The organism is Blautia sp. AF19-10LB (assembly GCF_003461245.1).
Taxonomy (GTDB): Bacteria; Bacillota; Clostridia; order Lachnospirales; family Lachnospiraceae; genus Blautia_A; species Blautia_A intestinihominis.
In genome coordinates, this window is the sequence record NZ_QTWS01000007.1 from 2,501 (window position 1) to 60,171 (window position 57,671).

At 46.7% G+C, this 57,671-nt stretch carries 54 protein-coding genes, 1 tRNA gene and 1 other RNA gene (2 of these 56 running past the window's edge); 12 read left to right on the top strand and 44 right to left on the bottom strand.

The window, feature by feature from the left end; translation table 11 throughout:
• From DWX28_RS05840 to DWX28_RS05850, 3 genes are all read right to left on the bottom strand, one after another.
• Nucleotides 1–154: the start of a CvpA family protein gene (locus DWX28_RS05840; RefSeq protein ID WP_022214449.1), read on the bottom strand. Its footprint begins 545 nt before the window's first position; only the first 154 of its 699 coding nucleotides appear in the window; its start codon is at nt 152–154; its stop codon lies off the left edge, out of view.
• Nucleotides 155–164: 10 nt separating this feature from the next.
• Nucleotides 165–1,265 (bottom strand): DUF5711 family protein, encoded by a 1,101-nt coding sequence (locus tag DWX28_RS05845; RefSeq protein ID WP_243002354.1) that lies wholly within the window; start codon nt 1,263–1,265, stop codon nt 165–167.
• Between the two features lie 114 nt (nt 1,266–1,379).
• On the bottom strand, nt 1,380–2,666 hold the full coding sequence (locus DWX28_RS05850; RefSeq protein ID WP_022214447.1) for a LysM peptidoglycan-binding domain-containing protein: 1,287 nt from the start codon (nt 2,664–2,666) through the stop codon (nt 1,380–1,382).
• Nucleotides 2,667–2,853: 187 nt separating this feature from the next.
• Here DWX28_RS05850 and yyaC point away from each other — a divergent pair, with 187 nt between their 5' ends.
• The gene (gene yyaC, locus DWX28_RS05855) at nt 2,854–3,402 is read left to right on the top strand and encodes a spore protease YyaC (RefSeq protein WP_022214446.1); all 549 of its coding nucleotides are present in this window, start codon (nt 2,854–2,856) and stop codon (nt 3,400–3,402) included.
• Here the strand turns inward: yyaC and DWX28_RS05860 are convergent.
• From DWX28_RS05860 to DWX28_RS05895, 8 genes are all read right to left on the bottom strand, one after another.
• Nucleotides 3,399–4,337 carry a transketolase family protein gene (locus tag DWX28_RS05860; protein WP_022214445.1) on the bottom strand — a complete coding sequence of 313 codons (939 nt, stop codon included), beginning with the start codon at nt 4,335–4,337 and terminating at the stop codon, nt 3,399–3,401. The two genes, yyaC and DWX28_RS05860, sit on opposite strands and share 4 nt — an antisense overlap.
• Nucleotides 4,325–5,164, bottom strand: coding sequence for a transketolase (locus DWX28_RS05865; RefSeq protein WP_022214444.1), 840 nt, complete (start codon nt 5,162–5,164; stop codon nt 4,325–4,327). Before DWX28_RS05865 ends, DWX28_RS05860 begins: the two co-directional genes overlap by 13 nt.
• 218 nt (nt 5,165–5,382) lie before the next feature.
• Complete coding sequence (gene fsa, locus DWX28_RS05870) at nt 5,383–6,036, bottom strand: fructose-6-phosphate aldolase (RefSeq protein WP_022214443.1); 654 nt, start codon at nt 6,034–6,036, stop codon at nt 5,383–5,385.
• A 256-nt stretch (nt 6,037–6,292) separates the two neighbouring features.
• On the bottom strand, nt 6,293–7,399 hold the full coding sequence (locus DWX28_RS05875) for a LacI family DNA-binding transcriptional regulator (protein WP_022214442.1): 1,107 nt from the start codon (nt 7,397–7,399) through the stop codon (nt 6,293–6,295).
• A 38-nt stretch (nt 7,400–7,437) separates the two neighbouring features.
• Complete coding sequence (gene recR / locus DWX28_RS05880) at nt 7,438–8,034, bottom strand: recombination mediator RecR (protein WP_022214441.1); 597 nt, start codon at nt 8,032–8,034, stop codon at nt 7,438–7,440.
• A complete protein-coding gene (locus DWX28_RS05885; protein ID WP_022214440.1) occupies nt 8,034–8,390 on the bottom strand; it encodes a YbaB/EbfC family nucleoid-associated protein in 357 nt (118 codons plus the stop codon). The genes recR and DWX28_RS05885 overlap by 1 nt, the downstream gene beginning before the upstream one ends.
• A gap of 37 nt (nt 8,391–8,427) precedes the next feature.
• Entirely contained in the window at nt 8,428–10,032 is a 1,605-nt protein-coding gene (gene dnaX / locus DWX28_RS05890) for a DNA polymerase III subunit gamma/tau (protein ID WP_022214439.1), read from the bottom strand.
• Nucleotides 10,033–10,134: 102 nt separating this feature from the next.
• Nucleotides 10,135–11,217 (bottom strand): 6-phosphofructokinase, encoded by a 1,083-nt coding sequence (locus tag DWX28_RS05895; RefSeq protein WP_022214438.1) that lies wholly within the window; start codon nt 11,215–11,217, stop codon nt 10,135–10,137.
• Between the two features lie 154 nt (nt 11,218–11,371).
• Between DWX28_RS05895 and ffs the strand changes: the two genes are divergently transcribed.
• Nucleotides 11,372–11,633, top strand: an RNA gene (ffs, locus tag DWX28_RS05900) — signal recognition particle sRNA large type.
• Between the two features lie 141 nt (nt 11,634–11,774).
• On the opposite strand, the gene DWX28_RS05905 is transcribed toward ffs, so the two are convergent.
• Together DWX28_RS05905 and tadA are read right to left on the bottom strand one after the other, a co-directional pair.
• On the bottom strand, nt 11,775–12,212 hold the full coding sequence (locus tag DWX28_RS05905; RefSeq protein WP_022214437.1) for a GatB/YqeY domain-containing protein: 438 nt from the start codon (nt 12,210–12,212) through the stop codon (nt 11,775–11,777).
• Between the two features lie 99 nt (nt 12,213–12,311).
• The gene (gene tadA, locus DWX28_RS05910) at nt 12,312–12,836 is read right to left on the bottom strand and encodes a tRNA adenosine(34) deaminase TadA (protein ID WP_118252133.1); all 525 of its coding nucleotides are present in this window, start codon (nt 12,834–12,836) and stop codon (nt 12,312–12,314) included.
• Nucleotides 12,837–13,360: 524 nt separating this feature from the next.
• Here tadA and DWX28_RS05915 point away from each other — a divergent pair.
• Nucleotides 13,361–14,059 carry an anaerobic ribonucleoside-triphosphate reductase activating protein gene (locus DWX28_RS05915; protein WP_118252134.1) on the top strand — a complete coding sequence of 233 codons (699 nt, stop codon included), beginning with the start codon at nt 13,361–13,363 and terminating at the stop codon, nt 14,057–14,059.
• Here the strand turns inward: DWX28_RS05915 and DWX28_RS19510 are convergent.
• Both DWX28_RS19510 and DWX28_RS19345 read right to left on the bottom strand, forming a co-directional pair.
• Nucleotides 14,030–15,238 carry a DUF6128 domain-containing protein gene (locus DWX28_RS19510; protein ID WP_173906855.1) on the bottom strand — a complete coding sequence of 403 codons (1,209 nt, stop codon included), beginning with the start codon at nt 15,236–15,238 and terminating at the stop codon, nt 14,030–14,032. The two genes, DWX28_RS05915 and DWX28_RS19510, sit on opposite strands and share 30 nt — an antisense overlap.
• A gap of 49 nt (nt 15,239–15,287) precedes the next feature.
• Nucleotides 15,288–15,797 carry a type II toxin-antitoxin system HicB family antitoxin gene (locus DWX28_RS19345; RefSeq protein ID WP_158565283.1) on the bottom strand — a complete coding sequence of 170 codons (510 nt, stop codon included), beginning with the start codon at nt 15,795–15,797 and terminating at the stop codon, nt 15,288–15,290.
• 167 nt (nt 15,798–15,964) lie between these two features.
• Here DWX28_RS19345 and DWX28_RS05930 point away from each other — a divergent pair, with 167 nt between their 5' ends.
• On the top strand, nt 15,965–16,201 hold the full coding sequence (locus tag DWX28_RS05930) for a helix-turn-helix domain-containing protein (protein WP_022214014.1): 237 nt from the start codon (nt 15,965–15,967) through the stop codon (nt 16,199–16,201).
• Nucleotides 16,202–16,340: 139 nt separating this feature from the next.
• Here DWX28_RS05930 and DWX28_RS05935 read toward each other — a convergent pair whose 3' ends face one another.
• The 6 genes from DWX28_RS05935 to DWX28_RS05970 form a co-directional block, all read right to left on the bottom strand.
• Nucleotides 16,341–17,690: an MATE family efflux transporter gene (locus tag DWX28_RS05935; protein WP_118252135.1), complete on the bottom strand. Its 1,350-nt coding sequence runs from the start codon at nt 17,688–17,690 to the stop codon at nt 16,341–16,343.
• A gap of 310 nt (nt 17,691–18,000) precedes the next feature.
• Nucleotides 18,001–18,074, bottom strand: a tRNA-Pro gene (locus DWX28_RS05945).
• A 328-nt stretch (nt 18,075–18,402) separates the two neighbouring features.
• A complete protein-coding gene (locus tag DWX28_RS19830) occupies nt 18,403–19,728 on the bottom strand; it encodes an amino acid ABC transporter ATP-binding/permease protein (protein ID WP_243002356.1) in 1,326 nt (441 codons plus the stop codon).
• Between the two features lie 357 nt (nt 19,729–20,085).
• Nucleotides 20,086–20,913 carry a PD-(D/E)XK nuclease family transposase gene (locus DWX28_RS05960; protein WP_022214011.1) on the bottom strand — a complete coding sequence of 276 codons (828 nt, stop codon included), beginning with the start codon at nt 20,911–20,913 and terminating at the stop codon, nt 20,086–20,088.
• A 701-nt stretch (nt 20,914–21,614) separates the two neighbouring features.
• Nucleotides 21,615–22,433, bottom strand: a complete 819-nt coding sequence (locus tag DWX28_RS05965; RefSeq protein ID WP_118252137.1) for a hypothetical protein — start codon at nt 22,431–22,433, stop codon at nt 21,615–21,617.
• 41 nt (nt 22,434–22,474) lie between these two features.
• Nucleotides 22,475–23,044 carry an iron dependent repressor, metal binding and dimerization domain protein gene (locus DWX28_RS05970; RefSeq protein WP_199611800.1) on the bottom strand — a complete coding sequence of 190 codons (570 nt, stop codon included), beginning with the start codon at nt 23,042–23,044 and terminating at the stop codon, nt 22,475–22,477.
• A gap of 211 nt (nt 23,045–23,255) precedes the next feature.
• On the opposite strand from DWX28_RS05970, the gene pduB reads away from it, so the two are divergent.
• Nucleotides 23,256–23,972 carry a microcompartment protein PduB gene (gene pduB / locus DWX28_RS05975; RefSeq protein WP_118252139.1) on the top strand — a complete coding sequence of 239 codons (717 nt, stop codon included), beginning with the start codon at nt 23,256–23,258 and terminating at the stop codon, nt 23,970–23,972.
• A gap of 89 nt (nt 23,973–24,061) precedes the next feature.
• Here the strand turns inward: pduB and DWX28_RS05980 are convergent, their stop codons facing one another.
• The 4 genes from DWX28_RS05980 to DWX28_RS05995 form a co-directional block, all read right to left on the bottom strand.
• Nucleotides 24,062–25,468, bottom strand: coding sequence for a PcsB-like coiled-coil domain-containing protein (locus tag DWX28_RS05980; RefSeq protein ID WP_118252140.1), 1,407 nt, complete (start codon nt 25,466–25,468; stop codon nt 24,062–24,064).
• Between the two features lie 273 nt (nt 25,469–25,741).
• Nucleotides 25,742–26,038: a septation regulator SpoVG gene (gene spoVG, locus DWX28_RS05985; protein ID WP_022214006.1), complete on the bottom strand. Its 297-nt coding sequence runs from the start codon at nt 26,036–26,038 to the stop codon at nt 25,742–25,744.
• A gap of 76 nt (nt 26,039–26,114) precedes the next feature.
• Nucleotides 26,115–27,236, bottom strand: coding sequence for a glucose-1-phosphate adenylyltransferase subunit GlgD (glgD, locus tag DWX28_RS05990; protein ID WP_118252141.1), 1,122 nt, complete (start codon nt 27,234–27,236; stop codon nt 26,115–26,117).
• Nucleotides 27,233–28,510 carry a glucose-1-phosphate adenylyltransferase gene (locus DWX28_RS05995; RefSeq protein WP_118252142.1) on the bottom strand — a complete coding sequence of 426 codons (1,278 nt, stop codon included), beginning with the start codon at nt 28,508–28,510 and terminating at the stop codon, nt 27,233–27,235. Before DWX28_RS05995 ends, glgD begins: the two co-directional genes overlap by 4 nt.
• Before the next feature lie 297 nt (nt 28,511–28,807).
• Here DWX28_RS05995 and murC point away from each other — a divergent pair, with 297 nt between their 5' ends.
• The 4 genes from murC to DWX28_RS06015 all read left to right on the top strand — a co-directional run bounded on the left by murC (nt 28,808) and on the right by DWX28_RS06015 (nt 33,852).
• Nucleotides 28,808–30,187 carry a UDP-N-acetylmuramate--L-alanine ligase gene (gene murC, locus DWX28_RS06000; protein ID WP_118252143.1) on the top strand — a complete coding sequence of 460 codons (1,380 nt, stop codon included), beginning with the start codon at nt 28,808–28,810 and terminating at the stop codon, nt 30,185–30,187.
• A 335-nt stretch (nt 30,188–30,522) separates the two neighbouring features.
• Nucleotides 30,523–31,638: a DnaD domain protein gene (locus DWX28_RS06005; RefSeq protein WP_022214002.1), complete on the top strand. Its 1,116-nt coding sequence runs from the start codon at nt 30,523–30,525 to the stop codon at nt 31,636–31,638.
• A gap of 31 nt (nt 31,639–31,669) precedes the next feature.
• Nucleotides 31,670–32,662 (top strand): ATP-binding protein, encoded by a 993-nt coding sequence (locus DWX28_RS06010; RefSeq protein ID WP_118252144.1) that lies wholly within the window; start codon nt 31,670–31,672, stop codon nt 32,660–32,662.
• A gap of 2 nt (nt 32,663–32,664) precedes the next feature.
• Complete coding sequence (locus DWX28_RS06015; RefSeq protein ID WP_022214000.1) at nt 32,665–33,852, top strand: ribose-phosphate pyrophosphokinase; 1,188 nt, start codon at nt 32,665–32,667, stop codon at nt 33,850–33,852.
• Nucleotides 33,853–33,944: 92 nt separating this feature from the next.
• On the opposite strand, the gene DWX28_RS06020 is transcribed toward DWX28_RS06015, so the two are convergent.
• From DWX28_RS06020 to DWX28_RS06055, 8 genes are all read right to left on the bottom strand, one after another.
• Nucleotides 33,945–35,696 (bottom strand): metallophosphoesterase family protein, encoded by a 1,752-nt coding sequence (locus DWX28_RS06020; RefSeq protein WP_022213999.1) that lies wholly within the window; start codon nt 35,694–35,696, stop codon nt 33,945–33,947.
• A gap of 14 nt (nt 35,697–35,710) precedes the next feature.
• Nucleotides 35,711–37,102, bottom strand: coding sequence for an asparagine--tRNA ligase (gene asnS, locus DWX28_RS06025; protein WP_118252145.1), 1,392 nt, complete (start codon nt 37,100–37,102; stop codon nt 35,711–35,713).
• Nucleotides 37,103–37,205: 103 nt separating this feature from the next.
• Nucleotides 37,206–39,665, bottom strand: coding sequence for a beta-propeller domain-containing protein (locus tag DWX28_RS06030; RefSeq protein WP_243002358.1), 2,460 nt, complete (start codon nt 39,663–39,665; stop codon nt 37,206–37,208).
• 209 nt (nt 39,666–39,874) lie between these two features.
• Nucleotides 39,875–41,365 carry a UDP-glucose--hexose-1-phosphate uridylyltransferase gene (gene galT, locus DWX28_RS06035; protein ID WP_022213996.1) on the bottom strand — a complete coding sequence of 497 codons (1,491 nt, stop codon included), beginning with the start codon at nt 41,363–41,365 and terminating at the stop codon, nt 39,875–39,877.
• Between the two features lie 51 nt (nt 41,366–41,416).
• On the bottom strand, nt 41,417–43,867 hold the full coding sequence (locus DWX28_RS06040) for a hypothetical protein (RefSeq protein ID WP_118252146.1): 2,451 nt from the start codon (nt 43,865–43,867) through the stop codon (nt 41,417–41,419).
• A complete protein-coding gene (locus DWX28_RS06045) occupies nt 43,864–45,045 on the bottom strand; it encodes a class I SAM-dependent methyltransferase (RefSeq protein ID WP_022213994.1) in 1,182 nt (393 codons plus the stop codon). The genes DWX28_RS06040 and DWX28_RS06045 overlap by 4 nt, the downstream gene beginning before the upstream one ends.
• Before the next feature lie 19 nt (nt 45,046–45,064).
• Nucleotides 45,065–45,436, bottom strand: coding sequence for a hypothetical protein (locus DWX28_RS06050; protein WP_022213993.1), 372 nt, complete (start codon nt 45,434–45,436; stop codon nt 45,065–45,067).
• A 124-nt stretch (nt 45,437–45,560) separates the two neighbouring features.
• The gene (locus DWX28_RS06055; RefSeq protein WP_022213992.1) at nt 45,561–46,265 is read right to left on the bottom strand and encodes a 5'-methylthioadenosine/adenosylhomocysteine nucleosidase; all 705 of its coding nucleotides are present in this window, start codon (nt 46,263–46,265) and stop codon (nt 45,561–45,563) included.
• A 255-nt stretch (nt 46,266–46,520) separates the two neighbouring features.
• Between DWX28_RS06055 and DWX28_RS06060 the strand changes: the two genes are divergently transcribed.
• Nucleotides 46,521–46,769 (top strand): TIGR03905 family TSCPD domain-containing protein, encoded by a 249-nt coding sequence (locus DWX28_RS06060; protein ID WP_022213991.1) that lies wholly within the window; start codon nt 46,521–46,523, stop codon nt 46,767–46,769.
• 85 nt (nt 46,770–46,854) lie between these two features.
• Here DWX28_RS06060 and DWX28_RS06065 read toward each other — a convergent pair whose 3' ends face one another.
• The 3 genes from DWX28_RS06065 to DWX28_RS06075 all read right to left on the bottom strand — a co-directional run bounded on the left by DWX28_RS06065 (nt 46,855) and on the right by DWX28_RS06075 (nt 50,496).
• Nucleotides 46,855–48,471 (bottom strand): MBL fold metallo-hydrolase RNA specificity domain-containing protein, encoded by a 1,617-nt coding sequence (locus tag DWX28_RS06065; RefSeq protein ID WP_118252147.1) that lies wholly within the window; start codon nt 48,469–48,471, stop codon nt 46,855–46,857.
• A gap of 359 nt (nt 48,472–48,830) precedes the next feature.
• Nucleotides 48,831–49,322, bottom strand: a complete 492-nt coding sequence (locus DWX28_RS06070) for a DUF6147 family protein (protein ID WP_118252199.1) — start codon at nt 49,320–49,322, stop codon at nt 48,831–48,833.
• 97 nt (nt 49,323–49,419) lie between these two features.
• Nucleotides 49,420–50,496: a DUF4367 domain-containing protein gene (locus DWX28_RS06075; protein WP_118252148.1), complete on the bottom strand. Its 1,077-nt coding sequence runs from the start codon at nt 50,494–50,496 to the stop codon at nt 49,420–49,422.
• 152 nt (nt 50,497–50,648) lie between these two features.
• On the opposite strand from DWX28_RS06075, the gene DWX28_RS06080 reads away from it, so the two are divergent.
• Nucleotides 50,649–51,719, top strand: a complete 1,071-nt coding sequence (locus tag DWX28_RS06080) for an undecaprenyldiphospho-muramoylpentapeptide beta-N-acetylglucosaminyltransferase (RefSeq protein WP_118252149.1) — start codon at nt 50,649–50,651, stop codon at nt 51,717–51,719.
• A 60-nt stretch (nt 51,720–51,779) separates the two neighbouring features.
• Here the strand turns inward: DWX28_RS06080 and DWX28_RS06085 are convergent, their stop codons facing one another.
• Both DWX28_RS06085 and DWX28_RS06090 read right to left on the bottom strand, forming a co-directional pair.
• Complete coding sequence (locus DWX28_RS06085) at nt 51,780–52,310, bottom strand: RNA polymerase sigma factor (RefSeq protein WP_022213986.1); 531 nt, start codon at nt 52,308–52,310, stop codon at nt 51,780–51,782.
• 24 nt (nt 52,311–52,334) lie between these two features.
• Complete coding sequence (locus DWX28_RS06090; protein ID WP_022213985.1) at nt 52,335–52,736, bottom strand: HIT family protein; 402 nt, start codon at nt 52,734–52,736, stop codon at nt 52,335–52,337.
• 127 nt (nt 52,737–52,863) lie between these two features.
• On the opposite strand from DWX28_RS06090, the gene DWX28_RS06095 reads away from it, so the two are divergent.
• Complete coding sequence (locus DWX28_RS06095) at nt 52,864–53,604, top strand: sensor histidine kinase (RefSeq protein WP_022213984.1); 741 nt, start codon at nt 52,864–52,866, stop codon at nt 53,602–53,604.
• On the opposite strand, the gene DWX28_RS06100 is transcribed toward DWX28_RS06095, so the two are convergent.
• The 6 genes from DWX28_RS06100 to DWX28_RS06125 all read right to left on the bottom strand — a co-directional run.
• Nucleotides 53,520–54,134 (bottom strand): rhomboid family intramembrane serine protease, encoded by a 615-nt coding sequence (locus DWX28_RS06100; RefSeq protein WP_227222167.1) that lies wholly within the window; start codon nt 54,132–54,134, stop codon nt 53,520–53,522. The two genes, DWX28_RS06095 and DWX28_RS06100, sit on opposite strands and share 85 nt — an antisense overlap.
• A 136-nt stretch (nt 54,135–54,270) precedes the next feature.
• Nucleotides 54,271–55,635 carry a DUF6382 domain-containing protein gene (locus tag DWX28_RS06105; RefSeq protein WP_118252150.1) on the bottom strand — a complete coding sequence of 455 codons (1,365 nt, stop codon included), beginning with the start codon at nt 55,633–55,635 and terminating at the stop codon, nt 54,271–54,273.
• 2 nt (nt 55,636–55,637) lie between these two features.
• Nucleotides 55,638–56,078: a TadE/TadG family type IV pilus assembly protein gene (locus DWX28_RS06110; protein WP_022213981.1), complete on the bottom strand. Its 441-nt coding sequence runs from the start codon at nt 56,076–56,078 to the stop codon at nt 55,638–55,640.
• The gene (locus tag DWX28_RS06115) at nt 56,075–56,518 is read right to left on the bottom strand and encodes an A24 family peptidase (RefSeq protein WP_202029955.1); all 444 of its coding nucleotides are present in this window, start codon (nt 56,516–56,518) and stop codon (nt 56,075–56,077) included. The genes DWX28_RS06110 and DWX28_RS06115 overlap by 4 nt, the downstream gene beginning before the upstream one ends.
• Nucleotides 56,496–57,137: a TadE/TadG family type IV pilus assembly protein gene (locus tag DWX28_RS06120; RefSeq protein ID WP_227222165.1), complete on the bottom strand. Its 642-nt coding sequence runs from the start codon at nt 57,135–57,137 to the stop codon at nt 56,496–56,498. The genes DWX28_RS06115 and DWX28_RS06120 overlap by 23 nt, the downstream gene beginning before the upstream one ends.
• A 229-nt stretch (nt 57,138–57,366) precedes the next feature.
• On the bottom strand, nt 57,367–57,671 hold the end of the coding sequence (locus DWX28_RS06125; protein ID WP_118252151.1) for a DUF5702 domain-containing protein. Its footprint extends 1,183 nt past the window's final position; the window shows 305 of its 1,488 coding nt (coding positions 1,184–1,488); its start codon lies off the right edge, out of view; the stop codon is at nt 57,367–57,369.

Consider the following 57,671-nt stretch of genomic DNA (forward strand, 5'->3'; position numbering starts at 1 on the left):
CATTTATATATGGATTGATCGCCCATGCAAGAGAAAGCGAAAGGAACACAAAGAAAAAAGAAACGATTTCTTTGATAAATCCCCGACTGTATCCTCTCCATACACATAATATCAATATGGCCAAAACAACAATTCCAAGCCATGTCACATTCATCTGCTGCTCCTTATTTAAGTTTTATCACATTGACACCGTTGTCCAGCACAAGCATGTACTTATTCCAGCCGATCTTGAAGAAGTTGTTGATTGTACCGTCAATGGTTCCATTATAACGTTCTACTCCACGGCTGTTCATGACGCAGATCTGAGAACTGTTGTACATAAGAATACATCCATCACTCATCTTGATCGTTGTATATGGAACATTGAATTCCTTCTCGAAGCGGAGAGTTCCATCTATGCTGTATACCTGCATTTTGTACTGTTTGTCTTTGTTTCCGCTCTTGAATACAAGGCCGATCGTATTTTCATCAAAAAATGTGCTTACGATTTCTTTCTTAACTTCTACTGTTGTGCCTTCCTTCGGGATCTGGGCTCCAGAATAAGTCGTGAATCCATTGTCCTTGAGTGCCACAGATCTGGTTGCGTCAATATATTCCACCTGCGGGATCACAACGCCCTCATAAGTATAGCCGCTTACGATATGGTCATCTTCACTCTGTCCCACATCGCCAAAGTTATAAAAGGCTACATAACTTGTCGTCTGGCTTCCCTCAACAAACTGATATGTCACCATCATGATCTCGCTGTTGTCCGAAATCGCCACATCCATCGGATATCCCGGATCAGCAACATGTGTCTGGTTTTCTGCGATCAGCGTACCATCGGAACTGTAGAAATTGATCCAGGTAGCATCCCCGCCATCAAGAATAGCAGCAACCATTCCCTGTGAGGAAACCCTCGCCTTGACAATATTATAAGATGTCGTCACACTTCCTGTCTCACCATCCTTGTCAAAGATCTCGATCAATGTGCCGTCCTGATCTGCGACAACAGCTCTGTCACCCTTAATGTCCGCAACAGGGTTCTTCATCTCATACAGAACACTCCAGTATGCCTCCATGCTGCTATTCACCAGAGAAGCTCCATCCGGACTGTAGCGCAGAATTCCATTTGCCATCTCCTCATAGCCTGTAGAAACCACGTCCTCCTGTTCGCTCGTCTGAAGGATCTCATAATCATGATAGCTTCGTTTCTCTACATAAAAATAAACAAGTGCCGCCACAGCCGCGATCACACCTATCGTAATCACCGTACCACGGTGCACAAATGAATTCTTCTTTTTTCGTTTTCTTTTCAGATTCTTTAGGATATTCAACATTTTAACCCTTGCCTTATGTGATCATTTATTTTGTGTTACATGCCGATTATAGCAAACTTTTCAGGGCAATACAATTATTTGTCCCGGATAAATGATCTCGTTCTCAGAAATACCGTTTGCGCGGCAGATGTCAGCAACTTTGTCCATGGTTCCATAATTTTCGATGCTGATCTGGTACAAAGTATCTCCCGGACGGATCGTATAAGAGCCCCGTGTCTGCATTGCAGATGTTGTCTCGCTGTCCTGATCTGAACTGGCCTGACCTGAGTTATCCTGTCCTGTGCTCTCTTCTTCATTCTGCTTCTTCTGCTGGATCCGCCGCTGTGCTTTCCTGGTATCAGATTCTTCCTTGTAGATCTGCGCCTCTTCTGCGCTGATCGTAACAGTTGGAATGAGCGTCGGCTCTGCTGTCGGCGTTATCTTCGGACTTTCTGTCAACTCCGCCCAGGAAGTCGGTGTCACCTGCTGCACAGACGCGGCAGGAATCTGTGTAATCTCCGTCTCCTGCATGATATCCGCAGAAGCAGTCCTTGTCTCTCCCTCAATGTTCTGCCCCACCTGATAATTCCGGTAAAAGCGCACACCGACCACTGCAAGTGCCAGCACGATACACGCCGTCGCCGCATAAGAAAAAACAGAAGTCTTCTCTTCTGTTTCCTCAGGTTCTTCTTTCTTCTTTTTCTGAATCAGTGATCGAAATGCCCTGACAGCATCATCCTGAACGGTTTCCTGTGACTCTTCCTGGATCTCAGGATTCTTTTCCAGCATGTAATTCTGCATCTGGGTATTTTTTTCATAATAGATATAATATCCACTCTGTCTCACCAGGAAATTATTTTCGTATCGAAAAAAAGCTTCTTCCTGTTCTGCCGTATCCATAAGCATCAGGATCTTCTCACCGCCGAACTGGTTCCTGTGCACCTTCCCAATCAATTCAGAAACCACCATCGGCAATGACTGCCTTGCCAGAAACCATCCTACGATCTCCTGCCCTTCAAAATATTTCTCCTGTTCTTCGTGGATCTTCTGCCACATATTCTGCGTGATCTCGATATGTTCTTCTGTGATCTCCCCGGCATCTGCCAGAAGTGCTCCCCTGATAAATGTATACCCCGTTCCGGACTGCCACCGGTTCTCTCCGAGAAAAACTGCCAGAATACCACTGTCCTCTTCTTGCTGGCACTTCGCCTGTGCCGCCCTGTGCAGGAATGTATAGACATAATCCTCTATATAGATCCTGTAATTCTCCCCGGCAAGTCCGATCTGACGTATATTCTTCGGCAGGTTCCACCCTGTTTCTCCGTCATTTACCTCCTGTTTCTCATCCTTATAAATGACTTCTATCATATCCTATCACCCCTTCAGGCATCAGGATAGCATATCCAAACCGCGGATTTTGGCATAATATAAGAGCCTTTTCTCAAAATTTAACGACAGATTCTGCATCTGCATAATTCAGAACGAACCGGGATACAATGAAACAGGAAAATATAGCCGGAATCTCAGATCAAAAATAAATTATGAGGATTTTCTTATGACTTTTTATATTAATGCCAGTCAGAGGGATTCGGTACTTCGGATCTCTCACACTTTGAAACAGTGTATTCTCGATCACCAGGAAAAGTGGTCGGAACTTGTCTTTCTCTGCATTGGAACAGACAGGGTTACAGGTGACTGTCTCGGACCTTTTGTCGGTCAGAAATTAAGCAGTTGTTCCACACCAGATTTCACAGTCTACGGAACGCTTTTTCAACCCGTTCACGCCCTGAACCTCACTGCCATGTATTCCTTCATCCGAAAACGTCATCCAGAGGCTCTGATCGTTGCTATAGACGCTTCTCTGGGACAAAAAAAGCACCTGGGTTATGTGACCATCGCAAATGGTGCACTTTACCCAGGTGCCGCAATTCATAAACAGCTGCCGTCAGTCGGCCATATTCATATTACAGGGATCGTCAATGTCTCCGGTGTGCTTGAACAGCTCACGCTCCAGACGACTCGCCTGTCTACGGTCGTTTTCCTCGCGGACACGATCGTTCAGGGAATCCTCGAAATGATTCCTGTAACAGATCTCAGATCTTAGACGAATTCTTTGACCTGTTTGTAGATACCTTCTCCATCCAGACCATATTTCTCAAGAAGAGCAACTGCCGGTCCGGATTCACCGAATCTGTCGTTGACACCGATACGTTTTACCGGTACAGGAGCTTTCTCTGCAAGGCATTCGCATACAGCGCCGCCAAGTCCGCCAATGATAGAATGTTCTTCTACTGTGACAACTTTGCCGGTTTCTTTTGCTGCTGCAACAATCAGGTCTTCGTCAAGAGGTTTGATCGTGTGGATATTGATAACTTTGGCTTCGATTCCGTCTGCTGCCAGTTTCTCTGCTGCTTCAAGGGAAGCTGCTACGCAGAGGCCGTTTGCAACGATCGTAACGTCCTTACCCTCACGGAGAACGATACCTTTACCCATCTCAAATTTGTAATCCGGGTTGTCGTTGATCACCGGCACTGCCAGACGACCGAATCTCATATAAACTGGTCCCTCGTATTCATAAGCAGCTTTTACCATAGCTTTTGCTTCGATATCATCTGCCGGGGACATAACTACCATGCCAGGAACAACTCTCATAAGAGCGAAATCCTCGCAGCACTGATGTGTTGCACCGTCTTCACCAACGGAGATTCCACCATGAGTTGCACCGATCTTGACATTCAGATGCGGATATCCTACGGAGTTACGGATCTGCTCGTAAGCACGTCCTGCTGCAAACATAGCAAATGTGCTGGCAAACGGAACCTTACCTGTAGCTGCAAGACCTGCAGCGATTCCTACCATGTTGCACTCTGCGATACCGCAGTCGATGTGACGCTCTGGAAATTCTTTCTTGAACATTCCTGTCTGAGTAGCTGCAGCAAGGTCAGCGTCCAGAACAACAAGACCCTCATGTTCTTTACCAAGTTCCACCAGAGCTGCGCCGTAGCTTGCTCTTGTAGCGATTTTCTTTACTTCTGACATAATGCTTCACCTACTTTCTCCAGATCTTCCATTGCCTGTGCATACTGCTCGTCATTCGGAGCTTTGCCATGCCATCCGGCCTGGTTTTCCATGAAGGATACGCCTTTACCTTTGACTGTCTTCATGATGATCGCAGTCGGCATTCCTTTGGTTGCTTTTGCTTCATCGAATGCAGCTTTGAGCTGATCCATGTCATTTCCATCTGCAACGTTGATCACATGGAAATTAAATGCTTCGAATTTCTTGTCGATCGGGTATGGAGAGCATACTTCGTCAACTTTACCGTCGATCTGAAGTCCGTTGTTGTCCACGATCACTACCAGGTTGTCCAGTTTGCGGAATCCGGCAAACATAGCTGCCTCCCAAACCTGACCTTCCTGGATCTCGCCATCACCAAGAAGTGTATATACTCTGTAAGATTCATCGCTCAGTTTTGCGGAAAGTGCCATTCCTACTGCTGCGGAGATTCCCTGTCCAAGAGATCCACTTGTCATATCAACACCCGGGATGTGTTTCATATCCGGATGTCCCTGCAGATAAGATCCGAGATGACGAAGTGTCTTAAGGTCTTCTTTCGGGAAATATCCTCTCTCAGCAAGTGCAGAGTAAAGTCCCGGTGCTGTATGTCCTTTGGACAGTACGAAACGGTCTCTGTCAGCTTTCTTAGGATCCTTCGGATCGATGTTCATTTCCTGAAAATACAGGTATGTGAATAAATCTGCTGCTGATAAAGATCCGCCCGGATGGCCGGCTTTTGCAGCATGAACTGCGGTCACGATGTCTTTGCGGACTTCGTTCGCAATCTTCTGAAGCTCTAATTTCTCCATGATTATTTCTCCTTTTATTAGTTTACAACAGACTCATGCTACAACCAATTCCAGCATTCGTCAAGCGATATGTATTGTTATATTGTTACTGTTCACAGGGTGTTTTTCCATGAATATGGCAAAATCCCGAGACATACAGGGCAAAATCCCATCACCATAGGTGATTTGGAATGGATTTTGACCAAGTTACTGTGAACGGGGTGAACAGTAACTTTATATTATTCACCAAATACTGCTTTGTAGTCTTTCTGGAACTTCTCGATTCCAGCGTCTGTCAGAGGATGTTTTGTCATCTGCTCAAGAACTTTGTATGGAACTGTTGCGATGTCTGCACCAGCAAGAGCACACTCTGTTACATGGATTGGATGACGAACGCTTGCACAGATGATCTCTGTTGTGATTCCTGCTACTTCGAACATCTCAACGATCTGACGGATCAGCGGAAGTCCGTCTGTGGAAATATCATCAAGTCTTCCAAGGAACGGAGATACATAGGTAGCACCTGCTCTTGCAGCAAGTAAAGCCTGGTTAGCTGTGAAGATCAGAGTAACGTTTGTTTTGATTCCTTCTTTGGAAAGAACTTTGACTGCTTTCAGTCCTTCTACTGTCATAGGGATCTTAACTACCATGTTCGGATGGATCTTTGCGATCTCACGTCCTTCTGCAATCATTCCTTCTGCGTCTGTTGTGGTAGCTTTAACTTCACCGCTGATCGGTCCGTCAACGATAGATGTGATCTCTTTGATCACTTCGTTGAAGTCTCTTCCTTCTTTTGCGATCAGGGACGGATTTGTGGTAACACCACAGATGATTCCCATGTCATTTGCTTTACGGATGTCTTCTACATTGGCTGTGTCGATAAAAAATTTCATGATTGATTCCTCCTGAATTCTGCTGTTTTTGAATAGCATCGCTTTGATGATTTCATTATAGCAGATAGTTTTTTGAGGTCAAGGCGGGCAAAAATTATTAATAATTTTTTTATTAATAAATTCGCATTTTATTAATAACTTCGAGTGAAAATCAAATGGATTTTGTATAAATCCAAGTACATTTTATGGTTTTTTTGATCGTTTCCCGAAGGGGATTTTAAATTATTAATAATAATTTCAGCCCAATATATTTATTTTATTTTTTATCTTTCTCATCTGTCGTTCTCGCGTATGCAGTTGTCTTGCGGACGATCAGCTTCGGTGTGTATTCGATGTTATAAACACTCGTTGGCTGAAGCCCTGTATAAAACTGATCATTTGTCGTGATCTTTCTTATGATGATATCACAGGCATCTCTGCCTTTGAGGGCAACAAAGTGGTCGATCGTCGTCAGCGAAAGCCTGCGGATCCCTGAATAAAAAATATCATCGCAGCCGATCACGGACACATCCTTCGGAACACGGATCCGGGATTCCTCCAGCGCATCGATCGCACCGATCGCCATCATGTCATTCTGACCGGCGATCGCGGTAAACTTGCGCTGTTCTTTGAGAAGTTCCATCGTAAGCTGATAGCCCATGGAATATTCAGAATCCATACGGGGCATCCTGCGGTCGATCGACTCATCGGCTGCTTTGATGAGGACATGTCCTCCAAGCCCTTCCTTCTCGTATTCCTTGACAAAACCGTCAATCCTCCTGGAACGCTGCCACTGTCTCCTTGTCAGGGGCGGTGTGATAAACGCCACATCTCTGTGTCCCAGGTCCAGGAGGTGGCGTGCCATCAGCCTGCCTACCATAGTGTTGTCCTGATTGATCGCGTCTACGGTGATCGTCTTTTCTTTGTTGCTGATGATAACCAGAGGAATCCTGCGTGCCAGTTCCTCCACTCTCTTCTGAAAATCCGGATTTGGATTGCAGGTATAAATGATTCCCTGTGGTTCTATGTTTCCGATCATCCTCAGATACCGCTCTTCCAGTCTGGCATCTCTCTGCGTATTGCAGATAAAAACGCCGTAGCCCTTCTCGTTTGCTACAGATTCAATACCCTGAAGCAGAAGGACATAGTAAGGACTGGTAAGAGTAGGACAAAAAACAACGATCAGTTTTTCTTTCCTGCCATTGTTTTTGTGCTTGCGGTGAGGCAGCTCGTACCCCAGTTCTCTGGCGGCACGCTCTACCTTCTCTATCGTTTCTTCCGAAAAAGAAACATTATTTCTGCGATTGAGGATCATCGATACAGTGGCCTGGGAAACCCCTGCCCTTTCTGCCACCTGGGAAGAAGTTGCCTTCTTTCTAGCCAAAGCCTGTCACCTCTTTCTGCTTTTTGTCTGAAAATCTGTCAAAGCTGGACTCTGCCTTCCAGCGCACGGAGCAGGGTCACTTCGTCAATGTATTCCAGATCTCCGCCTACCGGCACGCCGCTGGCGATCCTGGTGACTTTGATCCCGGTCGGTTTGATCAGTTTGCTGATGTACATCGCCGTTGTCTCACCTTCCAGGCTGGAATTTGTCGCAATGATGACTTCTTTTACGTCTTTCTGCAGTCTCTGCATCAGTTCCTTGAGACGGATGTCGTCCGGTCCGATGCCGAGCATCGGGGAGATCGCACCGTGAAGTACATGGTACACACCGTCGTATTTGCCGGTTTTTTCATAGGCAGCAAGGTCTCTGGTGTTCTCCACGACCATGATCGTGCTTGCATCTCTCTTGGGATTTGCACAGATCGGGCAGAGTTCCTGATCGGTCAGAGTACAGCAGTTTTTGCAGTAGCGAACTTTTGCCCTTGCTTCTGTGATGGATGAGGTAAGCTGCCCTACCTGGTCCTTCGGCATATTCATGATATGAAAAGCCAGACGCTGGGCGGATTTCGGTCCGATTCCCGGAAGGTGGGACAGCTGCTCGATCAGCTTATTGATGTGTGTGCTGTAATATTCCATCAGAAAGGAAGTCCTCCGCCTAAGCCACCAAGTCCTCCTGTGAGTTTGGACATTACTGCTGTAGATTCTTCTTCGACTTTGCGCAGAGCTTCGTTTGTAGCTGCTACGATCAGGTCTTCAAGCATTTCGATGTCATCCGGATCTACTACTTCTTCGTCAAGTTTGACTTTGGTCACTTCACGTTTACCGGAAATGGTTACTTCTACTGCTCCGCCGCCTGCGGTTGCTGTGAATTCTTTTTCTTCTAATGCTTTCTGGTTTTCTTCCATCTGACGCTGCATTTTCTGCGCCTGTTTCATTAAGTTGTTCATGTTTCCAGGCATACCCATGCCCGGGAATCCTCCACGTTTTGCCATGATTGTAAATCCTCCATTAACTTAAAATTTTTATTCTTTACTCCTCCAGGGATGAGCCTGGCTCTTCCTCTATCTGTACATCCATATGGATGTTCTGGCGGATCGCCTGATCCACCGTGATCTGTGTCAGGTTTGTCTGCTGATGATCCTCTGCGACAAGCATATGAAGTTCGACGCTCTTACCAAGCTGCTTCTCAATGATCGCCTGAAGTTCCTGCTTTGCCTCGGAATCATCCGGATAAAGCCTGCCGAGCGGTGTCTGGAACTCTACATACAGTATCGGCTCGCCTGTCTCTCCGTTGTATTTCGGGATTGACTGCAGAAGTGCCTGCTTAAAAGCTGCCGTCGTCTGACCGACGATCACCTTCCAGCCGGATACGATCTTTTGCAGATCCTCCGGGGCGGCTTTCTGCGGTGGTGCTGCCGGGATCGGGGCTGCTTCCTGTACGGATGCTCCCGCACTCTGGACAACGACCTGCTGCACCGGACGCTCATCGATCCTCTGTTCCAGCACACGGATACGGTCAAGGACAGAATCCAGATTTGTCTCCATTGCCGGACGGCAGAGCTTGATCAGCGCGATCTCCACCAGAACTCGTTTCTGTGTTGCGAAACGGATCTGGTTTGAAAGTTCCGAAAAGATACGGATGTATCTCATCAGAGTATCGATATCCGTCATTTCACTCTCTTCTTTGAGAAGTTTGAGGTTCTCAGATGAGACGTCGATCGCTTCTTCCGGATTGTCGGAAGTTTTGACCAGGAGAAGGTTTCGCATGTACCAGGTAAAATCTCCTACAAACTGGCTCAGTTCCCTTCCTCCTACGATCAGTTCCTCCAGGCTACGGATCGCAGCGGTCACATCTCCTGCGAGGACTTTTCGCAGAAGTTTGCTGAAAACTTCTGTGTCCACGGCTCCCAGGACTTCCAGGACTTTGTCATAGGTGAGCGTCTGACCAAGATAAAAGGCAATACACTGATCCAGAAGACTCAGCGCATCTCGCATGGAACCGTCGCCGGCTTTTGCCACATAACGGACGGCTTTTTCCTCTGCCTCTACGCCCTCTGCCTTAAGAAGTTCTGTCAGGCGGGCTGCGATCGTGTCGATCGAGATCCTGTGGAAATCATATCTCTGACATCTGGAAAGGATCGTGATCGGGATCTTGTGCGCCTCCGTCGTCGCCAGAATAAAGATGACATAGGACGGCGGCTCCTCCAGAGTCTTGAGCAGTGCATTAAAAGCTCCCGTAGAAAGCATATGCACCTCATCGATGATGTACACCTTGTAATTGCCCTCCGTCGGGCGGTAAGTTACTTCCTCCCGGATCTCACGGATGTTGTCAACACCGTTGTTGGATGCCGCATCGATCTCGATCACATTCATCGAAGTTCCTGCCTGGATCGCTTTGCACATCTCGCATTCATTACAGGGGCTTCCATTGACCGGATGCTGACAGTTGACTGCTTTGGCGAGGATCTTCGCTACAGTCGTCTTACCGGTACCTCTCGTTCCGCAGAAAAGATATGCGTGTCCGATGCGGTTGGCATTGATCTGATTCGTCAGCGTTGTCACAATGTGGTCCTGCCCCTTGACATCAGCAAAATTATCAGGCCTGAACTTCCGGTACAGGGCAGTATAACTCATAATTGTACTCCTTTTCCTGCCCGGGCGGGCAGTTTCCCGTCAATATCCCCGGGCATTAAGCCGCCGCAGGAAAACTCCCGCGGCGGCAGTTATTGTTTAGTCTCAGTCTCCGAAGCTGATACCGATCTGTTTGGCTGCTTTGACGATCTGGTCTTTCGGAGAAACCATCTTGAGTTTGCCAGCGCATTCTGCAAGCGGAACTCTCTTGATCTTGCCATTGATGATACCGATCATGATGCCGTATTCCTCATCCAGAATGGCCTCTGCTGCACCTGCACCGATCCTTGTAGAAAGAACGCGGTCATACGGGCACGGCTCGCCGCCTCGCTGAATGTGTCCCGGAACAGTGACACGTACTTCGCTTCCGATGACCTGATTAATCTGATCTGCGATCTCGTAGGAAACTGACGGGTATTTCTTGGCTCTTGCTTCGAGTTTTTCTTTGTATTTCTTCTTAGGAAGTTCTGCGTCCTCCTTGGAGATCGCACCCTCGGCTACTGCGAGGATCGTGAAACGCTTGCCTTCTTTGTTACGTTTCTCGATCGCGGAGCATACTTTCTTGATATCATATGGGATCTCAGGGATCAGGATGATATCTGCGCCGCCTGCGATTCCGGCATGGAGTGTCAGGCTTCCAACCTTGTGTCCCATGATCTCCACGATAAATACGCGGCCATGAGAAGTTGCTGTTGTGTGGATGCAGTCGATCGCGTTGGTAGCGATATTTACTGCACTCTGGAATCCAAAAGTCATATCTGTGCCATAGATATCATTATCGATCGTCTTCGGAAGATGGATGATGTTGAGACCTTCTTCTCTTAACAGATTGGCTGTTTTCTGTGTTCCGTTTCCTCCAAGGATAACGAGGCAGTCCAGGCAGAGTTTGTAGTAGGTCTGTTTCATAGCCTCTACTTTGTCAAGGCCCTTCTCATCCGGCACGCGCATCAGTTTGAATGGCTGACGGGATGTACCGAGGATCGTGCCGCCTCTTGTCAGGATACCGGAGAAATCCTTCACGGTCAGCATACGGTATTTGCCGTAGATGAGTCCTTTATATCCATCGTCAAAGCCGTAAACTTCCAGGTCGTCCACTGTATTGGACAGAGCCTTTACAACACCTCGCATGGTTGCATTTAAAGCCTGGCAGTCGCCGCCGCTTGTCAACATTCCGATTCTCTTGATCATAGAATTGTCCTCCTCACTGCGTATTGTTTTCTACGCAAAGTAGATTTTGCAGTCGTTTAAAAATCTGTATCAAAAAACATCTGCAATTTGATTTCTATTATATAATACTTTGCCCCCTCTTGACAAGTATACAAAAATCGTTTATACTTAAATTCCGCGCAGCCGGGGAGATAGCGGTGCCCTGTACCTGCAATCCGCTACAGCAGGGGTGATGCCAATCTGAGGCTTGTCTCCTGTGGGGCTGCCCTTTATAAGTGGCGTTGACGTTTGGGTCTCACGCAACAGGACTCTGTGAACCGTGTCAGGGCAGGAATGCAGCAGCACTAAGCAGAACCTCTTGTGTGCCGTGAGGGTGCCTGGGCCGAGTTAACTGTAGAGGTAACGTCCATGGGAACATTTCGAAGTGCGGCGCGCGGAAATAAAGAACTTTCATACTCCGATGACAGAGATGGCATTGGAGTATTTTTATTTTTTACAGGCAGAAGTTTCTTTATACAAACAGACCGGGAACTACAGGATTTCTTACCTGACAGTTTCCGGTCTGTTTATTCCGTGTTTTATTTGCAGAACTCTGCTACTACCTGGTTGATGAGTTTGCCGTCTGCTTTACCTTTGAGGTCGCCCATGACAGCTTTCATGATCTGGCCTTTGTTCTTGGTTGCGAGAACTTCTGCGAATTTCTCTTCCAGATAAGTCTTGATCTCTTCTGCGCTCATCTGCTGTGGTGCGTATTTTGCGATTACATCGTATCTTGCCTGGTATTCTGCACGAAGGTCCTCACGGCTTTCCGGGCAGGTATCGAGCTGTTCTTTGACTGTCTTTAATTCTTTGAGGATCACGCGGTCAACCAGCGCTTCCGGAATATCATCACGGCATCCTTCGTCGATGGCTGCTTTTTTGGCTGCGGAGATCAGAGCGGATACTGCTTCCTTGGTTGTTTTATCCTTTGCTTTCATGGCTGCTACCATGTCTTTTCTTAATGCTTCTACTGTCATTTTCATTTCCTCCTCGTTTATCGGATTGCTGTTCAACATACGGCTTCTGCAATCACTCTTTGTTTATTATCATAGCACGATTTCTGCAAAAAACAAGATTTACTGTTCCTCTGTTTTCTGCTCCTGCATTTGCTGTGCTTCCTGCTTTGCGAGCATTTTGCGTTGTTTTTTCTTTTCGCGGAGTTCGCGGAAGAAGTCGGACAGCATTGTGGAGCATTCTTCCTGGAGGACGCCTCTGGTGGTTTTTACCTGATGATTGAAGCCTTCTACTTCAAGAAGGTTCAGGACTGAGCCCGCACATCCTGCTTTGGGATTCATGCTTCCGATCACCACCTCATCGATCCGTGACTGGACGAGTGCGCCGGCACACATCTGGCATGGTTCGAGTGTCACGTACATCGTGCAGCCTTCCAGCCGCCAGTCGCCAAGTTTTTTGCTTGCTTTGCGGATCGCGTTCAGTTCTGCGTGGGACAGGGTGTTCTTGTCTGTATTTCTGCGGTTATATCCTCTTGCGATGATCTTGCCTTCGTATACGATCACACAGCCGATCGGAACTTCTTCCAGTGCCCGGGCTTTTTTGGCCTGACGGATCGCTTCTTTCATGAATTTTTCCTGTTCTGTCAATATAATTTCTCCCTTTTTTATCTGATGGAGTTTCTAATTAGTTGTTACTGTTCACTGGTATTTCAGGTAGAAAGACCTTCATGTAAATAAGTGTCCTCTGGACCATCCTCATGGGGACAATTTATTGACTTGCCTGTAGACAAGTACAATTCAAACCATCCATTTTTTTGAATTTATGTACTCTGTTGCTACTTTCTTTTACCGTAGTCATCCAAAACTCCTAACTTCTGTTGACTTCCTTATAACTTACTCATCTCCCAGTCATTTCCCTCTCCAATTTCTGTAGACCTTTAAATAACTTACTTCCTGTCAAGTCATTCAGACCTCTAAATTTCATGGGGCTTTAAGCGTTTTACCTCCCGTAGAGTCATCCTGCCTCCTGATTTCCATGAACCTTCAACTCACTTGCTTTCTGAACAGTAACAATCAGTTACTGCTATCCAGTATAAAGAAATCCGCTTGCAAAAGCAACGAAAAATAACTAGAATAAAATATCAGATATCATGATGAAAGAAGGGGAAATCATGCCTCATATACATGGTTTAAATAAAACGACATTACTTGATTATCCGGGGCGGGTTGCGGCGACGGTCTTTCTTGGCGGCTGCAATTTCCGCTGTCCGTTCTGCCAGAACAGTTCTCTGGTGCTGCATCCTTCCGAGGAGCCGGAGATTTCTGAGGAAGAAGTTCTGCGTTTTCTCAAAAAGCGGACCGGGATTCTGGAAGGGGTCTGTATTTCCGGCGGGGAACCGACACTGAGTGCAGACCTTGAAGATTTTATTGTTAAAATCCGCGAGATGGGATATCCGGTCAAACTTGACACAAACGGAACGCAGCCAAAAGTTTTGAAAGATCTTGCAGAAAAAGATCTCATCCAGATGGCTGCTGTCGATATCAAAGCCTGTCCGGAGAATTACCCTTCCCTGACCGGGCTTCTGAAGCCCGATCTGGATGCGGTAAAAGAAACGGTTGATTTTTTGCTGCACGGGAAACTGGATTATGAATTCCGGACGACAGTTGTACGCGAACTGCACAGCGAAGAAGATTTCCATAAGATCGGCGTATGGTTAAAGGGTGCCAAAGCTTATTATCTCCAGGCTTACAGAGACTCGGACGAGGTTCTGCAGCCTGGATTCAGCAGTTATTCTCTGGAAGAACTGGAACATTTCCGGGAGATTCTTCTGGAAAATATCTCAAGAGTTGAGATTCGGGGCATCGATTAGGCGATACCAGTAGCCTCCTTTGCCTTTTGGGATGCGGATGTTGGGACTTTCTTTGAAATAGGAAAAGCCGAACATATTCGCCATGAAGCGTTCCTGCTGGTCGTAACCGCCGGGGACACCGAGGATCCATTGTCCGCAGGTATTACGGCAGAGAAGAAGATGCCCGAAATTATAGTAGCCGTATTGTAAAAAGCGATTGTTACGCAGCATGCAGGCGCGGCGGCCCAGGAAGCAGAGTTCTTCCGGGGTGATCTTGCGGCAGTCGGTCAGCTCGCCATCGTTAAATGCGTCACATGGGGTACCGATAGGCTTCGATGTACGAGCCTGCCCGGGCATGTGTGGTGGACGCGGCGGCGGGGGTGGTACTGGGCGACCTGGACCCGGCATCGGCGGCGGTACCGGATGACCTGCCCCTGGCTGATGCGGTGGGCGCGGTGGCTTCGGTGGACGATTCGGTCCTCCCGGCACCGGACCATACGGTGGACGCGGATATTCTTCGATTTCCTGCCCTTCTATGGACTGAGTATGGATTTCCGGCCGCGAAGTGTCCATATCCTGCGACGATTTATCCTGAGATTTCATCGCCCCTTCACCTGCACTCTGTTCCGTTATGTTTCCATCCACTATATCTCTTTCATCCTCGCCAGCATTTTCTACATTATTGTGTAGACTTCCCATCAATTTCGCATCTTCCGTTTCCTGCTCCTGTCCTCCACGATCAGTCTTTCCTTCTTCCGTTCCAACACGCTTCGATTCCCCATCAGATTTCGGCTCCTTCCGTGCCTCCGGCATCACCCGGAAGTCCTCCGGCCGGATCGGCTGGTCATCCCATTCTGTGCCAAAGAATCCTCCACTTTCCAGGATCAGCACCATACCATTCATTTCCCCAAGCGGGATCTTCCCTTGCCCGACAGCCATCGTCTCCGTTTCCAGCAGACAGTCCATCTTTCCCTCTTCCGTCCGGCAGTTTCCGATCCTGCTGCCGTCAAGCAGTCCTTTTTTCCTCACAAACCCATAAACACCACATTCCGTTCCCGCAAGCAGTCCCGGACAGCGCAGATGGATCTCCATCCTGCACACTTTCCCCCATGCTTCTACCCTGATGAATCCACAGTTACTCCCCTTTTTTCCTTTCAGATATTCATATACATACGCCACAAAGCGTCGATATTCCGCCAAAGTATATCCTCCTGATTTTTTACATCACTTATGTATATGAACCCCCATTTCAAAATAGACCTTCCAGTTTCTCACATCCACCCATGATCCATCGCTCGCGCCACTGCTCATATCCCGCGCGGACCCATTTCTCCAGAGATTCCTTCATATTCTCACGAAGCATCTCCTTATCTTTCCCATATCCGATGCAGCCCGGCAGCTCCGGATAAAAACCGACATAACCTCTGCATGGATCTTTTTTTGTTTCATAAGCATCCTCCCACAGATTTTCCGTCATCATTTCCAGCGTTATTTCTCCCAGTTCCACCATCTCATACAATCCGTCCAGAACTCTCTGATACAATCCATCTGCTTCATCTTCTGCTCTGTCTCTGTGCCGATCCAGTTCTCCGCTCAGTTCCCCCTTCTGGCTCCACACATCATAAATCTGCCGAAACTCTTTCTCCCAGATCCCATATTTTTTTCTCATCAGATTCAGATAATACACCGCATCCGCATAACAAAGTTTCCCGCTCTCGATCATTGCACATATCTGTGACAATTCATTTTCTATCCCCATATTTACTCCTTCTTTTCCTGCGGATCAGACGTGTTGTTTTTTATGTTATGTCTTTTCCGTTTCAGGACAAATGTTTCCCTATTACGAAACATTATAAAAGAATTCGTCTATATCATCAATGCATAAGAGCTTTCTTTATTGCGAAATTTATTTATGAGGAAGACGATATGCAGAAAATACGACCGGACCTGGACATCGGCGGGAATATTCAGCAGATGCGTTATCAGAACAAGCTCACACAGGATCAGGTGATCGCCCGTCTGAATCTCATGGGAATCCCGATCTCCAAAAGCACTTACGCAAAGCTGGAAACAAACCGTATGAACATCAAAGTCAGTGAACTGCTCGCACTCTCACAGATTTTGCACTGCGATGTCGGGGAATTTTTCAAAAATCTCATATGATCCGTTTTTTCACTTTCTCATAAGTTTTCTTTTCATGTAGTCCATTTCGTACTTTTTATTTTCCCACTCAGACCCACCATAGAATCCCCGGAAACACTACCGACAATTTCTCAATACACAAACAAAAAAACACCGCCAGTCATTTCTGACCAGCGGCATTTCTCATTCCATATCCATTTTTTACTTTCCGATAGAAAATAATCGTCAATACAGTTGCTGCGATCCACCCGAACGGCCACGCCATCCAGATTCCCGTACTTCCAAATCTGGGCGAAAGCATCAGTGCAAATCCGATTCGAAGAATCAGGTCCGGAATCGTCGCGATGACAAAGTAGATCATTGCCCCGGAACCACGGATGATCCCATCTGTCATAAGTTTCACCACGATCATGAAATACCACGGCGAGACGATCCGAAGAAACATCACACCCGCATGGATCGCCGCTGAGCTTTCTGCATTCAGGAAAAGTCCCATCATCTGCTGGCTGAGTCCGAAATAAAGGACTACAAACGGAAGTGCTGTCAGCTCCGAAAGTTTCAGCCCTGTCCGAAATCCCATCGGAATCCTCTCCTGTTTTCCTGCGCCAATGTTCTGTGCCGTATAACTCGAAAGGCAGGAACCAAGCGTCATAAAAATATTGATCGCAAATGTATTCAGTTTGATCGCCCCGGAATATCCTGCAACGACTGCTGACCCATATCTGTTTACGATATCCTGGACAAAAAGGTTACCCACGCTCAAAACACTCTGCTGCAGAATACTCGGCACCGCAATTGCAAGGATCTGTACAAAAAGTTTCCTGTCAAACAGCGGCACTCTTTCCGTTCCTGCAAACTTCTGCAGTCTCACCAGCAATGTAACAAGCGCCAGCACCGCCGAAATCCCCTGTGCAATAAATGTCGCCCATGCAACACCGGCTACGCCCCAGTGAAGTTTCGCCACAAACAGAAGATCCAGGACAATATTTCCTGCCGATGATCCAAGCAGAAACCACAGCGGCGTCCTGGAATCACCAAGTGCAGTAAAAATCCCTGTACAGACATTGTACAGCATCAGAAAGATCAGTCCAAACACATAAATCTTAAGATATAGCACACCGTCCTGCATGATATTCTGTGGCGTGTGGATCCATTCCATCATATTGCGGCAGAAAAAATATCCATACACTGTCAGAATCACAGCTAGACTCAGTGATGAGGCAAAAGCCGTCGTAACAGCACGCTTCACGCCTTTGCGGTCACCCGCTCCAAACAGTCTCGATACGATCACAGATGCCCCAAGGTTCATTCCCACAGCAAATGCCATAAAAATAACAGTGATCGGGTAAGACGCCCCAACCGCAGCCAGCGCATCCTCTCCCGCAAATCTTCCCGCGATCATACTGTCCGCAATATTGTATATCTGTTGAAAAGCCACACTGAACATCATCGGAAGCAAAAAACGCCATAACGTTTTATCCGGATGTTCCTTTGTCAGATCTGTAACCATTTTTTCCTCTTTTCTTCACAAAAGGGACGATCGCTCGTCCCTCATGATTTCTGTAAAATTATAACTGATGTATACTTCCGTTCAAAGTATCCGTAATGTCCTTGATGCTGACAGGTTTCGGGATATATCCGTTCATTCCCGCATCGCGGCAGTTTTTGCGGTCGCTTGCAAAGGTATTGGCTGTCATCGCAAAGATCGGAATATTGTTGTCATCGCAAATTTCGACATAAAGATTTGAGAGAGAATTTCTTGTTTTTCTATGACAACGTAAAAAGGAACTCCTTAAAATAAGGAATTCCTTCATCGTTAGTCGAAGTGACAGGATTTGAACCTGCGACCTCTGCGTCCCGAACGCAGCGCTCTACCAAACTGAGCCACACTTCGTTATTTCGTTGTTTAAATTTGTTATGTCGTTCAACGCAAGACATATTATATTATAGGGTATCGGAATTGTCAACAGGTTTTTTGAAAAAATTTAAAAAAATTTTCTGTTGGGATATAAGTGATTGTATCGTGTGTTTTGTTTGTATTATTCGAACTACAAGAAACATGCTTTGAGAGTTTCGCAAATTATCGCGGCAGTCGTCAAGATCTCCTATAAAATGAGGCATTTTGCCCGTTACTTCCTCTAATAATATATCCCCGCCCGCGGGGTGAGGCTCCGCGGGGCGGGGATATTATTTCTTCGGCGGTAGGAGCGCCGGAGATAGCGTTATATTGGGGCGAAATCTTTCATCTCAAATACCACATCTGCCACATTCATAGTGGATTTCCTGTGTGGTACAAGAACCACCGTCTTCTCTTCTGCGGATTCTCTGAGGGATTTGAGGATGATGCCTTCGTTCAGGGAATCGAGGTTTGAGGTCGGTTCGTCCATGAGAAGGAATGGACTGTCATGAAGGAAAGCGCGGGCGATGCCGATTCGCTGTTTTTCGCCACCAGAGAGGGTGTCTCCGAGTTCGCCTGCTTCTGTGTCGTAGCCTTTGGGAAGGCGCATGATGAAGTCGTGGATGGACGCTTTGCGGGCGGCTTCCATGATCTCCTCTCTTGTTGCACCCGGCTTGCCGATCGCGATGTTGTTGGCTATGGAATCATGAAACAGGTGGGTCTCCTGTGTCACGTAGCTTTCCATGTCGCGGAGATGCTTTGTAGGAATCTTTCGCACGTCTTCGCCGTCTACGTGGAGCGCGCCGGAATTCACATCCCAGAAACGCATCAACAGCTTGAGAAGTGTGAATTTACCAGAACCGCTCGCCCCGTGGATCCCCAGGATCTTTCCTGCCGAAATATCCAGTGAGTAATCGTCCAGAATCACTTCATTATCATATGCAAACGTCACATACTCCGCATCTGCGCCAGAAAATGTCCATCCTGCAGCACCATTACCAACATCCTGCTTCGCAGACACTCCCACTCCATCAGATGCACTGGCAGCATCCCGTTTTAAACCATCCACTACCAAAGCAGACTTCCTCTGCCCTGCACCACTCTGCACATCAGCAGTCACATTCCTGCACGCCTGTGCACCAGGCATCCACTCGCCCTCAACTTCCTCTACCTGCGGTTTCTCCTCAAGGATCGACAGCACTCTCTCCCCGCTTGCAAGCGTCTGGTTGAGGTTATTGGAAAGGCTTGACAGTGCCACAACCGGGCCGAAGGAGCCCATCATGGCGATCGTGCAGGTCAGCACTCCGTCATATCCGATACTGCCCTGTCCATACAGATTCAGCGTCAAAAACAGCATTCCGAAAGACGCGATCAGGATCACCAGATTCGTCACTGATCTCTGGCTTCCTTCCATCTCGCTCAACTTCTTCTGCATCCCCGCCAGTCCGTCAGACCTCTTCTGCATCTCATCCGCACGTTTCGCGCTCTGCTGGTACTGGATCGTCTCGTCCAGACCATACAGAGAATCCAGCACAAAACTGTTCAGTTTGCCAAATTCCGTACGGAATTTCATACCGCTGCCGCCGCCTCTTCTGCCGTTCCAGAGCGGGATCACAACGCCCACAACCAGATATGCCGCCAGTGCAAACACCCCTGCTGCCGGGTGATCGCCAGCAGTTTAAACGCAATAAAATGATTGCAGTACTGTTCCACATAATGCAGCACGCCACGCAAGCGTATAAATCGATGACGTAAACTTTACATATCGGGCATAATAGGCATCGAGAAATAGAATAAGTACATAAATCGATGCAACCTTGCTATTTCGGTATCATCGGCCTGGGTGGGTGCCGGGATGGTTACTTTACGCTAACTCACCTTCTATGAAGCTAACACATGTGGTTAGTTAAAGTCAACTTATATTACCACCTGGCAACCTGCTGCTGACTTTCTACGCTCTCTTCATTACTGCCCGACAGCCTCCAGCCAGCTTTCTACATTTTCTTCCTCACCGCCCGGCAGCCTCCAACCAACTCTCTACGGTGGCTTCTTTTTCGCTGATGACTTCGGCGATTTCTTTTATTGACATTCCCCTCTGAAAAAGAGCTTTTGCCGTTTTTCTGCGTTCGTTTATTTCGCACTCCTGACGCATTTCTTTCATCAATTCTTCTAATGCTTCGCACATACTACCCGTCTCTCCTTCTGTCTCTTTTAATTCTGATACTCGTTTTGACAAGATTTCACTATACATTTCATCTGCGTTCTTGCAATGCAGATCATGCATTAATCGTCCCAGGTCTGTGTCCTCGTTCTGAATTGAGGAGTTTACATATATGATATGTGCGCCATCTCCAAACATATCTCCCGTTTCTTCGATGACCCGATCTGCATGATAAATCGGCAGACCTTTTCCTGGTACGTCATCTCGTGTGATAAAGATCACGTAACTCTCCGGCAGCTCCTCATAATCCTGACCCGGATTTAATGTGTTCATATCCAGCAGGCCGCTGTGATAGCGTGCTCTTTTCGGCGATGCGCCTTCTGATTCCTGCTGGATTTCTACATTATATCTCTTATCTTTATCGTCCTTTGCCACGCAGTCAAGAATTGCTGATCTGCCCTGTAGATTCTTGTAATCCTTCTGGACAATGTGATCCACAACCTGCAGGTCCTTCATTTCCATTATGATACGCAGAATATATTCTGCACATTCGCGTTTCTTCAGTACATTTCGCATGAAGATATCATTCATGATCGTAAGTTCTTTTATTACGTCTTTGTATCTTATGTAGCGCTGTTCCAGTTCATTATCTGGAGCTATACCAGTGGTTCCCATTTCGATAACGTCCTCCATTCGTAATGATAAAATAATTTTGCAGTGTGTTTTATGTAATTTTTTATCAGCTTGAAATGTATTTTTTTAGAGTATTATCGGAATGTATTTTTAATTTTGGGTTTTTGTTTCAGAAAATTTTTGTCCTCTGTGCAGATGAAGTTTTTTCTGTATCAACTCCTTGTTTATAGTACTTTATGTTCTTAATTTTAACAGGAATTATATTTCTGGTCAACGAAACTTTTTATAAAGTTAGGTAAATATTTGTTTCTACTTTTTTTATTTTTTGCCTTTTGTCCGGGGGATTTTTCGCCTGGGTGGCGTAAGAAGACCGTCAAGGGACGTCGCCCGTCCCCTGACAACCCCTGGGCTGGGTGTTGGACGGAAATTTTGTCGTGTGGGGTGCCCTTTGAAAAATTCTCCTGGTGTTTCAGGTCGGGAGATTTTCGTATGAATGGGATTCTGGGTTGCGCTGTGGCTCCTTGAGTCTTGGGTTTTGTATGGGGTAGGGTGTCCTGTGGACACGCAGATTGTTGGTTGGGACTGGGGATGGTTTGTATAGATCTGATTTCTATTGGTATCCGAATCCACAAAATTCCCATAAAAAAATGGCCCAAACCACAATCAAGTAGATTCAAGCCAACAAAAAAATCTTAATAAATAACTCTCAGCCAACTCACCACCTCCAAACAAGCACTCTCCCCTCACATCCAGAAGGTTAGCAACGCCGTGCTCTCCGGCATATGCGCCTTCCCCGCAGTACAAGTCACCGTGATCATGATCATTCCCTTAATATTCCCATGACTGCTCCGCGTAAACCGACACGCGCTCAGCGGGATTCTCACCTTATTCGCACGAAGATCAACTTCGCACAGCTGCCCATGATTCTCATACTTAAGGGACGAAAGCCACCCCGTCATATCCTTGCCATCGATCCGGGAAATGCCATGTACCGGACAGATCGTAAGCTCGAGCCAGCTTCCCCGGTTATTATTACGGATCACCGCAATATGCTCAAACCCCTGATGTGCCATGGAAAGGCGTGGGCCGCCGCCGGTACGGTTCACCTGATGAAGCGCGATCCCCACCTCATAATTTCCCTTTTCAAGGACTTTTTCCAGGAAATTCGGCGTAGAAGATTCCTGCGAGATCGTAGTATCTTTTTTTACCTGTGTATCACTTCTGGTGATAGACAGAAGAAGTTCATAATCGACATTTTCTATCAGCTGGCGAAGCGATTCCTGCCGGGATCCTTCGCTCACTCCCAGACGGGTCAGATAAGACTGCGTGGACTGCAGAATGCGCTCGTACATCCTGAGTGCACGGATGCCAGCCTCAGTAAAAGTATACTGTTCCGTCAGATACCCATAATTTACACATTCCTTAAAAAAACGACTTACCGGACCGTGGCTCACACCACAGATATCAGCAACAGTCCCCACACAGCCACGCTTTTTTTCAATTTTTTCTAGAGTCATCAGATAGTTAATCTGAAGCAGTGAAGGATGGAGTAGATCTTTCATAGTTTATGTATATTCCTTTCCAGTAAAAAAACGAGCCAGTCTTACCATATATGAACATCCAGTTCCCTGCTGTTCCAGTCCACCGGTTCCTCGTCCTCATTCGCAAACGCGATCAGGGCATTTCCCTCGATAACAGGGTCCTGTCTCTGAATTGAAAATTCAAAAACATCAGAAGGAATGACAGGTTTCCCTTTATGCAGTTCCGCACGGATCCATTTTTGCTGATCTTTGTACCAGAGACAGCCCAGATTACTGTCCGGCTCCGGATCGATCTCAAGCTCAAACCAGCTTTTTCCTTCCTCGACATGAAGCCTGATATTCTGAGAAAAATCATGAAATTCCCGTGCGAACCTGCGGGGATACGTTTTTTCCATATAATAAATCCCCATCAAAAAAACATAGTCTCCAGGTGCATACCGATAACTCAGATCCGTATACCGCAAAACTCTCTCAAAAGTCTCTCCATAATTCACAAAATTGCAAACCTGCCGGACTGTCTCCTCGCTGACGATATGCTCCATACGGCAGGCATCTTCCCTGGCGGTTTCACTTCCCACACCGACAAACTGCAGAAACTGAGCAAAAGTCTCATGCCGATACCCACACTCCACCCCCGTCAATAGCCCCAGCGCTTTTCGCGCCCAGCGAAACAGCCCTCCGCGTGGTCAGGAGGGGAGCGCGAGGGGAGAACGACCTTCGCAACTATGAGTGCCCTCCCCTCGCAAGGCTTTTCAAAGCCCTTGTCAGACTCAATAATATATCGTATATTATAACTAACACACAAAACTCGCCCGCCAGCGGCGGGCAAAAGGAGACCCCATTATGATAGATATACACAACATCAGCACCCACTGCACCCGTACCGAATTCGTCGGCACCACCGTCCTCGACACCATCGGCCTCGTCATCTCCGGCATAGATGACACCTTACTATCCACCATGAACATCAGCACCAAATACCACACCCTCGGTCTCTTCAGCTCCCGGACCGGAGCCGCCGGTCAGATCACCGCAATAGACGATGCAGTCAAAGCCACCAACACCGAAGTCCTCTCCATCGAATTTCCAAGAGACACCAAGGGCTGGGGCGGCCACGGCAACTACATCGTGATCGGCGGTAACGATGTTTCCGATGTACGCCATGCGATCGAACTCGCACTTGAACTCACGAAAAAAAATGCCGGAGAGCTGTACATCAGCGACTCCGGACATCTTGAATTTACATTTTCCGCCAGCGCAGGCGCAGCCCTGCAAAAAGCTTTCCACGCTGTACCGGGACAGGCTTTCGGCTTCATGGCAGGATCCCCTGCTGCGATCGGCCTCGTCATGGCTGACACCGCAATGAAAGCTTCCGCCGTCAACATCGCCTGCTACATGACCCCAAGCATCGGCACCAGCCACTCCAATGAGGTCATCCTCGGTATCTCCGGCGATGCCAGTGCTGTCAAAGCCGCCGTCCTCGAAGCCCGCCAGGTCGGCCTCGAACTCCTCATTGGCATGGGCAGCTACCCCGAAATCCCCGGTACACCGTACCTGTAAATCAAAAAAGCCCGCGCCCCACACCACTCATCCAACCGACAAGTGGTCCTGGGGTACAGGCTTTTTATTATATTCATTAATAATTGAATTTAGTTAAGCTGGTAAACATCTGCATACTGCAGTCCGAAGCTCAGTGCCTCGCTGTGGCTGCTGCAGTAGATATCTACGTGTCCGTATGGAGTTCCAAGGTCTTCTACGGTGTAAACGTTGCCGTTGATGAGAAGTTTGGTTCCGAACGGTACGCCTGCCATGGCTACGGTACGTCCTGCTACCGGCATGGTTCCGCTGGCTGTTGCGTTTCCTGCTGTTCCGCAGCAGATCGCACAGTTACAGTAAGCAGTCAGCTTGAAGTTTCCAAGGTAAGTTCCCTGACTGGAGTCAGAAGAAGAACTGCTGTCGCTGGAAGATGTATCGCTGCTGTCAGAAGAACTGTCAGAGCTTGTATCCTCGCTGGAATCATCTGTATAAGAATCATCACTGGAAGTATCCTCTGTTTCATCTGTATACTGGCTGTCATCATCGATAGTTCCTACATTATCATCCTCAGAATAATCATCGGAGCTGTCAGAAGAACTATCCTCTGTGTAGGAATCATCACTCTCATCATAGGACTCGTCCTCAGAGTAATCCTCGTCACTGGATGCATCCTCGCTGTAATCAGAAGAATCCTCACTGTAAGAATCCTCCTCATTTGCAGCTTCTGCTGCCGCTGCCTCGGCTGCTGCCTGAGCCGCTGCTTCCTCAGCTGCACGCTCCTGCTCAGCCTGCTCCATCAGGACTGCGATATCATTGTCTGCGTTGTTGACCTCTGCCATCAGAGCATTCGCTTCTTCCTGACTTGCGCTGATCTGATTTACATAGGAGCTGATGTTATCGCTTGTTGTAGCAACAAGGTTCTGAACCTCCTGCTGCTTGGAGCCTTTCTCTGCGAGCATAGTATTGATGGAAGCGGATTCCTCCTCGATCTTCTGCTGCTGATCGGCGATATTCTGCTGTGTTGCCTCGTATTTCTCAAGCATGTTTCTGTCGTATTTGGACAGCTCGGAAATGTTGTTTGCCTGATTCAGGAGCTCGGAAAGACTTCCTGCTGAGATCAGTGCCTCAAACATGGTTGTGCCGCCGTGCTCATATATGTACTGGATACGGTCGGACATTGCTTCCTTCTGCTTGATGGCTGCCTTCTTCGCACTGGCGAGTGCAACCTTGACTTTGTTTAACTCGTCCTCTTTCTCAGCGGCCTGTGTGCTTAACTGGGAAATGCTCTCTGTCAGTTCATTATATTGTGAATTCAGTTCTGACAGGTAGGATTCGAGTTCCTGTTTCTTGCTCTCCAGGCCACTGATGTTTGCCTGTGCCTGGTCAAGTCCTACCTGCGCTTCCTGCTTCTGAGCCTGTGCTGCGGCTATCTGATCTTCTGTAGAAGCGAATACGGTTGTTCCCATAGAAGCAGTCATTGCACATGTTATCAGCAGTGAAAGAACTTTCTTACTTTTCATATAAACACCTCATAACTTTTTTGTATCCTTAGTATAACACATTTTTTCATAAAATCAACACTTTTATTTAATTTTTGTAACATTCATGTAACATTTCAAATAAAAATCCCCGATTTTACCGCATATCCACTATATCTGTTACAAAAAAATTACACCGTAAAACCAGTCCGCCACTCTCTCCGCAGCACCACCCCAGGCAGATCTGTCATCAATTCTGCACAAAAAAACAGCCCGCCGGGATCTCTCCCAACAGGCTGGTGCAACTGGCACCTGTTATTCCGCCGCAGCTTCCTCCAGTTCCTCTCCGTCTTCCGTATTCAGAAGTTCCTGATATTTCTCCAGGATCAGAGACTGGATATGGTCTCTTGTCTGCGAATTGATCGGATGTGCGATATCACGGTATTCTCCGTCACTTGCCTTGCGGCTCGGCATTGCGATGAACAATCCCTTTTCTCCCTCGATCACCTTGATATCATGTACTACAAATTCATCATCTATTGTGATCGAAACGACCGCTTTCATCTTTCCTTCTTTTGCAATCTTTCTCACACGTACATCTGTAATATTCATTTGTTTGCTGCCCCTTTCATTTTTCATACGCACAGTTTGATTCTGTATTTATCTGCCACCATTACCAGCGACCTGATTATAATGCGTACCTTTCATTCTTTTCTACAATGATACGAACCTTGCCGTCCTCACCGGTGTAACAGGAATCTGCCCTAATCGTATCTCGGCTCTCAACGATGCTGTTCTCGATCCGGACATTATCGCCCAGATAAACATCATTGAGGATCACGGAATTCCTGATCACACAGTTGTTGCCTACGTAAACATCCTTGAACAGCACAGAATTCTCAACTGTACCATTGATGATGCATCCGCTTGCAACAAGACTGTTCTTTACGACTGCTCCCGGATTGTACTTCGCCGGTGGAAGGTCGTCGATCCTGGTCTTGATTGCCGGTTCCTGTTTGAAGAAATAGTTCCGGATCTCCGGCTGCAGGAATGCCATATTGGTCCGATAATATGCTTCCGCAGTGGAAATATTGCTCCAGTATGTATCTATCTTATAGCCGTAAATTCGTTTGAGGTTTTTGTAACGGATAAGGATATCATTTACAAAATCATGTCTGCCTTCCTGGGCAGCGCGCTCCAGAAGCTCGATCAGCTGGCGGCGCCTGATGACATAAATACCGGTAGAGATCGTATTGTAATTGGATACGATCGGTTTCTCTTCGAATTCTTCGATCCTGCATTCATCATTCATGCGGACCACGCCAAAACGCTCTACTTCACTCTGGTCCTTACATGTCGTACATACAACAGTGATGTCTGCACGTTTCGAAATATGGAAATCCAGAACCTTGTTGTAATCCATCTTGTAGATGCAGTCGCCGGATGCGATCACAACATACGGCTCATGGCTTTTCTTGAGGAAATCAATGTTCTGGTAAATGGCATCTGCTGTTCCCTGATACCACAGGCTGTTGTCCTTGGTGATCGTAGGGGTAAATACGAAAAGTCCTCCCTGCTTACGGCCGAAGTCCCACCATTTGGAAGAACTTAAGTGTTCGTTGAGGGATCTTGCGTTGTACTGGGTCAGTACGGCAACTTTCTGTACGTGTGAATTTGCCATATTGCTCAGTGCGAAATCTATACTGCGGTAACTTCCGGCTACCGGCATTGCTGCGATTGCTCTCTTGTCCGACAATTCCCGCATACGGCTGTTGTTGCCGCCTGCAAGGATAATCCCGATTGCCTTCATGACTGCTCACCATCCTTTGCTTTGATCACCTGTCCACTCTCAAGAATTCCGTTCGGATAATCCTCCGCTGCAGTAATTCCTGAAATTGCAGTGTTTCTTCCTATCTTAACATTGTCCGGTATGACGCTCTGCTCTCCGATCGTAGCAAGTCCGAACGCATAAACTGCAGGCTTGAGGACGTTCTTCGCCTCTTCTCCGCATCCAATGATAACGTTATCGCCAACGGTGACATCCTCTGCTATGATCGCCTTGTCCAGAACGGAGTTCTCTCCTATTATAGTGTTCCTCATAATGATGGAATCCTTCACAACCGTTCCCTTGCCGATCACGACATTCGGTCCGATGACGGAATGATAGACCTCTCCGTAGATCTCCGTGCCCTCGCCGATCAGACAGCAGTCTGTCACTGCATCCGCTGCGATATACTGAGGCGGGATAATATCTCCCTTGGTATAGATCCGCCAGTATTCTTCATAAAGATTGAACTCCGGAACAATGTCGATCAGTTCCATATTGGCTTCCCAATAAGATCCCAGAGTTCCAACATCCTTCCAGTATCCACTGTATTCGTAGGCAAAAAGTCTCTGCCCCTTGTCCTTACAATAAGGAAGGATATGCTTGCCAAAGTCACAGTTGCTCTGTGCCTTAAGTGCGATCAGAGCCTCCTTCAGCACAGGCCAGCTAAATATGTAAATTCCCATAGAAGCCAGATTGCTGCTCGGCTTCTCCGGTTTCTCCTCGAATTCCTTCACACGTCCTGTCTCGTCAGTCACCATGATGCCGAAACGGCTTGCTTCCTCCATAGGGACAGGCATACATGCAATTGTGATATCCGCTTTGTTTGCCTTGTGGAAATTTAGCATGATCTCATAGTCCATCTTGTAGATGTGGTCGCCGGAAAGAATCAGCACATAATCCGGATTATACTGCTCCATGTAATCGAGATTCTGGAAAATCGCATTTGCTGTTCCGGTGTACCATTCGCTGTTGTCGCTCCTCTCATATGGAGGCAATACGGTCACACCGCCCTCATTCCTGTCCAGATCCCACGGGATTCCGATTCCGATATGTGTATTCAGACGCAATGGCTGATACTGCGTCAAAACGCCCACTGTGTCAATGCCTGAATTAATACAGTTACTCAGCGGAAAATCAATGATACGATATTTTCCCCCAAAGGCGACCGCTGGTTTCGCTACCTTAGCTGTCAATACTCCAAGTCTGCTGCCCTGACCGCCAGCCAGCAGCATGGCGATCATCTCTTTCTTAATCATGCACTCACCTCTTGTTTTGTTTGATTTTTTAATTATACCATACTCATCAAGATTAGTGAACATTATTTACAATTTTTTTGTGCAAACTTTGTGTTTTTTATATTTATTGCACACGTTTTTTGTGTTACAAAAAAACATCACATTACTTTTTATGTGAGTTTTGCACAATTTTTCGACATTTTATTGTATATTTTTTCATCCATCAAACTTAGACTTTTCATTTCCACCCTCAAGGGGTATAATATTAGCGTAACTGTTTCGTATTTTCACAGTTAATAAATTAAGGAGATTATCATTATGTATCAGATAGACTTTCATAAACCGATCGCCATCCATTTCATTGGTATTGGCGGAATCAGCATGAGCGGACTGGCTGAGGTCCTTCTGGAAGAGGGATTCACCATCTCCGGCTCTGACGCGAAGAAAAGCCCGCTGACCACTCTTCTCGAGGAAAAAGGGGCTACCCTCTACTACGGACAGCGTGCTTCCAACATCAAGGACTCTGTTGACGTTGTTGTTTACACAGCAGCCATCCATCCGGACAACCCGGAATTCGCCTGTGCAAAGGAGAAAGGCATCCCGATGCTCACCAGAGCGCAGCTTCTCGGACAGATCATGCGCAATTACGACACCCCGATCGCAGTATCTGGAACTCATGGCAAGACTACCACAACTTCCATGATCTCCCACATTCTGCTCAAAGGTGAATGCGACCCGACCATCAGTGTCGGCGGTATCCTTCCGGCGATCGGCGGAAATATCCGTGTCGGTCAGTCAGAGACTTTCCTCACCGAAGCCTGCGAGTACACCAACAGCTTCCTGAGCTTTTTCCCGAAGATCAGCATCATCCTGAACATGGATGCGGATCATCTGGATTTCTTCAAGGATATCGATGACATCCGTCATTCTTTCCGTAAGTTTGCAGAACTTCTTCCGGCAGACGGTGCACTCATCATCAACGCAGATACTCCGAAATACGAGGAGATCGCGAAGGATCTTCCATGCAAAGTCATCACCTACAGTCTTGAGAAAGAAGCCGACTACACAGCCGACAATATCACATACGATGAATTCGGACATGCCACTTTCCGCGTACTCCATAACGGTGAGCCGATCGGAACCTGCACTCTCCGCGTTCCGGGAATCCACAATGTTTCCAATGCGCTGGCATCCATCGCCTGCGGACAGCTTCTGGAACTTTCCAACGAAGTGATCTTTGAGGGACTTAAGGACTTCACAGGAACAGACCGCCGTTTCCAGTACAAGGGACAAATCGGCGGCGTTACGATCATCGATGATTATGCACATCATCCGACAGAGATCGAGGCAACTCTCCATGCAGCAAAGAATTATCCACACAAAAAGATCTGGTGTGTTTTCCAGCCGCATACTTATACACGTACCAAGGCTCTGCTTCCGGAATTTGCCAAGGCTCTTTCCCTGGCAGATCATGTCGTTCTTGCTGATATTTATGCAGCCAGAGAGACTGATAACCTCGGAATTTCCTCCGCAAACCTGCAGGAACTGATCTCTGAGATCGGTACTCCGTGCGAATATTTCCCGACTTTCGACGAAATCGAGAACTTTTTGCTTGAAAATTGTACACAGGGTGACCTGTTGATAACTATGGGGGCCGGAGACGTTGTAAATATTGGAGAACAGCTCCTCGGCAAGTAAGTTATCCACATTATCCACATGCTTATACACATTTTGGACGGTGTATAGCATGTGGATTTTTATTACCCTGGAGTGTTTACATAAGTGTATGTGGAAACCTGCAAAAATGCGCTGATTTGCACGTTTTATCGACATTTATCATGGTTGCAGATAATTTTATCCCGATTTCACTTTCCACATTATCCACATTATCCACATTTTAGTGTGGAAATCTTTTACCGAAAAATACCCTATTCTCTTTTGAAAAAGGTTGTGCTATAATCCAATTGTTCCAGACTGCCGCTGTTTCGGCGGCATTTAACCGGAATTTTTTCTTGGAAAGTGAGCGATATTTCATGGCAATGATCACCTTACAAAACTCCTCCATGACGGAGGTCACGATCTTATCGAACACATTTATCGACAATTATATGCCGGAGGCAAACGGGGAATTCGTCAAAGTGTATATCTATCTTTTGCGTTCACTCTCCAATGCTCCGGTTTCTTTCAGTCTGGAGCAGATGGCAGACCGTCTGCTGTGCACAGAGAGGGACATCCTCCGTGCGCTGAAATACTGGGCAAAGCAGGAGCTCCTTGTCCTTGATTTCACAGACAGTGATAAACTCTGCGGGATTGCACTGCTCTCTCCGGATAAACATACGGAGAATGCGTCTTCTGTCTCTGCTTCTGTGGAGACCGTTTCCACCGTAGAACAGCCGGCCATTCAGGCTGCATCAGCTCCTTCCGCCGCTGTGGAACCTTCTGTTCCCACTGGCAAAGCTTCTTCTGACAAGAAGCAGGAACTGACCCCTGAGCGTATCCGCGAGCTGAAGCAGAATGAGGAGATCATCCAGATCCTTTATATCGCAGAGCAGTACCTCGGCAAGACGCTCTCCCCTACGGAGAGCCAGAAGCTGCTCTTCTTTTATGACGGGCTTGGCTTAAGCGCGGATCTGATCGAGTATCTTCTTGAATACTGCGTCAGCCACAATCACAAGAGCATCCGTTACATTGAGAAGGTTGCCATTGCCTGGGCTGAGGAAGGCATCACTACTGTCGAGCAGGCGAAGCGTTCCAATTCACGTTATAATAAGGAATATTTTACGATTCTCAAGGCGCTGGGGATCACGAACCGTAACCCGGTTGAGACAGAGATCACGCTTATGGATACCTGGCTCAAGACGTATTGTTTTTCCATGGAGATCATCCAGGAGGCATGTAACCGTACCGTTCTCCAGACCGGACAGGCAAGTTTCCAGTACACGGACAAGATCCTCGAGGGCTGGAAGAAGAAAGAAGTCAAAACTCTCGACGACATCCGTTCTCTGGATGATGAGCACCAGAAACGCCGCCAGAGCAAGAAGGCTGCCTCCAGGAAACCGGCCGCACCTGCTTCCAATAACCGTTTTAACAATTTCGAACAGAGAGAATATGATTTCAGCGAATATGAGAAGCATCTGCTGAATCAGTAAGCTTTCTGGTTTTACACATAAGGAGGAAAGCGTGGCTTTACAGAATTTTCAATATGATACCATCATGAGAGAATATAGCCGCCGTCAGTCAGAGGTCCAGCGTGCCCTCGAGGAGCGGCGCAAAGAAGCGTATACACGAGTTCCCAGACTCCTGGAAATCGACCAGGAAGTCGCGTCTTTGAGTGCCCGTAAGGCCCGTGCATTGCTTCTCGGACAGCCGGCTTCCATCGAGGAACTGCGCGAGGAGGTTGCTGCGCTTGCCAATGAGCGGATCTCTCTTCTCAAGGCAAACGGGTTTCCTGCGGATTACCTGAAACCGCATTATTTCTGCCGTGAATGTCAGGATACAGGATATACTAACGGCCACCGCAAATGCGCCTGTTTCAAAAAAGCAGAGATCGAGCTTCTTTATACACAGTCAAATCTTACAGAGATTCTCAAAAAAGAAAATTTTGAGCACTTTTCTTTTGACTGGTATTCTGATACAATAAAAAATGAAGCAACAGGATTAACTGCCCGCCAGACAGCACAGCGGGCTTACGATACCGCCTGGAACTTTGTGCAGGATTTTGACTCCCGCTTCCAGAATCTGTTTTTCTATGGCAGCACCGGTGTAGGCAAGACTTTTCTTTCCCACTGTATCGCCAATGCACTTCTGGAGAGTTCTCACTGTGTTTTGTATTTTTCTGCGTTTGATCTGTTTGACAGCATGGCTCAGACAGCTTTTTCCAGAAAATCCGAAACCGACCCCGGCGAAAATTTTATCCTGGACTGTGATCTACTGATCATTGATGATCTGGGTACGGAGCTGACCAACAGCTTTGTGTCCTCGCAGTTATTTTTGTGCATCAACGAGCGTATTGCCCGGCGTAAATCCACGGTCATTTCAACGAATCTGACGCTTGAGGATTTCTCAGCCACGTATTCCGAGAGAACTTTTTCCCGGATCGCGAGCAACTATCAGATGTTGAAACTGATCGGCAAAGACATCCGAATACAGAAAATATTTTTAGGAGGAAAATAAAGATGGCACAGTTAAACAACAAGGAACTGACTACACTTCCAGTAGGAAGACTGGGACTCATCCCTCTGGAAAGCTGTCGTCCCCTTGGCGAAAAGGTCAATGAATGGCTTGTTAAATGGAGAAACGAAAGAGACCACGCAGAAATGCAGTCCTTCGCATTTGAAGGATATCAGCGCGATTCTTACATTGTCGATGTCAAAACTCCTCGTTTTGGCTCCGGTGAAGGTAAGGGTGAGGTCAATGAATCTGTTCGTGGTGATGATATCTATCTTATGGTAGATGTAACCAACTACAGCCTGACTTACCGTATCAGCGGATTCACCAACCTGATGTCTCCGGACGACCATTTTCAGGATCTGAAACGTGTGATTGCAGCGATCGGCGGCAAAGCACGCCGTGTCAATGTCATCATGCCGTACCTTTATGAGAGCCGCCAGAGCAAACGTACTGGCCGTGAATCTCTGGACTGTGCATCTGCACTCCAGGAACTGACCGGAATGGGCGTAGAGAACATCATCACTTTTGACGCACATGATGCGCGTGTACAGAATGCTACTCCGCTTCATGGTTTTGAGACCATCCAGCCGGCTTATCAGTTCATTAAGGCTCTTCTTAAGAACGAAGAGGGACTTCATATCGACAATGACCATTTCATGATCATCAGCCCGGATGAAGGAAGTATGAGAAGAGCGATCTACCTTGCCAACGTCCTCGGTGTTGACATGGGTATGTACTACCGCAGACTGGACTACACCCGCAAGGTAAACGGCCGTCATCCGATCGCAGCTTACGAGTTTCTTGGACCGAAGCTCGAGGGCAAGGACGTTATCCTGATCGACGATATGATCTCCTCCGGATACAGTATCCTTGAGATCGCATCTCTCCTCAAGAAACGTGGTGCAGGCAGGATCTATATCTGCACAACCTTCGGCTTCTTTACAGACGGACTTGAGAAGTTTGACGATGCTGCAAGAAACGGAATCTTTGATAAGCTTCTGACCACCAACCTGATCTATCAGACTCCGGAACTTCTTGCGAAGCCATACTACATCAGCTGTGATATGAGTAAGTATATCGCCCTGATCATCGACACTCTGAACCATGATATGTCTGTCAGCCACCTGCTGAACCCGGCAGACAGGATCAAGCGCTGCGTGTCCAATTATATGGCTCAGTATGACGAGAAATAATATCTGATTACATTTTTTCTTCCATAATAAATACCCCGCGGGGAGGATGTTTCTTGCATCTTCTCTGCGGGGTATTTGAATTTATAAGTATATTAGTTCTGATCTCCTGCAAGCTTCTGGATCGTGGACATTGCCAGATTAAGGGAATCGATCTCTATCTCCTCTGCGATCGGAAGGTATGTATAGTCTTCGACTTCCTGGTACTCTTCCATCAGGTTTGACAGGCTGATCTCCTTTTCTTTGATTGCTTCATCGAGATCATCTTTGCCGGACTGTAAGCGGTCCTGACGCGCAAGGAAACGCTTCTTGACTCTCCGACGCTTCTCAAGCTCACGGATGGTTTTCATATTGAAAAAGCCTTCCAGCAGCACGAGGCAGATTCCGGCTGCGGCTGCTACCAGTGCCAGCATCGTTTCTTTGAAATGTACGCCAAGAATGAGTGCACCTGCCAGAAACAGAATCAATGTTACACAGATTCCGGCTGCCTGTATCTGATTTCTGCGTTCCAGCTGTTGAATACGTTCTTCCGAAAATCCCTCTCCGTGACCTCCATCCAGTCTGCGTAAAGAATCCTCCTGCGCGCGCATTTCAATTCTCTCTTCCTCCAGTTCATGAAGTTCCCTGTTCATATGGTCAATAGAGGTACGGATCTTCTGTTTCTCAGCAAGATTCTCTTTCTTCCGGCGTTCTACCTGCACCTGATAACCCTTGCGGGACATCTTGAGCATCTGTAAAATGCGTCCGAGATCCTTCTGTTCTGCGTCCTGCATAACACGCCCGTTTACAAGCACAGAAGCATTCAAAAGGGACTGCAGGCCGTGATAAAGTGCCTTGTCCTCTACGACAGGTCTGCTGCCGCTATCTGCAAACTGTTCGATATAGTCCCCGATCAGGGTTCCCTTATATTGTTCGTGCAGTTTCTCAAGATCATATGCCGGACGGGACTCGTCCAGAACTTCCACGATATTTCCCATTGTTTTGAGGCGTTCTGCGAGAAGAAGGCTTCCCGGGGAGCGGGTTCCCTGTATGATGATACGGTAGATATTTTTTCCGCCACGCTTCATGATCTCGTTACGCAGCATTTCCTCCAACGTATGCTGTGTAGAACCTTCTTTGACTGTCAGAAGAAGATTCTGGTAAGAACGGCTGGCAAACGGTACGAAGTGCGTCCTTACTTTACCTTCACCGTAGGTTCCTTCTATATATCCATGCTCTCCCAGGTCATTCCTGTCGATCGGCTCCAGCGCACCGGAATACAGCATCCAGTCCTTGAACGGTGCCTGCTGCTGGTGCTTATGTCCAAGTGCAATATAATCAAATCCACCGTCTGCCAGTTTACGGAAATCCATCGGGATATGCTCAGTATCTCCACCATGCGCCATCAGAACGTGAAATCCTCTTTTATCGGATTTCTTCCAGCCATCATAAAGTGCTTCGTGAATCTCCTTATGTTCGTAACTCAGACCATATACATAGACGTTTTTCTCCGGAATCTCAATACAGGTATGGCTCTCTCCGTCAAAAAATGATACATTCTGATTCCATTTGAATGTCCGGTAGAAAGAATCCTTCCTCATATAATCGCTGTCTCCGGCCATAAGAAAGACTCTGGTCTGACTGATCGTGCCAAAAAGGTCATTTATCTCTCTCAGTTCGCTTAGAAGAGGCTGTCGATGAAAGAGATCTCCGGCTATAAACAGCAAATCCACCGGGCTCTTGCGTATTGTCGCAATCACCCGGCGGAAAGTTTCCCAGATTTCTTCTTCCCGCTCGCGACTCCACGGGCAGCCTCGATCCGGCACTGCCCCCAGGTGTACATCTGCAAGATGAATAAATCTTATCATTTAATTACTACTCCTTATAAATCACAGTTATTTACAGTTCTCGGGAACGGGATCACGTCACGGATGTTGCCCATTCCTGTCAGATACATTACACAGCGTTCGAATCCAAGTCCGTATCCGGAATGACGGGTAGAACCGTATTTACGGAGATCCATGTAGAACTGATAATCCTCGGCTTTGAGTCCGAGTTCATCCATACGGGATTTCAGTTTCTCGTAGTCGTCCTCTCTCTCGCTTCCTCCGATGATCTCTCCGATTCCAGGAACAAGGCAGTCCATAGCTGCAACGGTCTTGCCGTCGTCATTCAGTTTCATGTAGAATGCTTTGATCTCCTTCGGATAATCTGTAACGAATACAGGTTTCTTAAAGATCTGCTCTGTCAGATAGCGCTCATGCTCTGTCTGAAGGTCGCATCCCCAGAATACTTTGTAGTCGAATTTGTCGTTGTTTTTCTCAAGAAGCTCAATTGCTTCTGTGTAGGTTACATGACCGAATTCGGAATTTACTACGTGGTTCAGACGATCCAGAAGTCCCTTGTCGATGAAGGAATTGAAGAAGTTCATTTCTTCCGGAGCGTTCTCAAGTACATAACGGATCACGTATTTGAGCATTGCTTCTGCGAGATCCATGTTGTCGTTGAGGTCTGCAAATGCACACTCTGGCTCGATCATCCAGAACTCAGCAGCATGACGTGTGGTGTTGGAGTTCTCTGCACGGAAGGTCGGTCCGAAGGTGTAGATGTTGCGGAATGCCTGTGCATAAGTCTCGCCGTTGAGCTGTCCGCTTACAGTGAGGTTTGTCTCCTTGCCAAAGAAGTCCTTGCTGTAGTCTACAGTTCCGTCCTCGTTCAGCGGCGGGTTCTTCATATCCAGTGTGGTTACCTGGAACATCTCTCCTGCACCCTCACAGTCGCTTCCTGTGATCAGTGGTGTATGAACGTAAACAAATCCTCTCTCCTGGAAGAATTTGTGGATCGCATAAGCGCACAGGGAACGTACACGGAATACTGCCTGGAAAGTGTTTGTTCTCGGTCTTAAGTGTGTCATGGTTCTTAAGTATTCAAGAGTATGGCGTTTCTTCTGAAGCGGGTAGTCCGGTGCGGATGCGCCTTCTACCTGTACTTCCTCTGCCTGGATCTCAAACGGCTGCTTTGCTTCCGGTGTCGGAACGAGGGTTCCTTTGACGATGATGGCAGCACCTACGTTTAATTTGCTGATCTCAGCAAAATTCTCCATGGTGTCGTGATATACGATCTGAAGTGTCTCGAAATAGGTTCCGTCATGAAGGACGATGAATCCAAATGCTTTGGAACCACGGACGCTGCGGACCCAGCCTCCTACTGTCACTTCCTGGTTCATATATTGTTCTCTGTTTTTGTAAATTTCTCTTACAGTTGTAAGCTTCATAATCTGTTTCCTCTCTGTCTTTCATTTCTCATCCAATTGATTTCTAGTATAGACTATTCGTCTGATTCCTGCAAGGAGTAAATATGAGAGATTACGGGATTTCTTATGATTCCCAGAGAAGAGTATCTGTAAGTTTATATCCGTCTGTCATATCGTAAGAACTGATGCCGTTTTCTGTAACAAGATAAAACGTATCTGAAATATAAATGCCTCTCATGGTGCGGTATTCCGTATTGGTGAGTGCATCGTCAAACAGACCGCTCTGTGTGATGTTCAGGTATGCTCCCGGAACAAAACCGTCTTCTTCGCTGTAGGAAAGAAGTCCGTAGTAATACTGTTCTTCTGTGTGGTAGTAGTCTCCTGTGCCGCTGTTCTTATACAGTCCGTAGGCAAAACCGAAGAGGTTTTTGTCCGGGGATGCCAGGATCGCGCGGTAATTGGAAAGCGCATCGCAGATGGATACATTCTTGAGAACAATGCGGTCAATCTCTTTGACATCGGAAGGATCTGTGATGTCGAACATAGAGCATTTCAGCCCTTCGATGCTGCCTGTGTCGGGATCTGTCTCCCAGCCGATACCGAGCAGCTTGTTTTCTCCGTAGAAATGGAGGTATTCGGAGAAGCCGGTGATCTTGAGTTCGCCGATGATCTTCGGTTTCGTCGGGTCAGAAAGATCTGCTGAAAACAGCGGGTCTGTGTTTCTGTAGGTGACAAAGTATCCGGTATCTCCCATGAAACGGGCAGACTTGATCTCTTCGTTATCGGCAAGGTTCTCGATCTTGCCAATGGTTTTCATGTCTGCATCAAGGATATAAAGTCCGTTGGTTCTGGTATATTCGCTGTAATCTTTGTTCCAGCCTGCGGTTGTTGTAACCAGGCGGAGGTTTCCGTTATATTCATCCATGGAAAAACTATTGTTGAGTTCTCCGGATACGGAACCGGTGCTTCCTTCTGTAAAAAAGCCATCCTCATAACCGATGCGGACGATCTCCGTGCGCGGTTTCGTGTCGGATGCGGTCCAGTCGGAAACAGCAGAATAGATGTTGGATTCGCTTACGTAAAAAGTCTCTGCGCCGCTGACAACTGCCATGCTGTCTGTGACCTGATCCGGGTTCTCATCGGAGACGGAGGATGCTACCAGATAGTTTTTGCCGTCATAGGTGTAGTCTGTTGTTTCTTCGGCTGCCGGCAGGTAGATGTGGTCGTATGCGATGTACTCGTCATCAATCCTCGGAATATATTTTACTTTTGCATCGACCCCGTCTGTGGTGTCCGGGGAGTAGGAAGTAAAGAGATAAAGATTCCCTCCATTTCTTCTGGAAGAAAGGTATGTGCCGTCCTGCTGGCAGGTTCCTGTCTGTTTCGGATTCTCACGGTCGGAAATGTCATAGGTGTCGATGGAGACCGTTGTCACCGGGACGCTGTAGCTGGCGCGGACGGTGTTGGTGTCGGTGTTATCTGTTTCGCTGTCTTTATCGGTGTTCTTATTAGCTTTACTGTCGCTGTTATTCTGTGCGTTGGTTTCCTGGTCGCCGCTGTCAGATGAAGAAAGGTTGATATCTCCTTTATAAGTAATATATGTCTCCTGCTGGCGGATCACCTGGAGGCTGTCGCCGTTTAAATACATTTCCATATAATCGGCATTACGGTCGCCGGAGATCTCGCTGACCAGTTTCATGGAAACGGCATCTACGATACGGATATCACCCCTGCTGTTCATCGCATAGATGTAGGTCCCGTCTGTCTTGACAATGTCTGCCTCGTCAACGTTTTCTTCCTGTGTATTGGTTGTTGAATGGTCGGTGGATTCCTGCGATTCATCATAGGTAAAACCGGAGTCAATATCAGACGGATACATTGCCGCGGAGGAGTCTTCCGTGGCAACAGCATCTGCGGTGCTTTCGCTTACCATATCTGTCTCTGCATCAGATGAATACAATTCAATTCCTCGTGCACCGTCTGCTGCGTTCCAGTTGTTGCTGTCGCTCTGCCATTTGTGCAGGATCTCATATAAAGATTCATAGCTCTCAGCATGTGCGAGACCTGTGATTGGAGGTGTGGCGATTTTTTCCTTACCATCAGCCTTGCTGTCCTGCTGCCCGGTGCCTGATATATCTGTTTCATCTGTTGTTTCTGTTACATTTGATGTATCCGATTTCAGGGCTGCCTCATCTGCCTGTAATTCTTCCCCCTGCTCTGCGCTTTCCTGACTCTCATCTGCGCTCGCAGTTTCTTCCTGCGCAGCCTGCTTCTTCGCTTCCTCGATCTGTTTCTTCGTCTCCGGATCTTTCATGAGCCGCGGTGCCACGCCAAACGCCGCCGCTCCCAGCACAACGACCGCTGCCGCCGCTATCATATACTTTTTATTGATAACCGGCATCTTACGTTCCGGCTGCTCCTCCTGCACCGGCTCCCTGCGGATCGAACTTTTCCACTCCGGGATCTCCTCCTCACTAGAGTTATCCACCGGCGGTGTCGCCTGCGTACGCTGGTCTGTGGATTTTTTCTCAAACTTTGGCTGTTTCTGCTTCTTATCTTCTGGTTTGTTCAGATCATCTTTCATAAAGTCACCTCTCCTCATGATTTCTGTTACTGCTTCGCCCTGTTTCCGTTATTATAAGTTTACCCTGTGCCATTTATTTATATTAGCGCTATTGTACCATATCATTCCCGCTTATCTGTAAAATTTTTTTGTTAAAAGAATATAAACAAAAGGGGCCTCAGCCTGTCACAGCCGAAGTCCCTCTCGTGGAAACTGTTATACTAGTGTTCTTATAAAGTTTCGATAAATCTCATAAATGCCTCTCTGCCTTCCGGTGTGCATTTGTAGACGCCGGCATCTTCGAGAACATGGGTGAAGACGATCCCAACTTCTTTCTGAAGGATCTCATGAACGTTGTCCTTGTTGATGTTGTCATATTTCGGCAGGAATTCTGCTGCCCAGGCAGCGTGTTTCTCGATTTTTTCGTTGGAAGCGATATCCTTGCCTTCGAGAATGTATTCCTCGAGAAGTTCCAGCTCTTCTTTCAGTCTCGCCGGAAGAACTGCAAGTCCCATAACCTCGATCAGACCAATGTTTTCTTTCTTGATGTGATGATACTGAGCATGCGGATGATAAACACCAAGAGGATGCTCCTCTGTTGTGATATTGTTTCGCAGTGTCAGGTCAAGTTCATACATATCGCCGACTTTACGCGCGATCGGAGTAATCGTATTATGCGGCTCTCCATCTGTCTCTGCAAAAACAAATGCCGCTTCATCGGTGTATCCTCTCCATACTTCCAGCACATGAGTCGCAAGATCCACCAGACGGTCAGAATCTTTGTGACGGATACGAAGTACAGATAACGGCCATTTCACGATTCCAGCTTCCACATCCTCAAATCCCGGAATGGTCACATGTTTCTCGATCGGAGCTTTTGCCATGGCGAAAGTGTAATGTCCACCCTGGAAATGGTCATGGCTCAGGATAGAACCGCCAACGATCGGAAGGTCTGCATTGGAACCAAGGAAATAATGCGGGAAAAGTTTCACAAAATCAAACAGCTTGATAAACGCATTTCTCTCGATCTTCATCGGTGTATGCTGGCTGTTGAACACGATGCAGTGCTCATTGTAATATACATATGGAGAATACTGGAATCCCCACGGTGTATCGTTGATCGTGATCGGAATGATCCTGTGGTTCTGTCTTGCCGGATGGTTTACACGGCCTGCATATCCCTCATTTTCCGGGCACAGAAGGCATTTCGGATAACTGCTTGCCTTGGCATTCTTTGCTGCAGCGATCGCCTTAGGATCCTTCTCCGGCTTGGAAAGGTTGATGGTGATGTCGATATCTCCGTATGGGCTCTTAACTTTCCATTTCTGGTCTTTCTTAACACGATAGCGGCGGATATAGTTGCTGTCCTGGCTCAGTTTGTAGAAATAATCCGTTGCTTCCTGCGGGTTCTTCTCATATCTGTCCCAGAACTCCTTCTGAACCTGTGCCGGACGCGGCATCAGGCAGTTCATAAGTCTTGTATCAAAAAGATCACGATAGACAACACTGTCCTCGATCAAACCTCTTTTGACCGCCTCATCCAGAAGCTCGTTCAAAGTTTCTTCCAGATCTACATCAGCAGCTTTTTCTTCCGGTTCCACGAATTCATCCTCATGAAAAACATCAAGAAGAAGGTTGATCGTGTAACTGCGCTCACATTCTGGTGTAAGTCCTGACTCAATTCCATACTGTACAAGTTTTGCAATACTGTTACTTAACATATGTGTTGTCCCCCTGTCATTTTGTGGTGTTTTTTAACAACTTGTTTCCATTTATTTCTGATCAAGATACGTGATAAACACATTTCCTGCACTCTGGAACAGTGCTGTACTGTCATTCATTCCATATGGCTTCACTTCTCCTGTAGACGGATCGAGCAAATAGGTATTGTACTGATCATATCCAACGATCACAACACTGGAATCTGCACCGGTCTTGGCGATCACGGCACGCTGTGCACTGACCTCGTAAAGCACATTTTCCAGAGAGCATCCACTGAGATCGACAACCTTTGCACTCTCACCCAGACCATTCTGAAGATTCTGAACATCCAGAGAAGCTGTCCGGATGATTTCCGGAATGTCCGTAGTATTCAGGGTAAGCTGTGTCTTCATATTTCCACGCTCCCATACATACTGCTGTGCACGGTTCAAAACAACTCCTGTCTGTTTGTCAGCACGCTGGACTGCTTTTGCCGGATCTGTCCAGACACTGTCCAGACCGCCTCTGGCATATACATAATAAACTTCCTCTGTGGAACTCTTGTCCACCTGGATATCTACAGTCTTCTCACCGACGCTGCTCACCTTCGCATAAAGAACCAGCGGCTCCTCTGCTGACGGTGAATCATCAAACGTAAGCCGGACGATTACACCCTGGCGGGTTGAGCTTGTCTGCTCCGCACTTGTCAGATCCGTTGAAGTCGTGTTGTTGTTCATGATATTGTCTTTTTTGACAGCTTTGTAAATATCGCCGTTTTTCTGCAAAAGATTAAATTCCATCAGCGTCGATCCAACCGTCACACCTGCCACATACAGTCCATCCTGGTGATACTCCTTCTTTACCGTGCCGTCAAAGCCTTCGATACGAAAAGTCGAAATTCCATCTATATCGTAGCCGTTCGCATTCGGCAGTGTATCTCCATCCAGAACGATTCCATAAATGATATCCTCATTCATAAAACCAAGAAGAACCAGTTTCTGTGCTGTCTCCGGAGCGATCATCCGGGTTTCCATGGTATCAAAATCAATCATTTCGATCTGACCTGCCTGATCCCCGCTCTTAATCTTCCATGCTGCATGTGCATTTGTTGCAGAAACTCCGAAGTCATCACTGTCAATGTGATCACCCAGAACTTCATAGGTATTTTCATTAATGTTAATGCTATAGAGATTTCCCGAAATCAGAAGGAATAACTGGTCATTCTGGTTTACATAAGATAATGTTCCAAGATCTTCTTTCAGGAATTCATAAGACTCCGTACACGGAATAAATACCTGTTCTTCAATCACACTCTTGTCGTTGTTATAGTGGTAAATTCCGACACCGCTGTAGCCCTCATGCGCTCCGCGGTTCATATATCCATAAACCATGAAATCAACATCACCGTTGTCCGCGACATCCAGAATCTTGATATCATGCTCTACCCGCGCGTCACGAAAATCACTGTTTTCATTCTTGCGGAAGGTAAAAATCTCCACAAACTTGCCGGTATCCGGTGCGTAGCTCCACAGATCTCCATTCTGCGTAAATGCAGTCACACTTCCCTCTTCGTTCGTCATGTAATCCACATTTTTGCTCCGGACTCCCAGAATAAGCCCACTGTTACTGATCACAGAACGAGACGGGGCAAAAACCTGCGTTGCAGAACGCTCAAAATCCAGAAGGCGGATTCTTGTCTCATCATATCGCATTCTGTAAAAATCTGTTACAAGATAATATTCGGCGTTTCCATTTTCATCCGGTGCCGTGATCTCATATTCAACAGAAATACTGGCTGTTGTTTCATTGATATCCTTGATGATCGGAATTCCCGCCTTGGATAACTGCGGATTCAGATTTCCCCAGATGATATCAGCAAGCGGTGAATTGATATTCAGCCCGGCAAAATTCCTCGAAGAAGCACTGTCTGACGTTTCCATATAAGCTGCCAGATTATCTGCCTGGTCTTTATCGAGGCTCATCTGTACGAAGTCACTCGCAAATTTCGCATACTGCTCGGTATACGTTGCAGATCTGGAAACTACCCTTGTATAGTAATAGACATCACCATGATTCGTCGAAAGCGTGATCTGAAAAGAATATTCCTGATTCATCAGAAGCCCGGAAGAAATCTCGATCTCTGTCCTTAAATATCCGTCAGAACCTGTCTCCAGGTTCTTGATCGTGCGGTTTTCCATGACCTTGCTTCCATCAGAAGTCCGGATCTCGTAAGAAAGATTTCTGACTTTCGCATCATATGGATTTACTGCAAGTGTTAATTTCTTTGTCGTATCCAGAGGTGTTACGCTGTCCCTGACAAAATCCGTCTCCATAGGCTGTTTATATCCGTACATGCGGTTCGTGAGTGTATCTCCAAACTGCACCATTACCTCCGGTAAGGTGGAATCATTCATATCTGAACGGTCATCGGTTGTCTCACTGTTCATAAGAAATGAGGTTCCTGCCACTCCAAGCACAAACACACCAAGAAGGATCAAAAACCGTTTGAGAAAATTTTTCATGGTTTTTGTGCTCCCTTCTCTGTCTGGATGCCCTGCGGATAGAGAAGTTTCTCGAGTATGAGATCTGCGTGAAGTGCCTCTGTCATCTCTGCAAGGCTGTCTGTGGACTGTTTCTTACCGGTCTTGACCGCACGGATCAGAAGATTCTTCGGCGTGTGCTCCATATCGATGAACTCAAGGATCTGTGTACGGTACCCCTTCGATTCAAGAAGTTCCGCGCGGATTCCGTCTGTCAGGAGCGCGGACATTCGTTCTTTGAGGATTCCATATTTGAGAACCGGTTTGAGAAGTTCGTTCTGGATCTTGTCGTTCAGCTCATGCTGGCAGCACGGCACGGAAAGGATGACCTCTGCCCCCCACTCAACCGCCTTGGCAAGTGCATAATCGGTTGCCTTGTCACAGGCATGAAGTGTCACGACCATATCCACCTTCGTAACGCCGTCATAATCTGCGATGTCCCCCTGCAGGAAATGCAGTTTCTCATAACCATATTTCTGTGCGAGTCCGCTGCATTTCTTAATTACATCTGTCTTGAGATCCAGACCGATGATGTTGACATCATAACCCTTAAGTTCTCTCAGATAATAATACATGGCAAAAGTAAGATACGACTTACCGCAGCCAAAATCCAGAATCGTGATCTCCCGCTCTCTGGAAAGTGCCGGAAGGATATCCTCGATAAATTCCAGAAAACGGTTGATCTGTTTAAATTTGTCATAAGAGTGCTGGTGGACTTTGCCCTGCGCATTCATTACGCCGAGATCCACCAGAAATGGGACTGGTATTCCTTCTTTGAGGATATACTGCTTTACCCTGTTGTGTGCCATGATCTTCACCGGTTCCAGTGCCGGATGCTGTTTTACTTTCATGGTCTGTTTACCCTTCTTGCTGACAAGAACGGAAGCATCTTTGCGCTGTCCCTGTATCTGAAGCTGGGAAAAACCGTCTTCGAGGCAGTCTGTAATGTAGGCAGTCACTTCCTCATGTGTGTAGTTCTTGTGGATGGCTTTCTGACCGACTGTCGCAGTTGCCTGATAACAGACAGTTCCTTTGATCTCCACAGGACGTATACGCACTTTGGACGGGACATCGGCATCTTTTTTGCGCTGTCCGCTCAAGACCGCCAGCATCATTTCCTGGTCAAACTGTTCCTCCAAAAATTCCTGTAATGTTTTCATATTTTACTGTAAATTCTTTCTATCTATATAAACCATAGTTCCTGCGTCTTCTGCATCGTCTGCGGGAGATTTCCTGGCAGAGAAGGACCTGGATGAGATCATCCATAAGGCTGTCTGGTACACCCTGGGCTGCCGTTTCACCTTCTACCTGCGTGCGGATCTGCCTGCACAGCTGATGCAGCATAAATTTATCCGGATATTCGTCATAAAGTCTGCTTCCTTCGTAATCCAGAAGCTGGCATTCTTCCTCCACTTTTTCCTGGATCCTGCCTGCTGCCTCGGGATAATAAGATTTCATCAGCGCAAACTCCTGCTCCTGTATCCGTTCCCCGTCATAAAGAGCGGGATTGGCATATGCTACATAGAATGGAAAAAATCTGTCGTAGTACATAAGTTTCTCCTGTTTTTCCCACTATCTATAATAGTCTATGCACTTAGGTCTGTAGTGTGCGTTTTCAGCCAGAAATCAGGCGATTTCAACCGTTACTGTTCACGGCTGCTGTGAGCAGTAACAATCAGCCCTGGATCTGATTCAGGATGCGAAGTGTCATCTTGACACAGTGTTCTACTGCCATTGCCTCAAAAGTCGGGTAATCTACTTCTGCGCTTCCGTCTGCTTTGTCAGAGATCGCGCGGACTACGAGGAACGGAACATTGTTGAGGTAAGCAGCCTGTGCGATCGCTGCGCCCTCCATCTCTACTGCATAAGCATCGAACTGTTTCACAATCTCGTCCTTGACTCCCTGATCTGCCACGAACTGATCTCCGGATGCGATACGTCCCTCAAAAACTTCGATATCCGGGTTCACATCTCTGCATGCCTGTACGGCAAGTTTACGCAGAGCCTCATCACTCTTGAAGGAAAAAGTCTCCATCTGCGGGATCTGTCCCACCGGATATCCAAATGCAACTGCGTTCATGTCGTGATGTACAAGGTCTGTGGAGATCACAAGGTCTCCGATGTTGATATCAGCATTCAGGCTTCCTGCGATACCGGTGTTGATGACAACTTCTGCGTCAAAATCGTCGATCAGGATCTGTGTGCAGACTGCCGCATTTACCTTGCCGATCCCGGAGCGGACTACGACTACGTTCTTACCCTCAAGAGTTCCTGCATAAAATTCCATGGAGGCTTTGCGTGTGATCTCTACGTTCTCCATACGTGCTTTCAGTTTCTCTACTTCTACTTCCATTGCGCCGATGATACCAATACATCTCATAATAGTTATTCTCCTCTGTGTGTATGTTTTATCTGTAAAAAATTTCTTTATATTTTATCAAACCAGTAGCTGCCCATTCTCTATGGCAGTTTTTTATTATATCACTGGCTATTCTGCTTTCAGTAAACATTTCGTTACTGTTTTTTCATTATAACAAAACTTCAGATTATATGGAAACTTTTTTTGCTTTCTGTTATAATATTAATTCGGCAGGGAATTCTGCCGTAAATGTTGAATTCAAAGGAGGATTTTACTATGGTATACAAGACATCTGGTGTCTGTTCCAGCGCCATTTCATTTGATATTGACGATGCAGGAAAGGTTCACGACGTGAAATTCCAGGGCGGCTGCTCCGGAAATACACAGGGTGTTGCCAAACTCATCGAGGGAATGGATGCCAAGGAAGCGATCAGCAGACTGGAAGGAATCCGTTGTGGTTTCAGACCGACTTCCTGCCCGGATCAGCTTTCCAAAGCATTAAAACAGGCATTAGGAGAGGCATAAAAGCCTCTCCCTTTTGCATTGCATATCGAGGAGGTGCCAGTGACACCTCCGCTGATTTATTATGTTTATAAAATTGTTCTGTGTATCAGATATCATCTCTGTCCCATTTATCACACAGCGACTGGATATCTCTCGCAAAGCGGTCGAGGTCTTTGTTCGGAATGCCCTCGCTCTTGCGGATAACGGACATAAGGCGCTGTCCCATGGCAACCAGTTTCTGGAATGCTCTTGCGGCTTTGCTTGCCTTCGGGGAAGCGGAAGCCTTAGTGATGCGGATACCCTGTGCCTCATAGATGCAGTTGTTTGCCTTGAGGTCGTAGATCGTACCGCTGAACGGAGCCATGGAGTCCAGTCCCATCTCATCATGCAGACGGCGGGCAAAAATCTCTGTCACTTCGTCATCGCCGTGTGTTACAAATACTTTCTTCGGCTTATCGCCAAAAGCTTTGATCCAGTCTATCAGACCGTTGACATCGGCATGACCGCTGATTCCCGGCATCTGGCGGATCTCTGCGCCTACATGGACAGTCTCACCAAAAAGCTTCACGTCCTCGGCACCCTCGAGCAGTGCTCTTCCCAGCGTTCCGATCGCCTGATATCCTACAAAAAGTATCGTATTTCTTGGATCCCATAAGTTATGTTTCAGGTGATGCTTGATTCGTCCTGCATCGCACATACCGCTCGCAGAAATGATCACCTTGCAGTCCTCATCATAGTTGATGGCTCTGGAGTCATCGCTTGTGATGGATGTACGGAGCCCCGGGAACATCAAAGGGTTGATTCCCTTCTGGACCAGTGCGATCGCTTCTTCATCGAAGCAGTCATACTGATGTTCATTAAAGATCGTCGTCGCCTCATTTGCCAGCGGGCTGTCGACATAGACCTTGAAGTTGCCATGTCCTGTGACACGGTTTTCTTCCTTGATCTGCCGGATAAAGTACAGCATTTCCTGTGTACGGCCGACCGCAAAAGACGGGATGATAACGCTTCCGCCTCTGTCAAACGTATGCTGGATCACTTCTGAAAGGATGGCAACATAGTCCGGACGTTCCCCATGGCTTCTGTCACCGTAAGTGGATTCCATGACAACATAATCTGCATCGTGGAGGTAAGTCGGGTCCTTGATTAACGGCTGATGAAGGTTTCCGATATCTCCTGAGAAGACGATCTTCTCTTCCTCTCCGTCCTCTTGGATGGTCAGCTCAATGCTTGCTGATCCGAGAAGGTGTCCTGCGTCTACAAACCGAACGGAAATCCCTGGTGCCGGGGTAATTGTTTTTTCGTAGGGGCATGGTACAAAATTCTGTATTACACCCATGGCATCTTCCATCGTGTAGGCAGGTACAAATTCCGGTTTACCCTGACGGCGTCCCTTACGGTTACGCCATTCTGCCTCGAACATCTGAATATGCGCGCTGTCACGGAGCATGATATCGCAGAGATGACAGGTTGCCTGGGTCGCATAGATCGGACCCAAAAAGCCTTTCGCATAGATAGCGGGCAGGTTTCCGGAATGGTCCATATGCGCATGTGTCAAAAGAACGAAATCCAGGTCTCCCGGATTAACTGGGATTTCCTGATTCTGATAATAATCCGGTCCCTGTTCCATACCGCAGTCTACCAGAAACTTCTTACCTGCTGCTTCCAGATAATAACAACTACCAGTTACTTCGTGCGTCGCCCCAATAAAGGTAATCTTCATGTGCGAACCCCCTTTTTCTGACAATTTTTCCAATACATTCTAGTTGTAATTATTATACACGATATGGCAAGTTTTTAACAGTCTTTAGATGCAAAAACGGGATGAAATTTTTATAAATTTCACCCCGCTTCTGTGTATGTTGTTTGTATGTATGTTGTATGATGTTGTTTTTGCCGATCCGGAATATTTCTCCATGCAATCGGCGATTGCAAGCACTTCGCGTCAGCCGGAAGGTAATGGATGTTTACACTTTTTTCGTTACGTTCGTATGCTGACATCCCGCTGACCGCACCTGTGCTTCGCTATTCAGTTGTTGATTTTATTGCAAATATTTCTCTTTTTCTGCTGGTCGGTAGAAATTATTTCACCATGATACCACTTGTTAAAGTGGAGGTGGATTCTTTCAGGCCTCCGTTACTTGCAGCGTGGTAGCCGCGGACACGGTAGTAGGTGCCGCTTGGAACTGCGATATTTAATGTTTTGCTTAAATTAGTTGCATTATTAGCAGTATATTCTAATATCTTGTATGTTCCATAGCTACCATTTACTTTTCTCTCAATATACAATGACAAATAAACTTTACTGCATGTTTTGTGACACTGTGTCAAACCAAAAACACCAATTTCATTACTTCCCATCCTCTGAATTTTCACACTTCCTAAATTCAGATTTGTACCGCGTAACAAACTATAACTGGTATCTTCTGCAAAATCTTCTGTTGTTTCCTCATCCGTAAGTTCGGTGTCATCTATTTCTTCAGTCAAAATTACATCCATGAGGTTGTCAGATTCTGCAAATACTGGCTGTACACTTCCTGCCAGCAACATTCCTGCTGTCAGTCCCGCTGCCATGATCTGTTTCCATGTTTTCTTCTTTACTGTTTTCACTTCCCTTCTGTCGTAAACAACCCTTACACTATTAATACGACAGAAAACCGCGAAAATCACGCTAGAATTTCATATTTTTTATAATTTTTTTAATTTCTTCTAATTCAATCCTTCCAGAAAGAACATAACTGGCATTTTCATCACACCATTCAGCAGAATAATTCGCCATATTATCTGAAACGTCTTTAATTTTCTTTATTTTAATATTTATTCCATCATTTTCTACTATAATTGCATCTTTCTCATCACCATACAGACTATCTATTTTACTAGCTCTATGGTCATCTTGCTTATCAATATAGAATATAATTATATCTTTTTTGTATCTGTATTCAATCCACGCTATATCTATATATGAATCAATTTCATAATTTTTAAATTCCATTCCATACGGTCTATAATAAAACTCTGGCATTTCGACACCTAGTTTTTTCTTTATATCAGCAATTGCCTCGTCCTCCTCAACATTTGCTTTCTCATTACTATCGTCATTATCCACTACTGTCTTCGTATCATCCCCACTCCAAACCCTAACGCTATTCACCAAATACTTCCGATTCGCCTCACTTGTCATGCTGGCAGCAAACACGCATGCCACGCAGACCACAGCCATTCCCACGACTTTCCCAAGCCGGTGCAGACCACCTCCCGTAGTCCGGATCTTTGTATTCGTTCGGTTCTCTGTATTCGTCCGATTCTTTGCATTCGGTTCTTCCGTATTCGCTTCTTTCGAAACTTCCTCGCGCATTTCTCTCTCCGCGGTCTTCTTCCGGCGATCACGTATCTCTTCGATAGAAATAACACGCTTTTCATCCGAAGCAGCCTCTTTCCTGCGAACTGCATCCACATCCGGGACCAGTTCCTCGGAGAATTCCGTATTTTCCTTCTTCTCCCTCTCGATCCGGCGCAGGAATTCCTGATAGGAGTTGTCCAGTTCCTCTTTCGTGAACTTAATGTCCTCTACGTCATCATCCGCAAAGAGTGCTGCCGTAATTCGTTTTTCCCTCTCTATAAACTCTTTCTCCAGAATCTTCTGAAAGGTTTCGTCATCTATTTCATCCTGTGTTTCCAGGTTATTCTCTGATTTATTCTCTGATTTATTTTCTGATTCTTCGTTTTCTTCAAATTCTTTTCTCATAAAGTAATTTCTCCTGCCAATGGAATTTCCCAACGTTATGTGTTACTGTTCCCTCCGTTCACAGTAACTTTCCTGCCTATCTTTCCTTGACAATTCTGCCCTTCTGGTTCATAGTAATTGATAATAAAAAAGATTTTTCAGGAGGAATTCCCATGAAACATATTGTACTTACCGGCGGCGGTACTGCCGGACACGTTACTCCAAACATAGCTCTGATCCCGGCTCTCAAGGATGCCGGATATCAGATATCCTATATCGGTTCCTACAACGGAATCGAACGTAAACTGATCGAGGAACTCGGAATTCCCTATTACGGAATTTCCTCTGGTAAATTAAGACGTTACTTCGACCCGAAGAACTTCTCCGATCCGTTCCGCGTTCTCAAAGGATTCCATGAAGCCAAAAAGCTTCTCAAACAGTTGAAACCTGATGTTATATTTTCCAAGGGTGGTTTTGTAACCGTCCCTGTTGTTATCGCTGCAAAGCGTTGCAAAATTCCAGCAATCATCCATGAGTCTGATATGACTCCAGGACTTGCCAACAAACTGTGTATTCCCTCCGCTGTCAAAGTCTGCTGCAACTTCCCGGAGACTGTCAACAGCCTTCCGAAAGACAAAGCAGTTCTTACCGGAACTCCAATTCGTCAGGAATTATTAAACGGTAACAGAGAGGCTGGCCGTCAGTTCTGTGGTTTCACCGCTGACAAACCTGTTCTTATGATTATCGGAGGCAGTCTCGGTGCAGCATCCGTCAATGACCATGTACGCAAGATCCTTCCGGAACTTCTGAAGGATTTCCAGGTAATTCATCTGTGCGGCAAGGGCAAAATGGACGAGAAACTGACAGGCACAGCCGGATACGTTCAGTACGAATATATCAAAGACGAACTGCCGGATCTCTTCGCCCTGGCAGATGTTGTCATCTCCCGTGCCGGTGCCAATGCGATCTGTGAGATCAGTGCTCTTCACAAACCGAATCTCCTGATTCCGCTGTCAGCCAATGCAAGCCGTGGTGACCAGATCCTGAATGCCCGTTCTTTCGAAAAGCAGGGCTACAGCATGGTTCTTGAAGAAGAGGAGATCACCGATCAGAAGCTTCTCGATACCATCCATAAACTCTACCAGGAGCGTCATTCCTTCGAAGAAGCAATGGCAGCAAGCAAACAGATGGATTCTATCCACCATATCGTATCTCTTATCGAGGGCTGTGTTTCATCCAGATAAGCATGGAAGGTACTATGCCTCACCGATATGCGACGCAATAAATTGCGCAGACATCCTTACTTAAAGGTGTCTGCGTATTTTTTTAATTTTCTCTTTCATCCACGTTGTTGCTCTGGAATTGCGATTGTTGACACAGTTTCTGCTCATCCCAAGTTCTTTTCCTACTTCCTCTGATGTTTCTCCATAGACTCTTGTCCTGATCAGGATCTCATAACTCAGAGGATTTTCCCTGCGAAGCATATCCAATGCCGAATACTTTTCTGCTTTATCTTCCAGTTCGAGGATAATCGTTTCCGGATTACTCTTTTCATCTATAATCTCGTCGCCATTATCCGCATCTATAATACACATTTCATGTCTGTTACAGGAAAGTTTCATATAATCAAAACTTTCCTTTCTGGTTTTGCTGCTGACTTTTGCCATCAGCATTTCTTCATCCGAAAAATCAAGCATGTCCTGATGTTCAAAGAAATAGGAAAATACATTATGGGCGATATCATTCGCAATGTGCTCATCCTTTACAATCCTGCGGGCAGTGTTTACTGAGAATTGAAGGAACGCCTTATAAAAGACTTCAAAATTCTCAATCATATCTTCTGTATCCTTCCGGCAATTTTATTTTACCTTCGCCAGAATTTCTTCTCTGTCCTCGTCTGTCAGAGTTCCCGGTTTCCAGGTAAGTCCTACCCCGTCGCCCTCATATCTCGGAATCAGATGCATATGGAAATGAAATACTGTCTGACCGGCGATCTCACCGTTATTCTGAACGATATTGAAGCCGTCACAGTTCAGTCCATCTCTGAGTTTCGTTGCCATTTTCTTTGCAAGGATCATTGCCTTGCCTGCTGTTTCATCCTGAAGTTCATAGATATTCGCTGCGTGTGATTTCGGAAGAATCAGGGCATGTCCCTTGCTTGCCGGTCCCAGATCCAGGATCACGCGGAAGTCTTCATCCTCATATAAAGTAGCTGACGGAATTTCTCCATTTGCAATTTTACAAAAAATACAATTTTCCATGGTCGTTTTCTCCTTTATTTTATAGTGTTTTCTGGTTCTATTGTGACGTATTTCTTCGATTTTTTCAATACGAAATTTGTTGCCGTGGGCATTTTCCAATGCTACACTTGACGTGAGGTGACAGATTATGAAAGAAAAAATCGATTCTGCGGTACAGACAGAACAGTTTCAGATCCTGCTTTCCAGGTTTTCGCATGAGCTGCGAAACCCGCTGGCTCTTCTCTCCAGCGAACTGCAGCTTCTCGCTTCCTCCCACCCGGAACTCACATATGACGAACAGTGGGAAAATATTTATGCAAACCTGGATTATATCCATGCTCTCCTGAACGACATGACCAGATACCAGAATGCGGGGCAGCTTTCCCTTGTCTTGACTGACTTAAGCGCATGTTTAAATGAAATCGCAAAGTCCTTTCGCCCCACACTTGATTATCTTGGTATTGAATTTGAGACGGATATTCCAAATGATCTCCCCAATCTATCTCTCGATCCGTTAAAAATCCGCCAGGTCTTTCTGAACATTCTTCGCAATGCACAGGAAGCAATCGATCATCCGCATGGAACCATCCATTTTCGTGCCGAATCCTCAGCACAGTACGTACATATTTCCATCTCTGACAACGGATGCGGCATGACCTCCTCTCAAAAAAAGCGGGTATTTGAACCTTTCATAACCTACAAGTCCGGCGGCACCGGCCTCGGACTTGCTGTCACCAGACAGATCATCGAAGCCCATCACGGCTCCATAGAAATCGAAAGTGCTCCCGGAAGTGGAAGCACTTTTCATATATATTTTCCCTTAACCCGGCTGGACGGATGCCAGGCCAGAACAGCAATTACAAATCCGGCTATCATCCCTCCAACATGAGCGGCATTATCCACACCTGAACTGGTAAACCCAAAATAAAGTGAGAATGCTGCCATCACCAGAACCTGTCTCATAGACAGATCACCAAGCCAGCCTTTATTTCGAATGACAACATAGATCATCGCTCCCATCACAGCAAACACTGCTCCGGATGCCCCTGCTGATACAGAAAATTCCTGAGACCGCAGTTCCAGAACCAGCGAGAGAATATTTCCCGCAATTCCGCCCAGAAGATAGATAAGCACGAAACGGATCTTTCCGATCACCTGCTCCAACCGGCTTCCAAGTACGAACAGCACCAGCATATTGTTGACAAGATGCTCAATTCCAAAGTGCAGGAACATGGAGGTAAACAGCCGGTAGACTTCTCCTTTTTCCACAATATAAGGCGTATACGCCGCTCCATAGTTCAGTACATGCCATGCATCCTGCGAAGTCCCTGTAAGTTCCACTGCAATAAAAATCAGTACATTAATAAGAATCAATGCGACCGTCACCGGTTCTTTCCGAATCTCTTCCAAAGTCCTCACTCCATTCTGTCAGATGGTCACTGTTTCCAGCAGCCTGGTCAACATTTTCGTTATTCCGTTTATTCTAACAGATGGTCTGCTGCATAGCAAGCACTGTGTCCCCGTGAAATCTTATCTTTTTATAAACTTCCGCAGCTTATTTTATAAATATATACCGCGCTTCTGCAAAATCTACTTCATCTTCGTCCTGAAGCTGGTATTCTTCATTTGCCCTGAGCATTCTTCCATTTACAGAAGTACCGTTTCTTGAGTTCAGATCCGCAAGAAAATATTCTTCCTCATCTTTACGGATCCTGGCATGAACCCGGCTTACGGTTGGTCTGGGAATCACTGCATCAGCTGCGTTTTCCATTTTGCCGATAATCGTCAGGTCCCGTTCCAGAAAGATCGTTGCAAGCTCTCCTGGTTCCTTACTCACAAGGCTGGACGGTCCCTTGACTGCTCCTGCGGAAAGAACGACTGTCTCACCGTAATCTGTCTCTTCCGGTTCTTCGAACTGCAGTCTTTCTCTGTACTCATCCCGGAACTTTTTGTGCTGTTCTGCTTTTTCAGTATTCCCTGCGGCATCTGTAAATTCCCGGCGGACTTTCTTTCTCCATTCCGCTGTTTCGTCCTGCTTTTTCTTCTTTTTCTCACCTGCCCACATCCCAAGTGCTCCAATACCCAGAAGCGCGATCGCTGCTGCCAGCACCGCCTCAATCGGAACTCCGGGGAGATATCCCAGATAACACGCCGCCAGAATTCCAAGCAGCACGAACACCCCAAGACCGCATCCACCGATCCACACAAAGTTTCCGCGAATCTTTCCTCCTGTTTTGTTCGAGGTTTCACTTTTTTCTTCCCATTCGGGCGGTTTCTCTGCAAAATCCAGCGGTATTTGTTCTTCCCGAAGTACTGTTTGTTCTGAAATCTTTTCCTCTGGCTTCGTCGGTTCCTTATTCTCCGCTGGTTCTTCTGTCCCACTCTGATAGATAAACTCTTTGAGTGCATCCAGCTGCACTCCCGTTTCCAGTGCTTTGCGGTAGATTCCATACCCCATCGTCACAGCTGCCGCATCATCATGGTCCAGTTTCGGCAGGAAATATTCTGTCATCTCCCGGAACTGCTCGCTGACTGCCTTTGCTTCTCCTGGCAGACAACAGAAATACAGTTTCTGTTTTTCCACATCCAGATACATATATTCCGGCGATAACAACAGCTGATCCGGATTCAGAAGAAATTCCATCATTTCTTCCATGATCTTCACAACACCGCCAAAAATAATACGCAGATCCGATGCTTTCAGTTTCTTCTGCTCATAGAAAGATGCCAGCGACTGCCTTGACGTAATGTCATAATAAAACAGAAATCTCCCGTCCAGACCCTGGATCCTGCATTTCAATATAGAAGGAACCGCATTTCCCGTCAGCATCCTCACCTGATAGGAAGCAGTATCTACCTGATTCTCCCCATGCAGGATCAGATAATTACGACTTACATCCCGTTTATATTCTGCCCTCATTTTTATCCTCCAATTTCTGCTATTACTTCAGAAGCAGCCCTGATCTTCCGGATCCACTCCACCGGACGAACGACTCTGGAACTTCCATCCACTGCAAGTTTCCATTTCAGACCTCCAAATCCAGACACTGTATCCGCTGTATAAGTTACTTTGATCTCCTTACCGCCATTTACCTGACCGGTCAGATTCTCAGCTCCAAAAAATCCGACATTTCCAAGTTCCCGGCTCCTGACAGATGCCGCTTCCTGTGGCTGTCCGTCTTTTCGTACACCTTCCATACTTCCGGTAAGTGCCGACTCGCACGCCGCCGCTGTCAGCCATGCACGGTTATGTACAAAAAAGCTCAAGTACAAAACTCCCATCAAAACCAGCAGGACCAGTGACATCACACATGCTGCCTCGATCGTAAAACTGCCTTTTTTTATCTGTCGCAAATCCGTCATATCAAAATTCCTCCTATATATCCCGCCAGCAGAAAAGGCACCAACGGAATCTCTGTCTTCCTGCTTTTCCTGCGGATCACAAGCAAAATCCCGGACCAGAACGCTGCCAGAAAAAATCCAATGCAGAGCATCCGGATATATGTTTCCGTATCCAGCAAAGCTCCCAGTGCCAGCAGGATCCAGCAGTCTCCCGCCCCAATCGCACCCCTGCTTATCAGCCCCGCTGCAAGAAACAAAATACCAATCCCTGCCGGTATCAGCACATCCTGAATTTTTCTTCCCTGCAAAATACTGTAAATGATCCCACATCCTGCATAGACCACAGTCAGGAGCAGCGAAATTTCCCTTCTCCTGATATCCAGCCAGCTGTTCATCGCCAGAAAAACCACCGTACACAATTCTTTCACTCCATCCTCCTTATCCGCAACTGCTGCACGCATGCATACTTCCTGCCTGCGACAGCTTCACCAGTTTCACCGTCCGCTTCAGTCCGCTGCATGTTTCCTGATTATGATAGCGGTTTCCCGTCGAAGTGACATAGACACTTCCCGCGGGCTTCTGACCACGGCTGCACGATTCACACGCTGCATACTTCTCTCCATAACTGTTCCGCATCGAGGAGATTCCTGAACCGGCAACCTGCTGGATCGACACTTTCAAATACCGGCATCCCAGTTTTCTGTGATATACAGAACCGGATTCTGTTACATACACCATTTCTTCCTGCTTCTCTGTTTTTCCTGAATTTTCCTGTTCCTCTGCTCCCGTCCATGCATGGACAGTTATGGTATTATGCATCCATACATTTGAGAGCGGAATCAGTCCGCCAACCGGCGTATAGGAATATACATCCGGCAGAGTAACTTTGTCCGGACCTTTCCCGTCCAGTACATACGCATACATTCCCGCATCTTTCGTCTTTTCACACAATTTCTGGAGATGCAGTGTCTGGATCTGATAAATATCCATAAAGGAGATCATCGTAACCATCCCCAGGAAAAACAACGGCAGCACCAGTGCCGTCTCCACCGCGAGGCTTGCACGCCTGCAGAATCTCAAAAAGGTGCAGAAAGACACCTTTTCAGAAGGCTTCAGGAAATCTCCGCTTATCGGGGGAAACTGGAGAACTGATTTTTTTAAAGAGCGCTTCCTTTCTTTTTTATTTTCATTTACTTCTTTTTTCTTCCTGTCTATCTTTTTTATATACCCATCATATATATCCTTCTGAAAAAGCATCTTTCTGCACCCCTTTTGTATCGGACGGTCCCTTTGCTGAACCGCCCTGACCTCAGATATAACTGTATTGTCTTGTTACGGTAAATACTCTGTTTCTGTTCGCATCAACATCCACCGAAGCCTCAATCGCCTCAATGCAACAGTCCAGCCGGAAGCTGTCTCTGCCCTTCGATTCACGGATACAGACCTCGATCATGTCCATCCCCCGCTGTAATTTTTCCTGTTTGGACTGTGCCAGAAGCAGCACCTGAAGATAGTCTTCATAGGACATGCCATTCTCGGCATCCTTCCTCTGACTGTCAAGATTTTCGAGAAGATACGGAAGATTTTCCAGTGATAACTGCCAGTTTGCCGCAT

Bases quoted from the DNA above. Each gene is read 5' to 3' on its own strand.
- DWX28_RS05850 (WP_022214447.1), bottom strand. From the start codon at position 2,666: ATGATAGAAGTCATTTATAAGGATGAGAAACAGGAGGTAAATGACGGA.
- yyaC (WP_022214446.1), top strand. From the start codon at position 2,854: ATGACTTTTTATATTAATGCCAGTCAGAGGGATTCGGTACTTCGGATC.
- DWX28_RS05860 (WP_022214445.1), bottom strand. From the start codon at position 4,337: ATGTCAGAAGTAAAGAAAATCGCTACAAGAGCAAGCTACGGCGCAGCT.
- DWX28_RS05865 (WP_022214444.1), bottom strand. From the start codon at position 5,164: ATGGAGAAATTAGAGCTTCAGAAGATTGCGAACGAAGTCCGCAAAGAC.
- fsa (WP_022214443.1), bottom strand. From the start codon at position 6,036: ATGAAATTTTTTATCGACACAGCCAATGTAGAAGACATCCGTAAAGCA.
- recR (WP_022214441.1), bottom strand. From the start codon at position 8,034: ATGGAATATTACAGCACACACATCAATAAGCTGATCGAGCAGCTGTCC.
- DWX28_RS05885 (WP_022214440.1), bottom strand. From the start codon at position 8,390: ATGGCAAAACGTGGAGGATTCCCGGGCATGGGTATGCCTGGAAACATG.
- dnaX (WP_022214439.1), bottom strand. From the start codon at position 10,032: ATGAGTTATACTGCCCTGTACCGGAAGTTCAGGCCTGATAATTTTGCT.
- DWX28_RS05895 (WP_022214438.1), bottom strand. From the start codon at position 11,217: ATGATCAAGAGAATCGGAATGTTGACAAGCGGCGGCGACTGCCAGGCT.
- DWX28_RS05905 (WP_022214437.1), bottom strand. From the start codon at position 12,212: ATGACAGTAGAAGCATTAAGAAAAGACATGGTAGCAGCCATGAAAGCA.
- DWX28_RS05915 (WP_118252134.1), top strand. From the start codon at position 13,361: ATGCCTCATATACATGGTTTAAATAAAACGACATTACTTGATTATCCG.
- DWX28_RS19345 (WP_158565283.1), bottom strand. From the start codon at position 15,797: ATGGGGATAGAAAATGAATTGTCACAGATATGTGCAATGATCGAGAGC.
- DWX28_RS05930 (WP_022214014.1), top strand. From the start codon at position 15,965: ATGCAGAAAATACGACCGGACCTGGACATCGGCGGGAATATTCAGCAG.
- DWX28_RS05935 (WP_118252135.1), bottom strand. From the start codon at position 17,690: ATGGTTACAGATCTGACAAAGGAACATCCGGATAAAACGTTATGGCGT.
- DWX28_RS05960 (WP_022214011.1), bottom strand. From the start codon at position 20,913: ATGGGAACCACTGGTATAGCTCCAGATAATGAACTGGAACAGCGCTAC.
- DWX28_RS05965 (WP_118252137.1), bottom strand. From the start codon at position 22,433: ATGAAAGATCTACTCCATCCTTCACTGCTTCAGATTAACTATCTGATG.
- pduB (WP_118252139.1), top strand. From the start codon at position 23,256: ATGATAGATATACACAACATCAGCACCCACTGCACCCGTACCGAATTC.
- DWX28_RS05980 (WP_118252140.1), bottom strand. From the start codon at position 25,468: ATGAAAAGTAAGAAAGTTCTTTCACTGCTGATAACATGTGCAATGACT.
- spoVG (WP_022214006.1), bottom strand. From the start codon at position 26,038: ATGAATATTACAGATGTACGTGTGAGAAAGATTGCAAAAGAAGGAAAG.
- glgD (WP_118252141.1), bottom strand. From the start codon at position 27,236: ATGAAGGCAATCGGGATTATCCTTGCAGGCGGCAACAACAGCCGTATG.
- DWX28_RS05995 (WP_118252142.1), bottom strand. From the start codon at position 28,510: ATGATTAAGAAAGAGATGATCGCCATGCTGCTGGCTGGCGGTCAGGGC.
- murC (WP_118252143.1), top strand. From the start codon at position 28,808: ATGTATCAGATAGACTTTCATAAACCGATCGCCATCCATTTCATTGGT.
- DWX28_RS06005 (WP_022214002.1), top strand. From the start codon at position 30,523: ATGGCAATGATCACCTTACAAAACTCCTCCATGACGGAGGTCACGATC.
- DWX28_RS06015 (WP_022214000.1), top strand. From the start codon at position 32,665: ATGGCACAGTTAAACAACAAGGAACTGACTACACTTCCAGTAGGAAGA.
- DWX28_RS06020 (WP_022213999.1), bottom strand. From the start codon at position 35,696: ATGATAAGATTTATTCATCTTGCAGATGTACACCTGGGGGCAGTGCCG.
- asnS (WP_118252145.1), bottom strand. From the start codon at position 37,102: ATGAAGCTTACAACTGTAAGAGAAATTTACAAAAACAGAGAACAATAT.
- DWX28_RS06030 (WP_243002358.1), bottom strand. From the start codon at position 39,665: ATGAAAGATGATCTGAACAAACCAGAAGATAAGAAGCAGAAACAGCCA.
- galT (WP_022213996.1), bottom strand. From the start codon at position 41,365: ATGTTAAGTAACAGTATTGCAAAACTTGTACAGTATGGAATTGAGTCA.
- DWX28_RS06040 (WP_118252146.1), bottom strand. From the start codon at position 43,867: ATGAAAAATTTTCTCAAACGGTTTTTGATCCTTCTTGGTGTGTTTGTG.
- DWX28_RS06045 (WP_022213994.1), bottom strand. From the start codon at position 45,045: ATGAAAACATTACAGGAATTTTTGGAGGAACAGTTTGACCAGGAAATG.
- DWX28_RS06050 (WP_022213993.1), bottom strand. From the start codon at position 45,436: ATGTACTACGACAGATTTTTTCCATTCTATGTAGCATATGCCAATCCC.
- DWX28_RS06055 (WP_022213992.1), bottom strand. From the start codon at position 46,265: ATGAGATGTATTGGTATCATCGGCGCAATGGAAGTAGAAGTAGAGAAA.
- DWX28_RS06060 (WP_022213991.1), top strand. From the start codon at position 46,521: ATGGTATACAAGACATCTGGTGTCTGTTCCAGCGCCATTTCATTTGAT.
- DWX28_RS06065 (WP_118252147.1), bottom strand. From the start codon at position 48,471: ATGAAGATTACCTTTATTGGGGCGACGCACGAAGTAACTGGTAGTTGT.
- DWX28_RS06070 (WP_118252199.1), bottom strand. From the start codon at position 49,322: ATGGCAGCGGGACTGACAGCAGGAATGTTGCTGGCAGGAAGTGTACAG.
- DWX28_RS06075 (WP_118252148.1), bottom strand. From the start codon at position 50,496: ATGAGAAAAGAATTTGAAGAAAACGAAGAATCAGAAAATAAATCAGAG.
- DWX28_RS06080 (WP_118252149.1), top strand. From the start codon at position 50,649: ATGAAACATATTGTACTTACCGGCGGCGGTACTGCCGGACACGTTACT.
- DWX28_RS06085 (WP_022213986.1), bottom strand. From the start codon at position 52,310: ATGATTGAGAATTTTGAAGTCTTTTATAAGGCGTTCCTTCAATTCTCA.
- DWX28_RS06090 (WP_022213985.1), bottom strand. From the start codon at position 52,736: ATGGAAAATTGTATTTTTTGTAAAATTGCAAATGGAGAAATTCCGTCA.
- DWX28_RS06095 (WP_022213984.1), top strand. From the start codon at position 52,864: ATGAAAGAAAAAATCGATTCTGCGGTACAGACAGAACAGTTTCAGATC.
- DWX28_RS06105 (WP_118252150.1), bottom strand. From the start codon at position 55,635: ATGAGGGCAGAATATAAACGGGATGTAAGTCGTAATTATCTGATCCTG.
- DWX28_RS06110 (WP_022213981.1), bottom strand. From the start codon at position 56,078: ATGACGGATTTGCGACAGATAAAAAAAGGCAGTTTTACGATCGAGGCA.
- DWX28_RS06115 (WP_202029955.1), bottom strand. From the start codon at position 56,518: ATGCGTGCAGCAGTTGCGGATAAGGAGGATGGAGTGAAAGAATTGTGT.